The 54,918-nt window shown below is 66.6% G+C and carries 51 protein-coding genes and 2 tRNA genes (1 of these 53 only partly in view); 28 read left to right on the forward strand and 25 right to left on the reverse strand.

Annotated features, from left to right (window positions below):
- Positions 1-63 precede the first annotated feature (63 nt).
- Both INR38_RS24050 and INR38_RS24055 read left to right on the forward strand, forming a co-directional pair.
- Entirely contained in the window at positions 64-552 is a 489-nt protein-coding gene (locus INR38_RS24050; RefSeq protein ID WP_207444049.1) for a DUF3237 domain-containing protein, read from the forward strand.
- Positions 553-599: 47 nt separating this feature from the next.
- A complete protein-coding gene (locus INR38_RS24055; protein ID WP_013803189.1) occupies positions 600-1,607 on the forward strand; it encodes a tripartite tricarboxylate transporter substrate binding protein in 1,008 nt (335 codons plus the stop codon).
- 3 nt (positions 1,608-1,610) lie between these two features.
- Here INR38_RS24055 and nth read toward each other — a convergent pair whose 3' ends face one another.
- A complete protein-coding gene (nth, locus tag INR38_RS24060; RefSeq protein ID WP_207444047.1) occupies positions 1,611-2,264 on the reverse strand; it encodes an endonuclease III in 654 nt (217 codons plus the stop codon).
- Between the two features lie 232 nt (positions 2,265-2,496).
- Between nth and INR38_RS24065 the strand changes: the two genes are divergently transcribed.
- Positions 2,497-3,570, forward strand: coding sequence for a PDDEXK nuclease domain-containing protein (locus INR38_RS24065; RefSeq protein ID WP_207444045.1), 1,074 nt, complete (start codon positions 2,497-2,499; stop codon positions 3,568-3,570).
- A gap of 77 nt (positions 3,571-3,647) precedes the next feature.
- Here INR38_RS24065 and INR38_RS24070 read toward each other — a convergent pair whose 3' ends face one another.
- Entirely contained in the window at positions 3,648-4,556 is a 909-nt protein-coding gene (locus INR38_RS24070) for a LysR family transcriptional regulator (protein ID WP_207444043.1), read from the reverse strand.
- A gap of 115 nt (positions 4,557-4,671) precedes the next feature.
- Between INR38_RS24070 and INR38_RS24075 the strand changes: the two genes are divergently transcribed.
- The 4 genes from INR38_RS24075 to INR38_RS24090 all read left to right on the forward strand — a co-directional run bounded on the left by INR38_RS24075 (position 4,672) and on the right by INR38_RS24090 (position 8,793).
- Complete coding sequence (locus INR38_RS24075) at positions 4,672-6,159, forward strand: amidase (protein ID WP_197942992.1); 1,488 nt, start codon at positions 4,672-4,674, stop codon at positions 6,157-6,159.
- Positions 6,160-6,218: 59 nt separating this feature from the next.
- Positions 6,219-7,205, forward strand: a complete 987-nt coding sequence (locus INR38_RS24080; RefSeq protein WP_065346291.1) for a tripartite tricarboxylate transporter substrate binding protein — start codon at positions 6,219-6,221, stop codon at positions 7,203-7,205.
- A gap of 137 nt (positions 7,206-7,342) precedes the next feature.
- On the forward strand, positions 7,343-8,539 hold the full coding sequence (locus tag INR38_RS24085) for a PLP-dependent aminotransferase family protein (protein ID WP_043819376.1): 1,197 nt from the start codon (positions 7,343-7,345) through the stop codon (positions 8,537-8,539).
- Positions 8,536-8,793: a SlyX family protein gene (locus tag INR38_RS24090; RefSeq protein WP_088165271.1), complete on the forward strand. Its 258-nt coding sequence runs from the start codon at positions 8,536-8,538 to the stop codon at positions 8,791-8,793. Before INR38_RS24085 ends, INR38_RS24090 begins: the two co-directional genes overlap by 4 nt.
- A 55-nt stretch (positions 8,794-8,848) precedes the next feature.
- On the opposite strand, the gene INR38_RS24095 is transcribed toward INR38_RS24090, so the two are convergent.
- The 3 genes from INR38_RS24095 to INR38_RS24105 all read right to left on the reverse strand — a co-directional run bounded on the left by INR38_RS24095 (position 8,849) and on the right by INR38_RS24105 (position 11,634).
- A complete protein-coding gene (locus INR38_RS24095; protein ID WP_012204679.1) occupies positions 8,849-8,983 on the reverse strand; it encodes a DUF3149 domain-containing protein in 135 nt (44 codons plus the stop codon).
- Between the two features lie 198 nt (positions 8,984-9,181).
- A complete protein-coding gene (locus tag INR38_RS24100; protein WP_207444042.1) occupies positions 9,182-10,609 on the reverse strand; it encodes a M20 family metallopeptidase in 1,428 nt (475 codons plus the stop codon).
- Positions 10,606-11,634 (reverse strand): tripartite tricarboxylate transporter substrate binding protein BugE, encoded by a 1,029-nt coding sequence (locus INR38_RS24105; protein WP_207444040.1) that lies wholly within the window; start codon positions 11,632-11,634, stop codon positions 10,606-10,608. The genes INR38_RS24100 and INR38_RS24105 overlap by 4 nt, the downstream gene beginning before the upstream one ends.
- A 190-nt stretch (positions 11,635-11,824) precedes the next feature.
- Here INR38_RS24105 and INR38_RS24110 point away from each other — a divergent pair, with 190 nt between their 5' ends.
- Positions 11,825-12,814 (forward strand): LysR family transcriptional regulator, encoded by a 990-nt coding sequence (locus INR38_RS24110; protein WP_063326597.1) that lies wholly within the window; start codon positions 11,825-11,827, stop codon positions 12,812-12,814.
- Between the two features lie 116 nt (positions 12,815-12,930).
- Positions 12,931-13,470 carry a DUF2721 domain-containing protein gene (locus INR38_RS24115; RefSeq protein WP_096915845.1) on the forward strand — a complete coding sequence of 180 codons (540 nt, stop codon included), beginning with the start codon at positions 12,931-12,933 and terminating at the stop codon, positions 13,468-13,470.
- 9 nt (positions 13,471-13,479) lie between these two features.
- Here INR38_RS24115 and INR38_RS28915 read toward each other — a convergent pair whose 3' ends face one another.
- The 7 genes from INR38_RS28915 to INR38_RS24150 form a co-directional block, all read right to left on the reverse strand.
- The gene (locus tag INR38_RS28915) at positions 13,480-13,926 is read right to left on the reverse strand and encodes a type IV pilin protein (RefSeq protein WP_278251446.1); all 447 of its coding nucleotides are present in this window, start codon (positions 13,924-13,926) and stop codon (positions 13,480-13,482) included.
- Positions 13,927-13,928: 2 nt separating this feature from the next.
- Complete coding sequence (locus INR38_RS24125; RefSeq protein WP_207444038.1) at positions 13,929-17,249, reverse strand: PilC/PilY family type IV pilus protein; 3,321 nt, start codon at positions 17,247-17,249, stop codon at positions 13,929-13,931.
- A gap of 10 nt (positions 17,250-17,259) precedes the next feature.
- Positions 17,260-17,817: a PilX N-terminal domain-containing pilus assembly protein gene (locus tag INR38_RS24130; RefSeq protein WP_062794134.1), complete on the reverse strand. Its 558-nt coding sequence runs from the start codon at positions 17,815-17,817 to the stop codon at positions 17,260-17,262.
- Positions 17,818-17,819: 2 nt separating this feature from the next.
- The gene (locus tag INR38_RS24135) at positions 17,820-18,932 is read right to left on the reverse strand and encodes a prepilin-type N-terminal cleavage/methylation domain-containing protein (RefSeq protein WP_207444036.1); all 1,113 of its coding nucleotides are present in this window, start codon (positions 18,930-18,932) and stop codon (positions 17,820-17,822) included.
- A complete protein-coding gene (pilV, locus tag INR38_RS24140; protein ID WP_207444034.1) occupies positions 18,929-19,417 on the reverse strand; it encodes a type IV pilus modification protein PilV in 489 nt (162 codons plus the stop codon). Before pilV ends, INR38_RS24135 begins: the two co-directional genes overlap by 4 nt.
- A 19-nt stretch (positions 19,418-19,436) precedes the next feature.
- Positions 19,437-20,279 (reverse strand): GspH/FimT family pseudopilin, encoded by an 843-nt coding sequence (locus INR38_RS24145; protein ID WP_198819266.1) that lies wholly within the window; start codon positions 20,277-20,279, stop codon positions 19,437-19,439.
- Between the two features lie 450 nt (positions 20,280-20,729).
- The gene (locus INR38_RS24150) at positions 20,730-21,635 is read right to left on the reverse strand and encodes an HTH-type transcriptional regulator ArgP (RefSeq protein ID WP_012204684.1); all 906 of its coding nucleotides are present in this window, start codon (positions 21,633-21,635) and stop codon (positions 20,730-20,732) included.
- Positions 21,636-21,705: 70 nt separating this feature from the next.
- Between INR38_RS24150 and INR38_RS24155 the strand changes: the two genes are divergently transcribed.
- Complete coding sequence (locus tag INR38_RS24155) at positions 21,706-22,356, forward strand: LysE/ArgO family amino acid transporter (RefSeq protein ID WP_207444033.1); 651 nt, start codon at positions 21,706-21,708, stop codon at positions 22,354-22,356.
- A 9-nt stretch (positions 22,357-22,365) separates the two neighbouring features.
- Here the strand turns inward: INR38_RS24155 and INR38_RS24160 are convergent, their stop codons facing one another.
- The gene (locus tag INR38_RS24160; protein WP_047473683.1) at positions 22,366-22,677 is read right to left on the reverse strand and encodes a hypothetical protein; all 312 of its coding nucleotides are present in this window, start codon (positions 22,675-22,677) and stop codon (positions 22,366-22,368) included.
- 30 nt (positions 22,678-22,707) lie between these two features.
- Entirely contained in the window at positions 22,708-23,205 is a 498-nt protein-coding gene (locus INR38_RS24165; RefSeq protein ID WP_013803176.1) for an Lrp/AsnC family transcriptional regulator, read from the reverse strand.
- A gap of 108 nt (positions 23,206-23,313) precedes the next feature.
- Between INR38_RS24165 and INR38_RS24170 the strand changes: the two genes are divergently transcribed.
- The gene (locus tag INR38_RS24170) at positions 23,314-24,216 is read left to right on the forward strand and encodes an EamA family transporter (RefSeq protein ID WP_034391880.1); all 903 of its coding nucleotides are present in this window, start codon (positions 23,314-23,316) and stop codon (positions 24,214-24,216) included.
- A gap of 97 nt (positions 24,217-24,313) precedes the next feature.
- Here the strand turns inward: INR38_RS24170 and INR38_RS24175 are convergent, their stop codons facing one another.
- Entirely contained in the window at positions 24,314-25,099 is a 786-nt protein-coding gene (locus INR38_RS24175) for a MetQ/NlpA family ABC transporter substrate-binding protein (protein ID WP_034391882.1), read from the reverse strand.
- A gap of 196 nt (positions 25,100-25,295) precedes the next feature.
- On the opposite strand from INR38_RS24175, the gene INR38_RS24180 reads away from it, so the two are divergent.
- Complete coding sequence (locus INR38_RS24180) at positions 25,296-25,514, forward strand: DUF3820 family protein (RefSeq protein WP_034391884.1); 219 nt, start codon at positions 25,296-25,298, stop codon at positions 25,512-25,514.
- A gap of 38 nt (positions 25,515-25,552) precedes the next feature.
- On the opposite strand, the gene INR38_RS24185 is transcribed toward INR38_RS24180, so the two are convergent.
- Positions 25,553-26,893: a PLP-dependent aminotransferase family protein gene (locus INR38_RS24185; RefSeq protein ID WP_207444031.1), complete on the reverse strand. Its 1,341-nt coding sequence runs from the start codon at positions 26,891-26,893 to the stop codon at positions 25,553-25,555.
- A gap of 102 nt (positions 26,894-26,995) precedes the next feature.
- On the opposite strand from INR38_RS24185, the gene INR38_RS24190 reads away from it, so the two are divergent.
- Positions 26,996-27,481, forward strand: a complete 486-nt coding sequence (locus INR38_RS24190) for a PaaI family thioesterase (RefSeq protein WP_012204692.1) — start codon at positions 26,996-26,998, stop codon at positions 27,479-27,481.
- Between the two features lie 63 nt (positions 27,482-27,544).
- Here INR38_RS24190 and INR38_RS24195 read toward each other — a convergent pair whose 3' ends face one another.
- From INR38_RS24195 to mfd, 4 genes are all read right to left on the reverse strand, one after another.
- A complete protein-coding gene (locus INR38_RS24195) occupies positions 27,545-28,123 on the reverse strand; it encodes an ABC transporter substrate-binding protein (protein WP_207444029.1) in 579 nt (192 codons plus the stop codon).
- A gap of 307 nt (positions 28,124-28,430) precedes the next feature.
- Positions 28,431-29,144 (reverse strand): phosphoserine phosphatase SerB, encoded by a 714-nt coding sequence (gene serB / locus INR38_RS24200; RefSeq protein WP_207444027.1) that lies wholly within the window; start codon positions 29,142-29,144, stop codon positions 28,431-28,433.
- A gap of 79 nt (positions 29,145-29,223) precedes the next feature.
- The gene (locus tag INR38_RS24205; RefSeq protein WP_207444025.1) at positions 29,224-29,889 is read right to left on the reverse strand and encodes a hypothetical protein; all 666 of its coding nucleotides are present in this window, start codon (positions 29,887-29,889) and stop codon (positions 29,224-29,226) included.
- Between the two features lie 17 nt (positions 29,890-29,906).
- Positions 29,907-33,401: a transcription-repair coupling factor gene (gene mfd, locus INR38_RS24210; protein ID WP_207444023.1), complete on the reverse strand. Its 3,495-nt coding sequence runs from the start codon at positions 33,399-33,401 to the stop codon at positions 29,907-29,909.
- Between the two features lie 161 nt (positions 33,402-33,562).
- On the opposite strand from mfd, the gene ispD reads away from it, so the two are divergent.
- Positions 33,563-34,393 (forward strand): 2-C-methyl-D-erythritol 4-phosphate cytidylyltransferase, encoded by an 831-nt coding sequence (gene ispD / locus INR38_RS24215; protein ID WP_043819361.1) that lies wholly within the window; start codon positions 33,563-33,565, stop codon positions 34,391-34,393.
- 16 nt (positions 34,394-34,409) lie between these two features.
- The gene (gene ispF / locus INR38_RS24220; protein WP_013803157.1) at positions 34,410-34,889 is read left to right on the forward strand and encodes a 2-C-methyl-D-erythritol 2,4-cyclodiphosphate synthase; all 480 of its coding nucleotides are present in this window, start codon (positions 34,410-34,412) and stop codon (positions 34,887-34,889) included.
- A gap of 103 nt (positions 34,890-34,992) precedes the next feature.
- Here the strand turns inward: ispF and INR38_RS24225 are convergent, their stop codons facing one another.
- On the reverse strand, positions 34,993-36,495 hold the full coding sequence (locus INR38_RS24225) for an ATP-binding protein (protein ID WP_012204699.1): 1,503 nt from the start codon (positions 36,493-36,495) through the stop codon (positions 34,993-34,995).
- A 243-nt stretch (positions 36,496-36,738) separates the two neighbouring features.
- Positions 36,739-37,476, reverse strand: a complete 738-nt coding sequence (gene ompR / locus INR38_RS24230) for a two-component system response regulator OmpR (RefSeq protein WP_017404718.1) — start codon at positions 37,474-37,476, stop codon at positions 36,739-36,741.
- A gap of 305 nt (positions 37,477-37,781) precedes the next feature.
- Here ompR and INR38_RS24235 point away from each other — a divergent pair, with 305 nt between their 5' ends.
- Complete coding sequence (locus tag INR38_RS24235) at positions 37,782-38,528, forward strand: SIMPL domain-containing protein (protein WP_043819357.1); 747 nt, start codon at positions 37,782-37,784, stop codon at positions 38,526-38,528.
- 72 nt (positions 38,529-38,600) lie between these two features.
- Here INR38_RS24235 and INR38_RS24240 read toward each other — a convergent pair whose 3' ends face one another.
- Positions 38,601-39,395: a 3-hydroxybutyrate dehydrogenase gene (locus tag INR38_RS24240; protein WP_012204702.1), complete on the reverse strand. Its 795-nt coding sequence runs from the start codon at positions 39,393-39,395 to the stop codon at positions 38,601-38,603.
- A 69-nt stretch (positions 39,396-39,464) separates the two neighbouring features.
- Here INR38_RS24240 and INR38_RS24245 point away from each other — a divergent pair, with 69 nt between their 5' ends.
- From INR38_RS24245 to INR38_RS24260, 4 genes are all read left to right on the forward strand, one after another.
- On the forward strand, positions 39,465-40,472 hold the full coding sequence (locus INR38_RS24245) for an alpha/beta hydrolase (RefSeq protein ID WP_170962056.1): 1,008 nt from the start codon (positions 39,465-39,467) through the stop codon (positions 40,470-40,472).
- Entirely contained in the window at positions 40,469-42,718 is a 2,250-nt protein-coding gene (locus INR38_RS24250) for a bifunctional (p)ppGpp synthetase/guanosine-3',5'-bis(diphosphate) 3'-pyrophosphohydrolase (RefSeq protein WP_013803154.1), read from the forward strand. The genes INR38_RS24245 and INR38_RS24250 overlap by 4 nt, the downstream gene beginning before the upstream one ends.
- Before the next feature lie 67 nt (positions 42,719-42,785).
- Positions 42,786-42,862, forward strand: a tRNA-Val gene (locus tag INR38_RS24255).
- 130 nt (positions 42,863-42,992) lie between these two features.
- Positions 42,993-43,406 (forward strand): DUF1801 domain-containing protein, encoded by a 414-nt coding sequence (locus INR38_RS24260; RefSeq protein WP_207444021.1) that lies wholly within the window; start codon positions 42,993-42,995, stop codon positions 43,404-43,406.
- A 10-nt stretch (positions 43,407-43,416) separates the two neighbouring features.
- Here INR38_RS24260 and speG read toward each other — a convergent pair whose 3' ends face one another.
- Together speG and INR38_RS24270 are read right to left on the reverse strand one after the other, a co-directional pair.
- Positions 43,417-43,947, reverse strand: coding sequence for a spermidine N1-acetyltransferase (gene speG / locus INR38_RS24265; RefSeq protein ID WP_012204707.1), 531 nt, complete (start codon positions 43,945-43,947; stop codon positions 43,417-43,419).
- Between the two features lie 4 nt (positions 43,948-43,951).
- Positions 43,952-44,632: a TetR/AcrR family transcriptional regulator gene (locus INR38_RS24270; protein ID WP_013803152.1), complete on the reverse strand. Its 681-nt coding sequence runs from the start codon at positions 44,630-44,632 to the stop codon at positions 43,952-43,954.
- Between the two features lie 323 nt (positions 44,633-44,955).
- On the opposite strand from INR38_RS24270, the gene INR38_RS24275 reads away from it, so the two are divergent.
- From INR38_RS24275 to INR38_RS24315, 8 genes are all read left to right on the forward strand, one after another.
- Positions 44,956-46,323, forward strand: a complete 1,368-nt coding sequence (locus tag INR38_RS24275; RefSeq protein WP_207444019.1) for an NAD(P)-dependent oxidoreductase — start codon at positions 44,956-44,958, stop codon at positions 46,321-46,323.
- Positions 46,324-46,357: 34 nt separating this feature from the next.
- The gene (gene preA / locus INR38_RS24280; RefSeq protein WP_207444017.1) at positions 46,358-47,677 is read left to right on the forward strand and encodes an NAD-dependent dihydropyrimidine dehydrogenase subunit PreA; all 1,320 of its coding nucleotides are present in this window, start codon (positions 46,358-46,360) and stop codon (positions 47,675-47,677) included.
- Positions 47,678-47,808: 131 nt separating this feature from the next.
- Complete coding sequence (locus tag INR38_RS24285) at positions 47,809-49,302, forward strand: NCS1 family nucleobase:cation symporter-1 (protein ID WP_013803149.1); 1,494 nt, start codon at positions 47,809-47,811, stop codon at positions 49,300-49,302.
- Between the two features lie 30 nt (positions 49,303-49,332).
- On the forward strand, positions 49,333-50,793 hold the full coding sequence (hydA, locus tag INR38_RS24290) for a dihydropyrimidinase (RefSeq protein ID WP_207444015.1): 1,461 nt from the start codon (positions 49,333-49,335) through the stop codon (positions 50,791-50,793).
- 24 nt (positions 50,794-50,817) lie between these two features.
- Positions 50,818-52,083: a Zn-dependent hydrolase gene (locus INR38_RS24295; RefSeq protein WP_012204713.1), complete on the forward strand. Its 1,266-nt coding sequence runs from the start codon at positions 50,818-50,820 to the stop codon at positions 52,081-52,083.
- A 70-nt stretch (positions 52,084-52,153) separates the two neighbouring features.
- Positions 52,154-52,230: transfer RNA gene (locus tag INR38_RS24300), tRNA-Val, on the forward strand.
- 213 nt (positions 52,231-52,443) lie between these two features.
- The gene (phaR, locus tag INR38_RS24305) at positions 52,444-52,983 is read left to right on the forward strand and encodes a polyhydroxyalkanoate synthesis repressor PhaR (RefSeq protein WP_043819348.1); all 540 of its coding nucleotides are present in this window, start codon (positions 52,444-52,446) and stop codon (positions 52,981-52,983) included.
- Positions 52,984-53,769: 786 nt separating this feature from the next.
- Positions 53,770-54,918 carry the 5' portion of a DNA cytosine methyltransferase gene (locus INR38_RS24315; RefSeq protein WP_207444420.1) on the forward strand. Its footprint extends 60 nt past the window's final position, so only the first 1,149 of its 1,209 coding nucleotides appear in the window; the start codon lies at positions 53,770-53,772; the stop codon falls past the right edge of the window.

Genomic DNA, 54,918 nt, shown 5'->3' on the forward strand with positions numbered 1-54,918 from the left:
CGACCGGCCCGGGCAATGGTGCTTATGCTAGGTCCCGATTCCATCCACCGGAGCCCCAGAACCATGCCAGATGACGTGCCGCAGCTTGCGGCCTTGCCCGATCCGTGCTTTCGCTTCTTCGCCGACCTGAGCGTGCAGGTGGGCCCGCCGCAGGAGGTCGGTGCCACGGCGCACGGCGGGCGCCGACTGATCCCCATCCTGGGCGGCACGGCCCAGGGCGACGGCTGGAGCGCGCGCGTGCTGCCCGGAGGCGCGGACTTCCAGCGCATCGTGCACGGCGGGCTGGCCGAGCTCGATGCGCGCTATGTGCTGGAGACCGATGCCGGCGACCTGATCTATGTCTGCAACCAGGCGCTGCGCAGCGGCGACCCGGCGTTCATGGCAAAGCTGGCGCGCGGCGAGCCTGTGGACCCCGCGCACATCTATTTCCGCTGCGCGCCCCGCATGGAGACGGCCAGCCGTGCGCTGGCCTGGATCAACGAGCGCCTGTTCTTCGGCACCGGCGCGCGCCATCCCGATCGCGTGCAGATGCGCTTTCACGAACTGCTCTGAGCCGCGCCTTTCCCCTCTCGATACCCACAATGCAGGAGACAAGACACATGAAAAACCAGGCATCGAAGTCGCGCCGCACCGCCGTGGCCTGCGCACTTGCCGCCGTGCTGGCCACCGGGCTGGCTCCCTGGACCGTGGTCGGCGCCCAGCCGGCCTTTCCGAGCAAGCCCGTGCGCCTGCTCGTCGGCTTTCCTGCGGGAACGGGGCCGGACATCGTGGCGCGCCTGCTCGCGCAGAAACTCTCCGAGCAATGGGGCAACCTGGGCGTGGTCGTGGACAACAAGCCGGGCGCTGGCGGCCTCATCGCCGCCAGCGAGGCGGCACGCGCCGTGCCTGACGGCTACACGCTGATGCTGGGCGAGACCGGCCAGCTCAGCATTGCGCCCAACACCTACCAGCGCCTGCCCTACGACCCGCAAAAGGACTTTGTGCCCGTCAGCCAGGTCGTCACCTCCGACTTCGTGCTGCTGGTCAATCCGCAGAAAGTGCCGGCCCGCAATGTGCCCGATTTCGTGGCCTGGGCGCGCCAGCGCAAGGAGCTGTTCATCGCCACCTTCGGCGCCGGCACGCCCGGCCACTTCGGCGCCTTCATGTTCGGCAATGCCGTGCAGCTCAAGCCCGAGCCCGTGCACTACAAGAACACCAACGATGCCCTGGGCGGCCTGTTCAGCGGCGACGTGCAGGCCGTCTTCGCCACGGCGGCCCTGGCCGCGCCCCAGGTCAAGGCCGGCAAGCTCACGGCCCTGGGCAGCACGGGCGCCACGCGCACCCAGTCGATGCCCGAGCTGCCCACCATCCGGGAGCAGGGCTATCCGTCGCTGGAGTTCAATTCCTGGTTCGGCGTGGTCGCGCCCGCCAAGACACCGCCCGAGATCGTGGCCAGGCTGCAGGCCGACATCGTGCGCGCCCTGCAGCAGCCCGACAGCCGCAGCCGGCTGGAGGAGGCGGGTTTCCGCGTGACGGGCACCACGGGCGACGAACTCGCCCGCATCATGCGCGCCGACACGGTCACCTGGGGCAAGGCCGTGGCGGCCACGGGGTTCAAGGCCGATTGAGGCTCAGCGCTTGCCCGCAGCCGGGGCAGGCGTCTTGGGCGAGTAGTCGCAGTACGGCGTCACCACGCATTCCCAGCAGCGTGGCTTGCGGGCCTGGCAGACGTAGCGGCCCAGCAGGATGAGCCAGTGGTGCGAGTCCACGGCATAGGCCGGGGGCACGCGCTTCATGAGTTGCATCTCCACGGCCAGCGGCGTCTTGCCCGGTGCCAGGCCCGTGCGGTTGCCCACGCGGAAGATGTGCGTGTCCACGGCCATGGTGGGCTCGCCAAAGGCCACGTTGAGCACCACGTTGGCAGTCTTGCGTCCCACGCCGGGCAGGGCTTCCAGTTCCTCGCGCGTGCGCGGCACCTGGCCGCCGTGGCGCTCGACCAGGATCTGGCAGGTCTGCATCAGGTGTTTGGCCTTGCTGCGGTACAGGCCGATGGTCTTGATGTAGCCCTCCAGCCCTTCAAGTCCCAGGTCCAGGATGGCCTGGGGCGTATTGGCCACGGGAAACAGCTTGCGCGTGGCCTTGTTCACGCCCACGTCCGTGGCCTGGGCCGACAGCAGCACGGCAGACAGCAGCTCGAACACATTGGTGTATTCCAGCTCGGTCTGGGGCGAGGGATTGGCGGCCTTGAGCGTGGCGAAGAAGGGTTCGATGCTGGTGGTTTTCATTGTGGGGGGCGCGTATCCATCGATGTGGCGTGCATTGTCATGCAAGCGCGGGTATTTGAAAGTGCGTAACAGGCTCTAGGAATGTTCTGATTTTTCATGTCTGCCAGGGTCAGATCGTCTGGTTATGCAGATGCGGCGTTGACTGGCCAAGGCCGCATCGCAATAGTCGGCCGGATCGATTTCGCCGACACCAGACATCCAGACATCACGCCACCAGGAGGGGGGCGACCACATGGCCACTCGCAAGATATCCGTTTCTCCCGCGCTCGCATCGTCACAGGCCCTGCTGGGCAATGTGCGGGACCTGATCGAGGCCGCGCGGCTTCGCGTGGCAGCCAACGTCAACAGTGAACTCACCCTGCTGTACTGGCACATCGGCCAGCACATCCATGGCCATGAATCCGAGGTGCGGCAGGCAGGCTGCAGCGATGAGGTCCTGCCGGTGCTGGCCGGTCATCTGGTCCAGGACTATGGCAGCAGCTTCTCGGAGAAGAACCTGTGGCGCATGACGCAGTTCTCCACCGCGTTTCCCGACCAGCCCCTGGTCGTCTCGCCGACCCGGAAATTGAGCTGGGCGCATTTCATCGTGCTGATTGCGATCAAGGACCCAGTGCAGCGCGAGTACTACGCCAGCATGGCGAGCCTCGAGCGCTGGAGCGCACGCACGCTGCGCAGCCGCATCGACTCCCAGCTCTATGAACGCCTGGCGCTGCCCTGCGATGCCGAGGCGCTGATCGCGCAGGAGCCGGTCACGCCGCGCAGCACGGAGCGCATGTCACCGGCGCTGTTCATGCGCGATCCCTACATCTTCGACTTTCTGGGGCTGCACGATGCCTGGCAGGAGGGCGACCTGCAGGCCGCCATCATCCGCGAGATGGAGGCCTTCCTGCTGAGGTCGGGCACGGGCTTCACCCTGGTGGCGCGGCAAATGCACATGCATATGGATGAGCAGGACTTCCACCTCGATCTGCTGTTCTACAACCGCAAGCTGCGGCGGCTGGTGGCGGTGGAGCTGAAGGTGGGCGAATTCACGGCCGAGGACAAGGATCAGATGGAGCAATACCTGCGCTGGCTGGACCGGCATGAGCATGAGCAGGGCGAGAACACGCCGATGGGCATGGTGCTGTGCACTGGCAACAGCTCCGAGCAGATCGAGCTGCTGGAACTGGGGCTGCGCGGCGTGCAGATGGCTGAGTACCTGCCCGGCCTGCCTGAGCGCCAGACGCTGGCACAGCGGCTGCGGCAGGCCACGCGCCGGGCGCAGTGGCATTGGGCGCAGCGCCAGCTGGAAGGCGGGCCGGCCTGAGCGCCTGCCACTGCGCTTGAGACCCGTTCCCCTTCTTCTTCTTCTTCTTCTTCCTTCGTTCCCTTCTCCTCTTCCTCCTATCCAGCCGGCAGCAGTTCCCGCAGGTGCTCCACAAACGCCCGCACGCCCTTGGACAGGGTGCGTCCGGACAGCGTCTGCAGCTCGATGGCGCGCGCATTCATGCCGCGCTCGCGGATGGGCGCCGCATGCAGCTCGCCTCGTCGCACGCGCTCGCGCATGGTGACCTCACCGCCCAGCGACAGGCCGCCGCCGTGCAGCACGAAGTGCACCAGGGTCTCGAACTGGCCGCTGACCAGGGCGGGCTCGAACACCAGGCGGCGGTGGCTGCAGGCGATGTCGAACAGCTGGCGCGCGGTGTTGGCGTCCTCGGGCAGGGCAATGGCATGGGGATGCATCTGGGCCAGGGTGATGCTGGCATGCCGGGCCAGCGCATGGTCGGGCCGCATGATGGCGACCACGGGCGAGACCTGGCGGTGCCAGACCTCGATGTCACGTGCCGCCGCGCGGCTGTAGGTCAGGCCCACATCGGCCTCGCCGCCCAGCACGGCCTGGGTCACGGCGGCAGGCGCCTCCACGCGCAGGTGGAACTGCATGCCCGGGTGCTGTTCGCGGAACAGCGCCATGGCGCGTGGCAGGAACTCGATGGCAAAGCCGCCCGAGCTGCACACGCGCACCACGCCCCGGCGCAGGCCCTGCAGGGCCTCGATGTCGGAGACCACACGGTCGGCCTCCAGCGCACCGCGGCGTGCGTGGGCGGCCAGCAGCTCGCCTGCCGGGCTGGGCGCCATGCCGCGCGGGCGGCGCTCGAACAGCGGCACGCCCAGCATCTCTTCCAGTCCGGCGACCTGGCGGCTCACGGCCGAGGGCGAGACATTGAGCCGCGTGGCGGCTTCGCTGACCGAGCCGCTGCGCACCACTTCGAGAAAGTAGCGCAGGGCCGTGTCCTGTAGGCGGTTGGAAAGCATGGTGGCCTGCTCGTGGTTTGCGAAAAACGCAACGATAAGCCAAGAAAAAGGCGATTGTCGAAATAATTTCGCCTGCTTATGCTGACTTCGTTCTGTCACAAAAACGAGGAAATCCATGGAGTCAAACGCAAGCACCGCAACGCAGCAGCCGGATCTGGCCACCGGGGGTGGTGGCGTCGTGGAGATGTCGGCCGTCGCGCTGTCAAAGGCCATCCAGGGCCGCGATCTGTCCTGCGTGGAGGTGCTGGATGCCTATTGCGCGCAGATCGACCGGCTCAACCCCTTGGTCAACGCGCTGGTGTCTCCGCTGGACCGCGACTGGCTGCGCGGCCGCTCCCGTGAGCTGGACACGCTGCTGGCGCGCGGCCAGAGCCTGGGGCCGCTGCACGGCTTTCCCCAGGCACCCAAGGACATCATGCCGGCGGCCGGCATGGTGACGACCAAGGGATCGCCCATCTTCGCGGGCCAGGTCTCGCAGACCGATTGCGTGGTGTTCGAGCGCATGCGCGCAGGCGGTGCGCTGTTTGTGGCGCGCAGCAATTCGCCCGAGTTCGGCCTGGGCGGCCATACCTACAACCCGGTCTACGGGACCACGCGCAATGCCTTCGATCCTTCGCGCTCGGCAGGTGGCAGCAGCGGCGGAGCCGGCGTGGCCGTGGCGCTGCGCATGCTGCCCGTGGCCGATGGCTCGGACATGATGGGCTCGCTGCGCACGCCGGCCGCCTTCAACCATGTCTACGGACTGCGCACCTCGGTGGGCTGCGTGCCGCATGGCCCTTCGGAAGAGGTGTTCTTCCAGCAGTTCAGCGTGGCCGGCCCCATGGCGCGGGACATTCCCGACCTGGCCCTGCTGCTGTCCGTGCAGGCAGGCTTTGATGCACGCCTGCCGCTGACCCGCCGCAGCGAGCCGCCCAAGGACTGGACCGCGCAGCTGCAGCGCGATTGCAAGGGCCTGCGCATCGGCTGGCTGGGGGACCTGGGCGGGCACCTGCCCACCGAGCCCGGCCTGCTGGAGACCTGCCGCGCGGCGCTGCGGCATTTCAAGACCATCGGCTGCACGGTGGAAGAGGCCGTGCCGGCCTTCGACTTCGAGCGCCTGTGGCGCGCCTGGATCGACCTGCGCAGCTTCAGCGTGGCCGGTGCCAACGCCGCCCTGTACCGCGACCCGGCCACGCATGCCCTGCTCAAGCCCGAGGCCCTCTGGGAAATCGAGCGCGGCCTGGCGCTGCCGGCCATGGCCGTCTATGACGCGGCGCGTGTGCGCTCGGCCTGGTACGAAACCCTGCGCCGCCTGTTCGACAGCTACGACTTTCTGGTGCTGCCCTCCGCCCAGGTCTTCCCGTTCGATGCGGCGCTGGACTGGCCGCATGCCGTGGGCGGCCGCGAGATGGACACCTACCACCGCTGGATGCAGACCGTGGTGCCCGCCACCATGGCCGGCTTGCCGGCACTGGCCGCGCCCGCAGGTTTCGGGCCGCAGGGGCTGCCTGCCGGGCTGCAGATCATCGGCCCGGCACAGGCCGATCTGGCCGTGCTGCAGATCGGCCATGCCTATGACCAGGCCGGCGGCTTCTCGCGCGTGCGCAGCCCGCTGCTCGACTGAAACCGCTGCATCGAGTTTTCCCAGGTTCCCGTTCCCTCGTCCCCCAGGAGATCCGCGCCATGGCCTTGTCCCGTTCCCGTTTTCTGTCGTGTCTGATGGCCGGTGCCACGGCACTTGCGCTGCCCGCAGCCAAAGCCCAGCCCCAGTCCTACCCGGATCGCCCGATCAAGCTGGTCGTGCCGTTTGCGCCGGGCGGCGCCACCGACATCCTGGGCCGGCTGCTGGCCACCTCGCTGGGTGAACGGCTGGGCCAGCCCGTGGTCGTGGAAAACCGCCCCGGTGCAGGCACGGTGGTGGCGGGCGCGCTGGTGGCCAAGGCGCCGCCCGACGGCTACACGCTGCTGCTGGGCGCCAGCACCACGCTGACGCTCAACCCCGCCATCCGCAACCCGCTGCCCTATGACCCGCTGCGCAGCTTCACGCCGCTGGGGCTGGTGGCCGACATGGGCCTGGTGCTGGTGGCCCATAACGAAACGCCTGCACGCACGCTGCCCGAACTCGTGGCCCTGGCCAAGGCCGACCCCGACAAGCTGTCCTACGGCTCCTTCGGCACGGGATCCTCGGTGCACTTCGGCGGCGAAATGCTCAAGACCGCCACGGGCATGCGCATGGTGCATGTGCCCTTCAATGGCAGCTCGCCCAGCCTCACCGCGCTGATGGGCGGCCAGGTGCAGGTGGCCGTGGACACGGTGGTGGCCACCACGCCGCTGATCAAGGCCGGCAAGATCCGTCCCATCGCAGCGCTGGGCCCGCAGCGCCTGGCCCTGCTGCCCCAGGTGCCCACCGTGGCCGAAAGCGGCTACCCGGGCTTTGCCATGGACACCTGGTTTGCCTTCCTCGCCCCGGCCGGCCTGCCCGCACCCATCCAGAAGAAGCTGGAAAAGGCGCTGGCCGACGCCATGGCCGAGCCGGCCATGAAGAAGAAGCTGGTGGACATCGGCCTGTCGCCCGCATGGGGTCCGGCCAGTGCGCTGCAGGAGCGCATAGAGCGCGAACTGCCGCAAATGCGCGCCGTGGCCGCCAGAGCCGACATCAAGGTGGATTGAACGCAGCTGCCTTCCGGGATAGAGGGGGAAGGCGCGAATCGACTCAGGGGGCTTCTAATCGTGCAGGAAAGCTGCGGCAGGATTGGCGACAATGCAGGCTTCGCCTTTTCATTGCACCGACAAAGAGACTCCTGCCCATGCAATTCGCCGACCGTCTGAACAACGTAGAAACCTCCGCCATCCGCGAGCTGTTCAAGCTGCTGGGCAAGCCCGGCATCATCAGCTTTGCGGGCGGTTTCCCGGACAGCGCCATGTTCGACGTGGCCGGCATCAGCGCCGCCTCCCAGGCCGCGCTGCAGCAGGAACCCGGCGCCGCGCTGCAGTACGGTGCGACCGAGGGCTACCAGCCGCTGCGCGAGCAGATCGCCGCCTTCATGGCCGGCAAGGGCGTGCGCGAGCTGGCCCCCGAGCAACTGGTGGTGACCACGGGCAGCCAGCAGGCGCTGGACCTGTTGGGCAAGACCATGATCAACCCCGGCGACAAGGTCATCGTCGAAGGCCCGACCTTCCTGGCCACCATCCAGTGCTTCCGCCTGTATGGCGCCGAAGTCATCAGCGCGCCCATCGATGCCGAAGGCGCCCAGGTCGATGCGCTGGAGCAACTCATTGCCGAGCACCGCCCCAAGCTGGTCTACCTGATCCCCACGTTCGGCAACCCCAGCGGCGCCATGCTGAGCCTGGAGCGCCGCAAGAAGGTGCTGGAGCTGGCCGTCAAGTACCAGACCCTGGTGGTGGAAGACGATCCCTACGGCGACCTGTATTTTGGCGAAGCGCCTCCGCCCAGCCTGCTGGCGCTGTCCAGCCAGGTGCCCGGCAGCCGCGACTGGCTGGCGCACTGCGGCTCGCTGAGCAAGGTGCTCAGCCCCGGCCTGCGCATTGGCTGGCTGGTGGCCCCGGCCGAGCTGCTGGGCCGCGCCGTGATGTGCAAGCAGTTCAGCGATGCCCACACCAGCACCTTTGCCCAGGCCACGGCCGCGCAGTACCTGAAGTCCGGCGCCATGCCCGCCACGCTGGCCCATGTGCGCGAGGTCTACGCGCGCCGCGCCAAGGCCATGGGCGATGCGCTGCGCGAGCACCTCGGCGATGCCGTGGAATTCCTGCAGCCCCAGGGCGGCCTGTTCCTGTGGGTGCGCCTGACCGGCAAGGGCGGCGCGCTGGCCGATGCCGGTGAGCTGGCCAAGCGGGCCATTGCCCAGGGCGTGGCGTTTGTGCCGGGTGCGCCGTTCTTTGCGCAAAACCCCGATGCCACCAGCTTCCGCCTCTCGTTCGCCACGGCTGACGAGGACAAGATCCGCGAAGGCATCGCCCGCCTGGCCCAGGCGCTCAAGGCATGAGCGTGGCTGACGACGCAGAACACGGCGGCGGGCACGCAGACGCCGGTGCCCTGCAGGCGCGCGTGATGGAGCTGGAGATCAAGGCCAGCTACACCGAAGACCTGCTGGAGCAGCTGAACCTGACCATCTACCGCCAGCAGCAGCAGATCGACCGGCTGCTTGACGAGCTGCGCGACCTGCGCCGCCGGGTGCCCGAAGGCGGACCCGCCGGCGGCGCGACCAATCTGCGCGACGAGCTGCCCCCGCACTATTGAGTGCGCAGGGCTGCTGCGTGCGAATGCCCAGGCCAGCCCCTGCCTGGGCATTTCTTCATTCAAGCGGCTTGTTGGCCACGTGCTTCATCTTGCCCAGGAACAGGCGCAGGAAAAAGCCCGCCATGATCAGCATGAAGACGATGGCGCCCAGGCTCATCAGGCCGTAGTCGGTGGAAAAAAGATCAATCATCAGCTTCACAAGTCCTCCTGTGGTTTGTTGGTATCGGTGGGGTCCCGCTCCAACTATCGCCGTGGCCTGGCGCGGAGGGCTTGTGATGGGTCAACTCGGCGGCGGGGTGGGTTTGCGGCAGCGCAAAGGGGCAAGCCCGGCCAAGCCCGGGAACTGGGCATGGGGTACGAGTCGATCATCCAGGGCGAGCCAAGCCCATCACCCCCGCGTGAACGGCAAGGGCACCTCCGCAGGAATCGGGCACGCATAGGGTCGGCCGCCGCGGCGCTCAAGCAGCTCCGCCTTGGCCTGGGCAATGCGTTCGGGCTGCTCCAGCAAGGCGATGGCCGTGGCCGCCAGCACCTGGGCGGCGCGCACCATGCCTGCGTGGGCCAGGCCGGACTGGCCTTGCGAGACCATCTGCCAGGAATGCAGCGGCGTGCCGAAGGCGTAGCAGGCCACCCAGGCCTGGACGGTGGGCGTGATCCAGCTCACATCGGCCACGTCGGTGGAGCCGAACAGGGTGTCCTCCACGGCAGGATCGTAGGGCGCCAGGCCTTCGAACACGGCCGGCACCTTGCCGCGCAGCACGCTGGCCAGCGGGCGGCTGACCTGGTCCACGTCGTTGCTGTCCAGCGTGGCCTGGAAGTCTCCGGCCAGGCGGTGCAGGCCGGGGTCCACGTGCAGCGGGCCCAGGGCCTGCATCTGCGCATACATCACCTGGTTCAGCGTGCGGTTCTGCAGCAGGTTGGAGCAGGCCTTGTCAAAGACGATCTCCAGCCGGCAGTCCGTCATCAGCGCGGCGCCGCGCGCCACGTTCTGCACGCGCTCATACAGCGCTGCCGCCTCGTGGTTGCGTGCGGCCCGCACCAGGTACAACACCTCGGCGCGCGCCTGCACCACGTTGGGCGACAGGCCGCCCGAGTCGGTGATGGCGTAGTGCACGCGCGCATCAGTGGGCATGTGCTCGCGCAGGTAGTTCACGCCCACGTTCATCAGTTCCACGGCGTCGAGCGCGCTGCGGCCCAGGTGCGGGGAATGCGCGGCATGCGCGGCCTTGCCGTGGAAGATGAATTTCGCCTGGATGTTGGCCAGCGTGCTCTGGCTGAACACGCCGGTGAAGCTGGCCGGGTGCCAGGTCAGCGCCGCGTCCACATCGTCGAAGACCCCGGCGCGGGCCATGAAGGTCTTGCCCGATCCGCCTTCCTCGGCCGGGCAGCCGTAGTAGCGCACGCGTGCCTTGGCGCCGCTGCGGCGCAGGTGCTCCTGCAGCGCAACGGCCGCGAAATGCGCCGAGGTGCCCAGCAGATGGTGGCCGCAGCCGTGGCCTGCCAGGCCCGGGCTGTCGGTGGAAGGCGTGCAGACCAGGGCGCCGCTTTGCTGGTTCAGGCCCGACAGCGCGTCGTACTCGCCCAGGAAGGCCAGCACCGGGCCCTCGTCGCCCCATTCGGCCAGGAAGGCCGTGGGAATGCCGGCCACGCCACGCGTGATGCGAAAGCTCGCCTGCTCCAGCGCATCGATGTGCAGCCGGGCAGAAGCGGTTTCTGCATAGCGCAGCTCGGCCAGGGACCAGATGCTGTCGGCCAGGGCCGCCATGCGCGGGGACTGCTGCTGGAAGAAGTCCTGGAGATGCTCGACTGCGCTCATTCCGGCTTCACCCCTGCCTTGTCCAGCAGCGCCTTGTTGCGCTGCAGTTCGCTGGCGATCTGGGCCGGGAAGCGGCTCTGGTCCATCTCGGTGGCCGAGGCGCCCAGCAGCTTCAGGTGCTTTTGCACCTCGGGCAGGCGCACGGCCTTCACCGACGCATCCTGCAACTGCCGGACGATGGCCGGTGGCGTGCCGGCCGGCACGACCAGCCCGAACCAGCTGATGCCCAGTTCGTTGAGCTGCGCGTAGCCCAGCTCCTTGAAGGTGGGCACATCGGGCAGGTCGGGCGAGCGGCTGTCGCCCGACAGCGCCACGGGGATGAGCTTGCCGCCCTTGATCTGGGGCATGGCCGAAGGCAGCTGGTCGGTCATCACCTGCACCATGCCGGCCAGCGCATCGTTGAGCGCCGGCCCGTTGCCGCGGTAGGGGACGATCTGCACCTGGGTCTTCATGGTCTCGTTGAAGGACGCCACCATCAGATGGCCCAGCGTGCCCAGGCCCGGCACGCCCGCGCTGTAGGCGCCGGGCTGGGCGCGCAGCTTGGCCAGAAAGCCCGGGAAATCCTTGACGCCCATCTTGGGGTGGACCATGTAGACCGACGGCATGGTCACCAGATTGGCCACGGGCAAAAGCCTGCCTTCCAGCTTGGCGGCGCGCGTGTACAGCGAGGGATTGATGGTGGCCGTGCTCACCGTGGCCATGCCGATGGTGTAGCCGTCAGGCGCGGCCTGGGCAATGCTTTCGGTACCGATCAGGCCGCCAGCGCCGGCCTTGTTGTCCACCACCACGGGCTGGCCCAGTGTGCTGCGCAGGCCCTCTGCGATCACGCGCGCAACGATGTCGGTGGAGCCGCCTGCCGCAAACGGCACGATGAGCTTGACCGGCTTGTTCGGATAGGCGTCGGCCGCATGGGCCGTGGAGGCCATGTGGGCCAGGGTGAGGCCGCACAACACGGCGGCTAGACCGGACGTGCCCAGCGAGAGCAGGGTGCGCCGCGGCAGCTGAAAGAGGGGTTTGGCTTGCATGGCATGGGTTCCATCAACGGTGAAGGAGCCGCAGGCCTGGGCCGCGCCGGCTCCCGATGCAGGCGACTATAGAAATCCTGCCGCCCGCGTGGGCCACGGTATTTGTGCCAAGCTATAAGCCGTTCCGATAGCTTGCCCTGCGCCGCCTGTGGCGCGCCAGGGCCTGCCTGGGGAAAACACTGAGACTCCCATGAGCAATGACTTCGATGACCGCGACGGCCTGGACGATGCGGCCACGCCCCAGGGGCGGCTGCTGTATTCGCGCCTGACCAAGCATGTGCGCCTGCGCCAGCTGCAGCTGCTGGTGGCGCTGCAGCAATGCGGCTCGGTGGTGCAGGCCGCCGCCACGCTGCACATGAGCCAGTCGGCCGCCACCCAGGCGCTGGCCGAGATGGAGCGCGTGCTCGACATCCGCCTTTTCGAGCGCCATGCGCGCGGCATACGCCCCACGCTGGCCGGTCAGACCCTCGTGGACACGGTGCGCGGCGTGCTGGCCGCACTGGAGGAGGTGGCGGAATCGCTGGCCGCCATTCGCCGGGGCGCGGCGGCCGCGCTGCGCCTGGGCGCCATTCCGGCGGCAGCCCTGGCCATTCTTTCGCCCCTGCTGGCGCGGTTCTATGCCGAACACCCCGAGGTGCATGTCGATGTGCACGAAGACGCCAGCACCCGGCTGCTGTCCCAGCTGCTGGGCGGCGGGCTGGACGCGGTGTTCTGCCGCGAGCCGGCGCTGCTGCCCGGCCCCTTCGTCTTCGAGCCGCTGCTGGCCGACACGGCCGTGGTGGTGGCCGCACGCTCGCATGCACTGGCCGGGCGCCGTGACGTGCCGCTGCAGGCCTTGACCGGCGCGCGCTGGGTGCTGCCCACGGCCAACATCGCCGTACGCGGGATTTTCGAGGCCGAGGTGCTCCAGGCGCTGCCCGATGCGCCCTGGTTTCCCGTCTCCACCGTTTCCCTGCCGATACTGGAGGGCCTGTTGAGCCAGCCCGGCGCCGTGGCCCTGGTGCCGCTGAGCATTGCGCCGGGCCTGCAGACCCATGCGCGCGTGTGCCGGCTCGATGTGCGGCTGACGGGCAGGTTGGCGCCCCTGGGCGTGGTCTGCCGGCGCGACCAGGCGCCCGCCCTGCTGACCGAGATGCTGTCGCTGTGCCGGCAGATGCTGCCAGCGCCACCGGCCCGCTGAATGCCAAAAGCTGGCGACATGGCCTCTTGCCGGCCCCGCTTGCGGCCACAATACTGTCCGCGCGAAAACACGGCAGCATGGCCGCACCAGACAACAGAAAGCACGCAGAGGACCGCATGATCAATTGGTCGCTAGACGCCGATACCGTCACCCACAGCATCCAGCTGGCGCTGGCGCCGGTGTTCTTCCTGACGGCCGTAGCCGGCATGATCGGCGCCGTGGCCGGGCGGCTGGCCCGCATCATCGACCGCGCGCGCAAGCTGGAAGAACTGCTGCGCAACCCGCAGGAAGAGGACTTCATCGCGCGCAGCCTCACGGAACTGCACTTTCTGCGCAAGCGCGGCCGGCTGGCCAATGTCTGCATAGGGCTGCTGACCGTCTGCGGCTTTTGCATCGGCCTGACCATTGCCCTGCTGTTCCTGGGCGAGGCCTACGGCATCAACGGCCATGGCTATGCGGTGCTGGGCTTTCTGTTCGGCGTGCTGATGTTTCTCTCGGCCCTGGCCTGCTTTCTCTGGGAAACCATCATGGCCACCAGCCTGCTGGACTTCCACACCCTGACCCGCGTGCGCGCGGCTGTGCGCACCATACAGCGGCCGGAACCTGCCGGGTCCGGGGCGCCGGCCCCAAGCCCTGGGCCGGGCAGCGAACCCTGAGCGCGGCTGCTACCAGCAATCGCGCGCAGGCAGGGTGCCATTGCGGACCCCGCCCACGCCCAGGTGGTCGTAGGTGAAGGTATGGCATTTGTCGCTGAGCTGGCTTCGCAGCGGCGAGGCAATGAGGGTGTAGCTCGATGCGGTGGGGTCAGGGCTCAGCGACAGTTCGTAGAAACCGTCGGGAGATCGGCTGGCATAGACGCCGGTGCCTCCCAGCGTCGCACCCTCGTAGGTCAGGTTGGCGGAAAAGTACTTCTCCATGGCGCCTGCGGCCTCCAGCAAGGCGCGCCTGCCATCGGTGCGGCGGGACTTGCGCAGGTATTCGGCATAGCTGGGATAGGCGATGGCCGACAGGATGCCGATCACGGCCACCACCACCATCAGCTCGATCAGGGTGAAGCCGCCTGCCGCCCGGCGGCGGCCGGGCGTCGGCAACGGGTTGTTCTGCATGCCCATGGTCAGTCCAGGCCCAGCGGATGGATGTCGGCCGGGGTGTCCTCGCGCCAGGAAATGCGCCTGTTGCTCAGCGGCCCCTTGCTTTCGGCCAGCGACTGCAGGCCTGCGGTGCTGTTCATGACCTTGGTTTCCTGCTTGCCGTTGTTCAGGATGGCGGGCTGCGAGCTGATGCCCTCCAGCCGCGCGCCCCCGGTGGCGCGGTCGTTGTCGCCGTAGCGGTCGCTGCCGTCCACCGTACCGTCGCCGTTGATGTCGAACAGGCCGTCGGCATACTTCTCCGCGCCCTGGCCGTCCAGCGAGAGTTCCATCAGCCAGCTATGGCCGCCTGCCGTACACATCTGCGTGCTGGGCACGGCCGTGGTGAAGATGATGCGGTCGCGGCGCAGCATGGGATGGGTGATCAAGCGCTCGCCCGCGTCGGCCAGGGGCATGATCCAGTTCCTGTTGCCGGGGCGGCCGTCGGAGATCAGCCGCAGGGACATCTGCGTGGTGCGGCCATCGCCGTTGGCGGCGCCGGCGTCGACACTGGTGACCTTCAGCACGCTGTGGCTTGCGGAGGAGCCCCCGGTGCCTTCGTCCAGCAGGCTGAAGAAGTACTGGGATGCGGAGGCCGGGGCCGCAGCGTCATGGTCGCCGACCTCGAAGCTCTTGCCCGTGCCGTACAGCAGCTGCACGTGCGATTGCAGCGTGCCGTGGCTGATCTTGGCCTCGGGCCGCGTGGTGATGGGCTGCCCGTGGAAGCTGCCGCCCCAGGGGGTGGTCATCGGTGCAGGAGTGCCGTTGACCGACGGAACGATCCCGTCCCCGTCCCCGCTCGCCGCCATGAGGTCGAAGCGCCACATGTTGCCCTGCAGGTCCCCCGCATAGACGCGGTCCACCAGCCCGTCGTCATCCAGGTCCACGGCAGCCGGCGTGCTCAGGCCATTGGGCCACCTGCGAGTGCTGTCTTGCACGCCTCGGCGAGTGTCCCATTTCCTGTGCAGCGCGCCGGTCTCCAGGTTGACGGCGTACAGCACGGCATTGCCGCTGGTGCTGGCCGCGCCGTCCGCCTCCACATTGTTGTAGCCGTTGCCGAACAGGGCCATCCAGCCTGCCCGGGTCCTGACGATGGAAGGCTGCGCGAAGCTGAAGCCCATGTCCATATCGAAACCGGCCGGTCGGTTGCTGCCCGGTGCGCGCCGGTCGCGGTCGCCGAACTCCCACAGCACGACGTCCTTGGCGGCGGCTTCGGTGATCGCATCGGGATCGGTGATGTCCAGCGCGTACACGCCCTGGCCGCCTGCGCCCAGACCCCCCACGAGGATGGTCCGCCACCGGCCGCCGATGAAGGCATCGGACACCATGGGCGAGCCGTCCACGTAGAAGCGGTGGCGGTAGTTCGGATCGGACAGCTGGCGCAGGTGGGGAATCACGGTCGAGGGGACATAGGCAAAGAGCTCCTGCCCCGTATCCGCGTCGAAAGCATGCAGCATGCCGTCGTTGGCTCCCACGTAGACCATCTTGCGGCGATCGGCCCGTGCCTTGCGGAATTCGCGGTAGGAGGCCTCGGTGTAGGGCATCTCGGGCGCGCCCACATACACCGGGGCCGAGTTCACGATGTCGCCCAGCAGGCTGGTGCGCCTGCGCAGGGGTCCACGGGGCGCTTCCTGCGCCTGGCTGCCCCGCAGGTAGGCCAGCACGTCGGGCGCTCCGATCTGCCTTTGCTGCTCGGGGTTCAATTCATCCCAGGCAAAGGCCACGCCTTGGCGCGTGTCGGGCCGGTAGCTGAGGATGCGGCGTGTCGCAGGAATGCGTGCCTCCCACTGCGCCTGTTCGGCCACCGCAGTGCCTGTGATGCTGTGCGCTGACAGCGTGCCGCTCCAGTCGCGGGGATCGAAGCGTGCCTGGTAGATCCTGGTGCTGCTGGACACGTTGGTGGAGTTGGCCGCCACGGCGGCCACGCTGGAGGAGCGGGCGGCGATGTCGGCGAAGATCGCCTGCAGGGCGGTATCGAGGGTCGCGGGGTCGTTGGCCGCGAAGGCACGCTCCGTGCCCCCGGCGGCGGCCACCTCGTTCAATTGCTCGGGATTGGTGCCGAAGGGCAGGGCGAATCCGATGACGAAGGTCTCCACGTTGGCCTCTTGCCTGAGGCGCCGCGCGGCCTCTGCCGTCTGGCGCAGGCCGGCCGCCATGTCCTGGATGATTCTGCCGTCGGGCCGGGTCGAGGGCAGGCCGTCGGTGAGCAGCACCACAAAGTTGCGGCCGCAGGACTGGGGCAGCGGATAGCAGGCGGGCACATAGCCTTCTCCGGCATTGCGCCAAAGTTCCTCGCCCTGGAAGTAGTCCAGCGCCGTCAGCAGCGTCCCCTCAAGCGGTGTGTTGCCCGCGTTCTGCAGGGGCCGGGCGGGATCACGGGGCGCGTTAAGCAGAAACTGCGAGGTGGCGAGCTTGCGTTCCAGAGCGGCCCTGTGGGCGACGTCCAGCGGCCGGATGGGCTGGTGCAGGAAGCCGCGGCCCGGAAAGCTTTCGCTGAACCAGGCCTGTCCTATGGGAGTGTCGAACATCTGTCTGCCGAAGTCGTAGATGCCCTGGGCATAGTCGGAGTCGGTGGGGTTGAACATTGCCCGGCCCCGGAAGTTGTTGTATCCCGCATTGCCGGTGGTGTTGGTGGCGTTGGTAGTGCCTGTCTTGCCGCTGAAGCATGAATAGACGTCCCAGGGGCCATCGACGGTCTCGTTGGTGCGGAAGCCGTCGGGATTGGCGGGCGTGGGCCCGGCGTTGGCCGTGGCGGAAAAGCAGTGGCTGGAGGTGTTGCCGCCACCATAGAACGGCAAGGCCACGTTGTAGTAGATGAAACGCCCTTTGTCGCTGGGGTTGGGAAACCTGAAGCGCTTGCGGGTGGGGCTGGCGCGCGTGCCCCTCCATTGCGGGTCGAAGTGGTTGGGGTCGTAGCTGACGTCGTATAGCGAGTTGCTCAGGCTGCGCGGGACGACGTCTTCCTGCTGGTAGGCCATCAGGCCCAAGTTCATGCGCCCCTGGTAGCGTTCGATGATGGTGCGGGCAGCGGCGCGGGCGATCTCGGACTTGCTGTCAGTGCTGTCGCTGCCGACGGCGGAGCCGTTCGGGGCCTCGTCCATGCTGTTGGAGTTGTCCATGATGAGCAGCACGTTGGGCGTGGCGTTCTGCGTGGCCATCAGGGGCGCCTGTGAGATGTTCAGGGGCACGGGGCGCACCGGTGCCGTAGGCTGCTGCGCGCGGGGGGCGGCCATGCAGGCAAGCAGCAGCATCGCCACTGCCGCCGGAAAGAGGGGAGGGCAGGGCTTTTGCAGAGGGAGTTTGCGCATGGTCTTTCCTTCAATTGATGTACATGCTTTGCAGCACCACCCGCGAGGCCGGACTGCCATCGGCGCGCCGGGCCGCTCCCATGCCGATGGCCGTCACGCGAAAGACGGGAGGGCGGCCCTGGTCGGCGCCATAGCCCTGCACCACCACGCTTTGAGCAGGGGTCTCCAGCCGCTCGATGAGGTAGCGCGGTGTCGGGGCTCCCTGGGGGCCGGGGGCGGTCTGCCCGGTGTGCGTGCCCAGCGCCACGCCCAGCGTGTCCTGGGCAATGAGCGCCTCGGACCACGAGCTGCCATCTTCCCTGGGCAGGCACAGGCCCGCTGTGCAGGCATCGTCAAAGGCCTCCAGGGCCGGGTTGCGGGTGGTGATGTCCTGCTCCCCGTCGCGCAGCGCGGCCTCGGCGGCCTGGAAGGCGATGTGCCAGTCGTTGCGGTTGCCCGTGGACCGGCCCTGCAGCAGGCCCATGTTCATGGCGGCCAGCGACAGCATCACCAGGGCCATCATGATGATCATGGTGGTGATGAGCGCCAGGCCGCCCTGTGTCCGTGTTTGTGTCCGTGTCCTTGCCATGCTCATTCCACCCGGTTTCGCAGCGTGAAGACCGCGCTGAATTCACGGTACAGCCGCCGATCGGCGGCGGTAGTGCGCCGGGGGGCGCCGTTGCCGTCGCGATAGAAGGTGTAGCTCTGGGGTGCGTGCAGCAGCGCACCCATGCCAGGCGCGGAGGCCATGAGAAGGCGCACTTCCACGGCGCGCACGGCAGGAGGCGGTGGCGGCGGAGGCGGGCCCGGCGTCGTCGCTCTGCCGGCCAGGCCGGAGCCGGTGTTGTTCCATACGCTGTTGCCGGGAGCCTTTTGCTGCACGGCGGCCGAGGGCTGGCCGTGTATGGCCTCGATCTTGAGATCCACGGCCCCTTCGGCCAGCATGCGGCAGCTCAGGTTATTGGCTTTGCCTTGCTCGGGCTTGGGATCGATCAGGCTGCTGGAGCAGTGGATGAGGCCGGTGGCGCCCTGCTGCCCGGTGCCCTCGCTGAGCCGCCCGATGAAGAACAGGTCATTGACTGCGGGCAGCACGCGTGCATCGCGCTTGAGCGGCGTCAGGCCGCAGGCGCCACGGTCCGGAGAGAAGCCGGAAATTCCCGATCCGGGCGGGGGCTGGATGCAGGTATCCAGGAGCACCCGGCGGGAAATGTAGGTCTGCGAGCAATCGGTCGCGACGACCACATCGTTGTCGCTCAGTTGCTGGCTGCTCTTGTGCGTGCCCGTGCCCGCGGTCCTGAGCACGTCCGACCGGGCGCTGGCCTGGGCAGGGACATCTTCCGCGAAACTGGTCCAGGCATCCTGTGCCTGTCCGCGCCGGATGCCTATGGGATCCAGCAGGTTCCAGTGGGGCCCGAGCCTTTCGGGCTCGGCGATGAAGGGGGGAACCTTGGTCAGGGCCGTGCTGCAGCCCGTGAAGCCCGCATTGCGCACCGCCTGGCCCATCACGCCAAAGCTCAGGCGTGCATCGCTTTGCATGCGCGCCAGTGCATTTTCATGGCGCAGCAGGCCTCTTGCGTTCACATACAGTCCCGCCAAGGCGGCCAGGAGAAACAGGGCGATGACCACCGCCACCATGAGTTCCACCAGGGTCAGGCCCTGTTGCGGGCCTTGCTGCGGGCCACGGGATGCCAGCCGATCTCTCATGGGATGACCTCGATGCTGTGTTCTTCGGGGTTTCCATCCCCGCTGCGGGGATGGCTCCAGGTCACGGTGATGAGGGTCTTGCCTTCGGCAGTCTTGACGCTGCCCTGGCCCTGGGCCAGGGCGTTGCCCAGGTCCCTTTGCCACAGGCACAGCCGGTACTGGGCATGGGCCTTGTCGTCTCCGCCTTCGCCAGGGTCGCTGCAGGATCTGGGCGCGGTGCCGCCACCGCCGTCGAAGTCGCCTGCCAGTGCGCCCCGGCGGTTGGCGCGCAGGCGTTCCACCATCTCGGCGGCCTTTTGCACGGCCGCCGTGCGCTGGTAGGAGGCATTGAGGTCGCCCAGGTTCTGATAGAGCCCCTTGAGGGTGCCCAGCAGGCCGGCGGAAATGACCACCAGGGTGACCATGACCTCCACCAGCGTGAAGCCTGCCTGCGATGCCGCAGCTGCGGTGGGGGTGGGGGCGGGGTGTGGATCCTTCCTGTCCATGCGAAGTCCTCGCTTGTGTTCAGAGGCCGGAAGCGGCGCCGGCGCAGTCCACGGCTTGCGGCTTGCGGCTGTCAGAGGCGCGGGGCAGCGGGTCGCGCGGTGCCAGGTCCTGCAGGCCACCGGCATACATGGCGATATGGCGGGCGGGCAGGTGCCGGGCGCGACTCGGGCAGGCCGTGAAGGTCACGTCGGGGTTGCAGGGGTAGGCCACGCGGTGGACCTGCTCGGCGCCCGGTGCGCCCTGGCGGGCCGTGGGCCAGCAGATCTGCCCGTCCGGAAGCGCGTGTACGGCGTGGCCCGCCGATTTCATGCCCTGGCCGCCCGTCGGATACCAGGCGAAGAGATCCACGCTGCGCACGCTGGGAAACACCCTGAGGACTTGGTCGTCCTCGTCGATCACGCGGGGGGTGCTGCCGTCGCTGAAGGCGATCAGCTCGCCGGACCAATCCTGGAGCCCCTGATAGGGACCACTGCCGATGGCGGTGTCGCTGCAGGCCTTGCGGCCCGCGCTGGCAGGGCAGATGGTGATGCGCTGGTTGCGTCGTCCCGCCTCGTGCTGGGCCATGCGCAGGGCCGCGGACAGGCGCATCAGTGCGGACTCCTGCTGGCTGGCCTGCACCATGTCGTTCATGTTGGGGGCGGCAATGGCCAGCAGGATGACCATCACGGCCAGGGTCACCATGATCTCCACCAGGGTGAAGCCCTGGTGGCGCCCTGCGGGCGGCGCAGGCATGCCGCCGGCTTCGCGGCGCCGCTGGCATGCCGCATGCGCAATGAATGGAATGCGCAAATGAAAAGCGAAGGAGTACTCCTGCATTGCCTGTCCCGTGTATTCGTCCCTGTGTATTCCTGTGGTGGTCATAGGCGAATCCTGAATATCCGGCAATGGAGGCATTGCCGGAGATGTCGATTTCCTGGATATGGCAAGTATTTCGAGGCGCGTATATTGCCTGGGTGATTTTCAAAAAGAGTGGCAGCTTTATGAAATTGCCTTGAGGCCCGCGAATTCTCTAGGCTCCCGGCAAATGATGTCAAGGCTTTTCAGAAAATCTGAGTCCTTCTTTTTGCCCCCGGGACGCTTGTATCCGCCTTATGGGAATGCTCCTATTTTATTTCTAGGACTGTTCCTGTTTGAATTTTCCGGGCGTGCGCGGGATTATCTGCTGACGCCGGTATTTCAGCGGCTTCAATGAATGGAAGACCTGTTTGTTTCCGGTATTGCGATGATCCCGGATTGGCAAAAACGCATTGGCCGGGGAGGTGGATTCGACGGAGTGGGCGAGGGGGAAAGAGAGGGTCGTCGATGGCCCCCTCACTCCATCGGGTCAAGACAGGCGGCTGCCGCCTGGATCACGCAGTCGGTCAGCCGCTGCAGGCTGGCCTGCGCATTGCGCGCATGGGCCCAGTACATGGGAATGTCCAGGTCGTTGCCGGGCAGCAGCTCCACCAGGCTGCCTTCGGCCAGTTGCGCGCCGATCATCAGCGGCGGGTGCATGCCCCAGCCCATGCCCAGCTCGCAGGCCCGCGTATAGCCCTGGTTGGAGGGAAGAAAGTGGCGCGGGGTGTTGCGCCGCCCCTCCGCGCCCAGGCGCTGCAGCCACTGGTCCTGCAGGCTGTCCTTGCGGCCGTAGCTCATCATGGGCGTGCGCGCCATGGCCTCGGGCGTGATGCCGTCCTTCAGGTAGCGGCGGATGAAGTCGGGGCTGGCCGCCGCCACGTAGCGCATGCGGCCCAGCGGCCAGGTGTTGCAGCCGGGAATGGCCGAGGAAGTGGCCGTGACGGCGGCCAGCACCTCGCCCTCGCGGATGCGCTTGGCCGTGTGGTCCTGGTCGTCGATGCTGATGTCCAGCAGCTCGTTGCCGTCGCGCGTGAAGGCGGACATGGCGTCCATGAACCAGGTGGACAGCGAGTCGGCATTGACGGCCAGCTTGAGCGTGGGCAGTGCGGTCTGGCCCTCGGGGACCAGCTCCGGGTTCTTGCGGCGCAGATCGTTTTCGAGCAGGGCCACCTGCTCCAGGTGCAGGCACAGCCTGCGGCCCGCATCGGTGCCCGAGCAGGGCTGGCCGCGCAGTACCAGCACCTGGCCCACACGCTCCTCCAGCAGCTTGATGCGCTGGGAAACGGCCGAGGGCGTGACATGCAGCTTGCGCGCCGCGCGCTCGAAGCTGCCTTCGCGCACCACGGCCGCCAGGGCTTCGAGTCCGGCGTAGTCGAGCATTTAGATATTCTTCATTTGGTTGAGTAAATGTAATTTTACTTAACCATTTGCCGGCCAGACAATCCCGGCCATGTGGACTGCAAATGTTTCTTCTTCCTGGCTGGCGGGCTTCACGGTCTGCCTGTCTCTCATCGTCTCCATCGGCGCCCAGAACCTCTATGTGCTGCGCCAGGCCGTGCAAGGCCAGCATGTGCGCGCCTGCGTGGCCTGGTGCGTGGTGAGCGACGTGGTGCTCATCGGCCTGGGCGTGGCGGGCATGGCCCGGCTGCTGGGCGAAAACCCCGACCTGGCCCGCTACCTGACGCTGGGCGGCGCCCTGTTCCTGCTGGCCTATGGGCTGATCGCGCTGTGGCGCATGGCCATGGCGCCCGATGCGCAACTGGCGGCATCGGGCGGGCAACTGGCCCCGCGTGGCCTGCTGGGCGTGGTCTCCACGCTGGCCGTGATCACCCTGTTCAACCCCCATGTCTATCTGGACACGGTGCTGCTCATGGGCTCCATCGGCGCGCGCCAGGAAGGCGTGCTCAAGTGGGTCTATGTGGTGGGCGCCGCATCGGCCAGCCTGTCGTGGTTCGTGGCGCTGGCCTTTGCGGGCCGCCGCATGAAGCGCCTGTTCGAGAAGCCGCAGGCCTGGCGCGTTCTCGATGGCCTCACGGGCGTGATGATGCTGGCGCTGGCCTGGTGGGTGGCTGGCAGCGCGTTGGCACCGGCAGGCGGCTGACGGCGCAGATCAGTCTGCGGCCGGGGCTTGCTCGCCGGGCGCCCAGGTGCCCACGGCCTCGATGAGGTTCCAGCTGTTGCATTCGATGCAGTAGTGGCCCGTGGCGCCGGTCTTCTGGCTGGTCGCCTCGATGACGACCTTGTGGCCATGGCGCTGGGCCTCGGACAAGGGCTGGATCTTGTCGTAGTTGTATTGCTCGGCCAGGTCGCCCCGGAAGGAAATGGTGATGCGCTCGCGCTTGGGATAGTAGTCCCGCTCGTACTTGTCGAGGGTGCGTGTGGCGACGAGGCGGGCCATGCTGTCCGGTGAAGGTGCGCTCAAAGCAGTCTCCTGGTGTATGTCTAGGTTGTGTCAACTTGTTTCATTGTCGGGCTTGTGTTCTGCCATCGGCAACTGCAGCCCGGTCTTGATGCGTTCCAGAGCGATCGAGGTGGTGTAGCGCCGGATGTTGTCGTCTCCGGAGAACAGCCGCGCCGCCAGCGCCTGGTACTCCTGCATATCGGCAGCCGTGACGATCAATGAATAGTCGGCTTCCCCGGTCACGTAGTAGCACTGCTGCACGGCGGGCTCGCGCGCCACGCGCGCGCGAAAGGCCAGGGACAGGTCCGGGCGCTCGTTGGCCAGCTGCACGTTGATGAGCACGGTGAGCGGGCGCCCCGTGCGCACGGGATCGACCACCGCCACGTTGGCCGTGATCACGCCCAGCTCCTGCAGGCGCCGTATGCGCCGCTGCACGGCCGGTGCCGAAAGGTGGACCTGCTCGGCAATGAGGCGCTGCGGCGTGAGGTTGTCGCGCTGGAGCACGTCGAGGATGGCGCGGTCAAAAGTATCGAGTGCGATGGCGGGCATGGGGAAGGGGCGGAAAACGGATACGGGGCGGTCGGAAAGAGCGAATATTGCGCGAAGAGGCCCCAAAACGAGCCTTTTGCATCGCTGGCCTGCAATATCGTACGGGCCATGACAACAAACACCACATGGAACCGCGCCTGGCCCCTGCTGGCCGTGCTGGGCTCGGTCACGGCATTGGGCGTGGGCACTTCACTGGCCAAGCAGCTTTTTCCGGTGCTGGGCGCCCAGGGCACTTCGGCATTGCGCGTGGGCTTTGCCGCGCTGATCCTGGTGGCCATCTGGCGGCCCTGGCGCTGGACGCTGGCCCGCCCCCAGGCCTGGGCGCTGCTGCGTTTCGGCGTGGCGCTGGGCGCCATGAACCTGCTGTTCTACATGGCGCTGCGCACCATTCCCTTTGGCCTGGCCGTGGCCATCGAATTCTCCGGTCCGCTGGCCGTGGCCATCTACCACTCGCGCCGGCCGGTGGACTTTGTCTGGCTGGCGCTGGCCGTGGCGGGGCTGGCCCTGATTTTGCCGATAGGGGGTGCCGGCGCGGGCGGATTGGTGCTGGAGCCCGTGGGCATTGCCTGCGCCGTGGGCGCTGCCATCTGCTGGGCGCTGTACATCCTGCTGGGGCAGCGCCTGGGCAGCATTCCCAGCGGCCAGGCCGTGTCGCTGGGCCTGGTGTTCGCTGCCATGGTGGTGGTGCCCTTCGGCGTGGCCGAGGCGGGGGCCAAGCTGCTGCAGCCGTCCATCCTGGCCTTCGGCCTGGTGGTGGCGGCCATCTCCAGCGCCTTGCCCTATACGCTGGAGATGATGGCCCTGCGCCGCCTGCCACCGGCCACCTTCGGCATCGCCCTGGCCACGGAGCCTGCGATTGCCGCCCTCATGGGCATGCTGCTGCTGCATGAGCACCTGGTGGGGACCCAGTGGCTGGCCATCGCCTGCATCATGGGCGCGGCCATGGGCAGCGCCATCACGCGGCCCGCTGCGGCGGCCAAGGCGCCGGCCGAGGTGACGCCTGCGGGTTGAGTGGCGATACCAGGGAACGGGAATGAAAAAAGCGCTGCCGAGGCAGCGCTTTTTTTGCGGGGACAGGACGCAGCCGACCGGCTGCATTCCCTGCGCCTCAGAACGCAGGAACGACAGCGCCCTTGTACTTCTCGAGGATGAACTTCTTCACGTCGGGCGTGTGCAGCGCGTTCATCAGCTTGGCGATGTTGGGATCGTTGGCACGGTCCTGGCGCGAGACCACGATGTTGGTGTAGGGCGAATCGGAGCCTTCGATGAACAGCGCATCCTTGGTGGGATTGAGCTTGGCCTCGATGGCGTAGTTGGTGTTGATCAGGGCCAGGTCCACGTCAGCCAGCGCGCGCGGCAGCAGCGGGGCTTCGAGTTCCTTGAACTTGAGCTTCTTGGGGTTCTTGGCCACGTCCAGCGGCGTGGGCGTCAGGCTCTTGGGGTCCTTGAGCTCGATCAGGCCCTGCTTGGCCAGCAGGATCAGGGCGCGGCCGCCGTTGGAGGGGTCGTTGGGGATGGCGATGGTGGCGCCGTCCTTAAGATCCTTCACGTTCTTGATCTTCTGCGAGTAACCGCCGAAGGGCTCCACGTGGACCTTGCCATTGGGCACGGCCACCAGCGAGGTCTTGCGGTCCTTGTTGTAGCTGTCCAGGTAGGGCTGGTGCTGGAAGAAGTTCACGTCCAGCTGCTTGTCCTCGACGGCCGCATTGGGCTGCACGTAGTCGCTGAATTCCTTGATCTGCAGGTCGATGCCCTGGGCCTTGAGGGCCGGCTTCACATGGTTGAGGATTTCTGCATGGGGCACGGCGGTGGCGCCGACCTTGAGCACGTCGGCGGCCTGGGCCGTCAGGGCCAGCGTGGCAATCGCGATTGCGGAGAGGGCTTTCTTCAACATGACCGGAGGACTTTCTTCAACGGGTTGCAAAAACGCCGCAGGCCCGGTGGAGTGGTTCTGTATCGGGCGGTACGGCAGGCAGGCGCATAGTCTAGTGCGGCGCCAGCGGCCGCAATGAACAATTTTGCTATTTGGTTATAAGGCTGTGGCTTTTTATGCAGATTCTTGCGATGCCGCAGCGCGTACCATCGCCGTCATGGACTCCGAAATGCTGCAAAAGCTGGTGCTGGTGCACATGCCCTATGGCAAGTACAAGGGCCGGCTGATCGCCGACCTGCCCGGCAACTATCTGAACTGGTTCGCACGCGAAGGCTTCCCCAAGGGAGAACTGGGCCAGTTGCTGGCGCTGATGCAGGAACTGGACCACAACGGCCTGTCGCACCTACTGCAGCCGCTGCGCGCCGGGCCGCGCTGAAGCGCAAGGCCGCTGAACCGGGCCCTGGCCCGGCAGGCTCAGGGGGGAAAGCCTTCCACGGTATCCCGCAACTGAACGAGTACGGCCTCCAGTTGCGGCAGAGGTACCGAACCCAGTCCCAGGCGCAGCGCATGCGGGGCATGGGGTGTCGTTGCGTAGGCGTGGGCCTGCGATACGGCGATGCCGCACTGGGCCAGCGCCGTGGCCACCCGGTCCATTCGCAGCTCCCCAGGCAGGCGCAGCCAAAGGAAGAGCGAGCAGGGGTGGGCCAGCATCTGCATTCCTGCCAGCGCCTTGCGCGCAATCGCCTGCCGGCGCCGTGCCTCCTGCCGCATGCGTTGTTCCTGCTGCCGCACGGAGCCGCTGGCCATCCAGCGCGTGGCCATGGCCGTGACCAGGCCCGGCATGCTCCAGTGGCTGGCGCGCACCACGGCCTTGACGCGGCCAACCCATGCCTGGGGCACCACCATGAAGCCGAAGCGCAACCCGCTGGCCACGCTTTTCGAGAGGCTGGAGACGTGAATGCAGCGCTCTGGCGCCAGCGTTGCGAGGGCTGCGGGCGCCTTGCCTGCAAGAAAGGCATAGGCAGCATCCTCGATCAGCAGGCAATCGTGGCGCCTTGCGATCTCCACCAGGCGCTGGCGCTGCGCTAGCGGCATCACCCATCCCAGGGGGTTGTGCAGCGTGGGCATGGCATGGATGGCGCGTATGTGCCGGCGCGCGCACAGCCGCTCCAATGCATCGAGGTCGGGACCCTCGTCAAGGGCAGGGACCGGCTGGAGGTCTAGGTCCTGGAGCTCGGCCAGCATCCTGAAGCCCGGGTAGGTCAGCGCATCCACGGCCACCGCATCGCCGGGCCGCAGCAGCGCACGCACGGCAATGTCCAGTCCTTGCTGCGCGCCGTTGACCAGGAAGATGCGTTCCGGCTCGGCAGCCAGGCCGCGTTCGCGGGCAAGGAAGTCGGCCACGATGCGCCGCTCGTGCAGCCGGCCGCCGGGCGGCTGCTGGTGCATGAGCGCAGCCAGGTCGCCCGAAGCAGCCAGTTCGCGCAGCATGGAGCGCAACAGCCCGGCCTGCCCGGGCCAGGTGGGATGGTTGAAGGACAGGTCGGCCGTGTCCGAACTCAGGCGGGATTCGTCTCCGCCATCCCATTCGCGCTGCTGCGGCCGATCCCGCACAAAGGTGCCGCGCCCGGTTTCACCGATGACCAGGCCGAGGGAGGCCAGCCGCGCATACACCTTGCTGGCTGACGCCACGGCCATGCCATGGCGGGCCGCGAGGTCGCGGTGCGTGGGCATCAGCGTGCCGGGCGCGAGCCGGCCGGCGCGGATGTCGTCGGCCAGCCGTTCAGTCAGCAGAGCAACGCGAGAGGCAGCCATGGAGTGTAGCTAGGACAATTTTTTGATTGTTCCAGTCTAGGTCATCACACTGGCGAGACGGGCATTCCCGGGCCTTGCCCTCCCTCTCCAGACAGGAAATCCATGCATCTTCCCAGCACTTATCTCCCCGTGCTCGACTATCTGCAGCGGCAGATCGAAGGGCGGCTTGCCGCAGACGAGGCCACGCACATGCGCTATCCCACCGCGATCTCGCAGATGCTGGGGTTTCGCATAGTGGCCGTCGGCGAAGCCATGGCCGTCGTGGAGTTCGACGCCGATGCGCAGCGCCATGGCAACCAGCAGGGCACGGTCCATGGCGGAATGCTGTGCGAACTGGCCGATGCTGCCATAGGCACGGCGCATTCCACTTTGATGGAGCCAGGCCAGAGTTTCACCAGCATCGACCTGAAGGCGGCCTTCCTGCGCCCGGTCTGGCGCTCCAGGCTGTGCGCGCGGGCGTGGGCCGAGCACCGTGGACGCACGATCAGCCACTACCGCTGTGAAATCGAGCGTGATGATGGCAAGACCGTTGCGAGCATTGCCAGCGCCGTGATGACGCTGCGTGGAGAGCATGCGCAAGGCCGTTGAAGCAGCCGCTGGACAAAACAGAAAGGCCGCGACAGGCGCGGCCTTTTGCAAGGAGCAGGCGGTTTACTTGGCGGCAGCGCGGGCGGCTTCTGCCTTGGCCTTGGCTTCGTCGGCCTTGCGCTGCAGCTCGGCTGCCTCGGTTTCAGCGGCCTTGGCCTTGGCTTCGGCTTCCTTGGCGGCCGCATCCTTTTCAGGGGTCATGGCGCCAGCCAGCGCATTGCCGGCCATGGAGCCTGCCACGGCGCCCACGGCAGCGGCGCCCAGCGTGCCCATCATGCCGGAGCCACGTGCTGCGGGAGCGGCAGCCGCGCCAGGTGCAGCAGCAGCGGGGGCTGCCGCAGCGGGGGCGGCCCCAGCCGCAGGTGCCGCAGCGGGGGCTGCCCCAGCGGTCGGGGCTGCAGGCGCGGCCGGTGCGGCGGGGGTGGACGGAGTCGCCGCCTTGCTGGCGGTGGGCGCCGCAGGCGCTGCGGGCTGAGCGGGGGGCTTGCCGATCGACGCCGGGCGCACGGACTTGCCGCCGCTGCCCATGCGCTTGGCCTGGGCCAGCGTGGGCACGGACAGCGATGCAATGGCCAGGGCGATCACGGAGGCAGTGGCGCGGAACGAAGTCTTCACGGAGTTTTTTCCAATCATGGTGGTCATGTACACGGTCGGCGCAGGCGGGCCCGCGCCGGTCGGCGCGCCACAGGCTGCCCGTATGCGGGCAGGCCTGCGGCCTTGTGTGTCACATGGGGATGGGGGAGGAGATTCCAAGCACCGGCGCGCGGATGCGCCGGCGTGCAGCCTGCTGTTGTAGGTGGGCCACCCGGCGCTGGGGCGGTGGCCTATGGGGCTGCGTGAAGCATTGTAGAAAAGACTGGGGCTTGCCGGAAAAGCAAGCCCACAGAACATTCTCAGCTATTGATTGCGGAGCGGCGCAGCGGCCTGCGCCCGCCGCTGCCACCCGTTTTCAGCGCAGGACTTCCAGCAGGCGGTCCAGGCCGCCTTCGGTGATGGAGACCTTGGCTTCGTTGCGCACGCGCGGCTTGGCGTGGTAGGCCACGGACAGGCCTGCGACCTGCATCATGGGAATGTCGTTGCTGCCGTCGCCCACGGCGATGCACTGGTCGGGGCGAATGCCCAGCAGCGAGGCGACTTCCAGCAGGGTGCGGCGCTTTTCGGCGCCGTCGCAGATGTCGCCCCAGGGCTGCTCGATCAGGCCGCCGGTCAGCGCGCCGTCACGCATCTCCAGCACGTTGGCACGCACGAAGTCGATGCCCAGCATGCCGCGCACATGTTCGGCAAAGTAGGTGAAGCCGCCCGAGACCAGCAGCACCTTCAGGCCCGCAGACTGGACTGCGCGCACCAGGGTTTCGGCGCCCGGGGAGAGCTTCAGGCGCTCGGCCAGCACGCGGGCCATGTCGGCCTCGGTCACGCCGACGAGCTTGCCCACGCGCTGGCGCAGGCTGTCCTTGAAGTCGGTGATCTCGCCGCGCATGGTGGCTTCGGTGATGGCCGAGACCTCGGCCTTCTTGCCGGTGGCGTCGGCGATCTCGTCGATGCACTCGATGGTGATCAGCGTCGAGTCCATGTCGAACGCGATGAGCTTGTAGTCGGCCAGCTTCAGTGGCGGCTGGATGCCGCGGATCAGCAGTCCGGGCGCGAATTCGGTGACATCGGTCATGGGTGGGGCAGCAAAAAGGGGACGGGCCGCCGGGCTGGCGGGAAACAGGCGCAGATCATATCCAGTGGCGGGCCTGCCGTCAGGCTGCGGGCGGCTGGCGCAGGTAGATGGCGTCCGACCAGGTGGCCAGCCATTGGGGGCGAAACACCACGAAGATGGCGGTGACCATGCCGGTGACCACGGCATCGCCCCAGGCCATGAGCCAGCGCGCGATGCGTGACAGATCCTCGTTGACGCCGGGCAGGGCGTGGCCCGCCGCCTGGGCCAGCAGCGCGGCGATGAAGACGCACAGCACCGTGCCCGCAAAGCCGCGCGCGAGGATGTAGACAAAGATCTGGTGCGGCAGCCAGCGCCGCAGCGCCGCACCCCAGAGCATGGCCAGAGTGGCGGGCACGATGCCCTGCCAGACCGAGATGCCCAGCGCATCGCCCCAGCCCAGGGCCGGCGACAGCAGGGCGGCCAGCCCGCCCACGATGAGCAGCAGCGGCACGGCCAGAGGCCAGCCCAGCATGAGCACCACCAGCGGCGCAGATGACCACTGCAGCTGCAGCGGCATGCGGTGCAGCGTGGGCAGGGCCCAGATCCAGGGCAGCAGCACGAGCACCCCCAGCAGCGGCGTGACCAGGGGCGAGGCCATGCGGTCCTGCGGGCCGCCCGGACCCGGGCGGCCGGCCAGCATGCGCCAGGGGCGCAGCCACAGCGCGGTGGCCAGGGCCAGCAGGGCGATGCTCGCTTCGAGGAACATGGCTGGAACGACGCGTTCTATGCGGGCTGGGCCGCCTTCGCTTCCACCAGCGGCTGGCCCAGGCTGCGCAGCACGTCGCGCACCATCTGGGCGCGGTCCTTGGGGTTGTCCAGGGCACGCTCGATGCGCAGCTTCTCGTTGCCGGCCAGCTTGATGTGCTTGTTCTTCTGGATGAGGTGGATGATGGCCATCGGGTCCACGGGCGGCTGGGGCTTGAAGGTGATGTTGATGACGCCGGGCGCCGCATCCACCTTGACCACGCCGTAGGGCTGGGACAGCACGCGCAGGCGATGCACGTCGATCAGCGTCTGCGCCTGGGGCGGCAGCTTGCCGAAGCGGTCCACGATTTCTTCGAGCAGGGTGTCGATCTGGTCGCTGGTGCGGGCCGTGGCCAGTTTCTTGTAGAAGGACAGGCGCAAATGCACGTCGCCGCAGTAGTCGTTGGGCAGCAGGGCCGGCGCGTGCAGGTTGATGTCGGTGGAGGCCGACAGCGGGCTGAGCAGGTCGGGCTCCTTGCCGGCCTTGAGGCTGCGCACGGCCTCGGACAGCATCTCGTTGTAGAGCTGGAAGCCCACCTCCATCATGTTGCCGCTCTGGTTCTCGCCCAGCACCTCGCCGGCGCCGCGGATCTCCAGGTCGTGCATGGCCAGGTAGAAGCCCGAGCCCAGTTCCTCCATCTGCTGGATGGCCTCCAGCCGCTGCTGGGCCTGCTTGGTCAGGCTGTCCAGGTCGGGCACCATCAGGTAGGCATAGGCCTGGTGGTGGCTGCGGCCCACGCGGCCGCGCAGCTGGTGCAGCTGGGCCAGGCCGAACTTGTCGGCGCGGCTGATGAGGATGGTGTTGGAGCTGGGCACGTCGATGCCGGTCTCGATGATGGTCGAGCACAGCAATATGTTGTAGCGCTGGGCCACGAAGTCGCGCATCACGCGTTCGAGCTCGCGCTCGGGCATCTGGCCGTGGGCCACGGCAATGCGTGCCTCGGGCAGGATTTCCTCGAGCTTTTGCTTGCGGTTCTCGATGGTCTCGACCTCGTTGTGCAGGAAGTAGCACTGGCCGCCGCGCTTGAGCTCGCGCAGCACGGCCTCGCGGATCACGCCCGTGCCCTCGTTGCGCACAAAGGTCTTGATGGCCAGGCGCCGCTGGGGCGCGGTGGCGATGACGGACAGGTCGCGCAGGCCTTCCAGCGCCATGCCCATGGTGCGCGGGATGGGCGTGGCCGTCAGCGTGAGCACGTCCACCTCGGCGCGCATGGCCTTCATGGCTTCCTTGTGGCGCACGCCGAAGCGGTGCTCCTCGTCGATGATCAGCAGGCCCAGGTTCTTGAACTGCGTGGACTCCGACAGCAGCTTGTGCGTGCCCACGACGATGTCCACCGAGCCGTCGGCAATGCCCTTGACGGCCGCCGTGATCTCCTTGCCCGAGCGAAAGCGCGAGACTTCGGCCACCTTGATCGGCCACTTGGAGAAGCGGTCCACCAGGGTCTGGTAATGCTGCTCGGCCAGCAGCGTGGTGGGCGCGAGGAAGGCCACCTGCTTGCCGCCCGTGATGGCCACGAAGGCCGCGCGCAGCGCCACCTCGGTCTTGCCGAAGCCCACGTCGCCGCAGACCAGGCGGTCCATGGGCTGGGGGCTGATCATGTCCTGGATCACGGCGTGGATGGCAGCGCGCTGGTCCGCCGTTTCCTCGAAGCCGAAGTCGTTGGCGAATTGCTCGTAGTCCTGGGGCGAGTAGCGGAAGGCATGGCCCTGGCGTGCGGCGCGGCGCGCATAGATGTTCAGCAGCTCGGCTGCCGAGTCGCGCACCTGCTCGGCCGCCTTGCGCTTGGCCTTTTCCCACTGCGTGCCGCCGAGCTTGTGCAGCGGCGCGTCCTCCGGCGAGACGCCCGTGTAGCGGCTGATCAGCTGCAACTGGCTGACAGGCACGTAGAGCACGGCGTTGCCCGCGTACTCCAGGTGCAGGAACTCCTGCACGGCCGGCGTGCCGTCAGGGTTCTTCTGGCCCATGTCCATGTTGACCAGGCCCTGGTAGCGGCCGATGCCGTGGTCCGAATGCACCACGGGGTCGCCCACCTTGAGTTCGGACAGGTCCTTGATCAGCGCCTCCACATCGCTGACCTGCTCCTGGCGGCGGCGCCTGCGGCCCGTGGGGCTGGTGGCGAACAGCTCCGTCTCGGTGACGAAGTCCAGGCCTTCCTCCACCCAGGCAAAGCCGTTCATCAGGCCGGCCGTGGCAATGCCCACCTTCTCGCCCGCATCGCCCTGGAATTCGGCCAGCGAGTCGAAGACCGGCGGGTTCACGCCCGAGGCGCGGAAGAAGTCCAGCAGGCTTTCGCGCCGGCCATCGGACTCGGCCAGCAGCAGGATGCGGTGGGCGCTGCTGGCAATGTGCCTTTGCAGGCGCGCCAGCGGGTCTTCCGCGCCGCGCACCACGGACAGGTCCTCCAGCTTCTGGAAGATGGCGCTGTCGGCCACGTCCTCGGTGCCTGGGCGCAGCGCGAGCTGGGCGTGCTCCTTGGCGCGCGTGTAGAACTGGTCGGCGGACAGGAACAGCACCTCGGGCGCCAGGGCCGGGCGCTCGGGGTCGCCCTGCACCAGGCGGAAGCGCTCCTTGGTGTCCTGCCAAAAGCGCTGGAAGGCCGGCTCCAGGTCGCCATGCATCACCACGGTGGCATCGGCGCCCAGGTAGTCGAACACGGTGGCCGTTTCGTCGAAGAACAGCGGCAGGTAGTACTCGATGCCGGCCGTGGCAATGCCTTGGCCCATGTCCTTGTAGATGCGGCTGCGCGTGGGGTCGCCCTCCAGCAGCTCGCGCCAGCGGTGGCGGAACTTGGCGCGCGCGTCCTCGTCCATGGGGAACTCGCGGCCGGGCAGCAGGCGCACCTCGGGCACGGGGTAGAGGCTGCGCTGGGTGTCGGGGTCGAAGGTGCGGATGGAGTCGATCTCGTCGTCGAACAGATCCACGCGGTAGGGCTGCAGCGAGCCCATGGGAAACAGGTCGATCAGGCCGCCGCGCACCGCGTACTCGCCGTGGCTGACCACCTGGGAGACATGCTGGTAGCCGGCCAGCGTCAGCTGGGCCTTGAGTTTGGCCTCGTCCAGCTTCTGGCCGCTCTTGAACTCGAAGGTGTAGCCGGCCAGGAAGGAGGGCGGCGCCAGCCGGTACAGCGCCGTGGTGGCGGGCACCAGCACCACGTCGGCACCATGCTCCTTGTCGCGCTGGTTGATGCGCCACAGCGTGGCCAGGCGCTCGCTGATCAGGTCCTGGTGGGGAGAGAAGCTGTCGTAGGGCAGGGTCTCCCAGTCGGGGAACAGCGCGCAGCGCAGGCCCGGGGCGAAGAAGGCCATCTCGTCGATCAGCCGCTGGGCATCCGAGGCGTCGGCCGTGACGATGGCCGTCACCCGGCCTGCAGCCTTCTCGCGCTCGCCCAGGCGGGCCAGCAGCAGGGCGTCGGCGCTGCCCACAGGGCGGGGCAGGGTGAAGCGTTTTCCGGGAGTGAGCTTGGGCAGTTCCATGGTGCTTGGACGTGGGCGCCGCAGCGCCTGGGCGAAGTAACGACAAAACCCCTCGGCACGCGCAGAGGGGTATCGAACCATTTTAGCCAGCACGCATGGCGGCCATGCAGGCATGCCCGCATGTCCATGGTGGCGCATGGCCGTCACTACAATGCGCCACCATGACAGATCTGCTTGCGGCGGCTGCGCCCGCGTCCCTGGAGCCGGCCCGCCTGTGGGCCTTGATCCCCTGTGCGGGCACGGGCTCGCGCGCCATCGCACCCGATGCGCCTGCGCCTGAACTGCCCAAGCAATACCACCTGGTGGCCGGTGCGCCCATGGTGGCGCACACGCTGGCCGCCTTTGCGGGCACAGCGCGCGTGCACCACACCCTGGTAGTGATCGCGCCTGGCGATGATTTCTGGCGCCAGGGCCTGCCGGGCCCGTCGCCCACGCGCTACTCCACGGCGGCTTGCGGCGGCGCCACGCGGGCCGAATCCGTGACCAACGGCCTGAAGGAGCTGCTGGCGCGCGGAGCGAGTGCGCACGATTGGGTGCTGGTGCACGACGCCGCGCGCTGCCTGGTGACGCCCGAACTGATCGATGCCCTGATCGACGCCTGCGAGCACGATGCCGTGGGCGGCCTGCTGGCGCACAAGCTGCCCGACACGCTCAAGACGGCCGTGACCGGGCCTGGCGGCGTGCGCGTGGCGGGCACGGTGGACCGCAGCGACAAATGGCTGGCGCAGACGCCGCAGATGTTTCGCATCGCGCCGCTGCTCGACGCCCTGGAGCACGCGGGATCGGCCGTGACCGACGAGGCCAGCGCCATGGAGGCCGTGGGCCAGCGCCCGCGCCTGGTGCCCGGCGGCGCGCAGAACTTCAAGGTCACCTATCCCGACGACTTTGCGCTGGCTGCCGCCGTGCTGTCGCAGCGCGCGCATGGCGCGACGCTGGAACGCTACCGGGGCAAGCGCGACCAGCCGCAGGCGTCGGGCAATCCGTTTTTCTGAACCTGGAATGTTTCACATGAATTTTCGTATTGGCGAGGGCTGGGACGTGCATGCCCTGGTGCCCGGGCGCAAGCTGATCCTGGGCGGCATCGAGGTGCCGCATGAACTGGGCCTGCTGGGCCACTCCGATGCCGACGTGCTGCTGCACGCCATCACCGACGCGCTGCTGGGCGGCGCGGCGCTGGGCGACATCGGCCGGCATTTCCCCGACACCGACCCCGAATTCCGTGGCGCCGATTCGCTGGTGCTGCTGGTGGAAGCTGCGCGCCGCGTGCGCGCCACGGGCCTGGAGATTGGCAACATCGACAGCACCATCATTGCCCAGGCCCCCAAGCTGGCGCCGCACATTCCTGCCATGCGCGAGCGCATCGCCACGGCGCTGGGCCTGGCGCTGGACCAGGTCAACGTCAAGGCCAAGACGGCCGAGAAGCTCGGGCCCGTGGGCCAGCAACAGGCCATGGAGGCGCGCGCCGCCGCCTTGCTGTTCCGCGCCTGACCAGCGGGGTACCGTCCCCATGGCAAAAGGCCCCGGCGATCGGTCAACGATCGCCGGGGCCTTTGTATCTGCCGAACGTATCTGACGAACGCGCGCTGCGTACTCAGTCTTCTCCGTCCAGGGCGCCGTCCTGCGCACGCGGAGGCAACTGGCGCTTGATCTGCGGGCGCTGCAGACGCTGCTCGGGCTCGGCACCCTTGGCCACGCCCGAGGCACGCTGCAACTGCACATGGGCAACCAGCCCGCCCGTGGAGGAGTTGGACAGCGCAAACACGCCGCCCATGCGCTGCACCGTCTTGTCCACGATGGACAGGCCCAGGCCCGCGCCCGCTGCGGCCGTTCGCGCGGAGTCGCCGCGGAAGAAGGGCTGGGTCAGGCTGGCCAGCTGCTCGGGCGGCACGCCACGGCCATGGTCGCGGATGCGAATCACGACCCAGCTTTCGCGCTCCGATGCCGTCACGTCCACGTGGGTGGTTTCGGTCTCGGGCGTCTTGCCGTAGCGGCGTGCGTTCTCGAACAGGTTGGAGATCACGCGCGCCAGTTCCACCTCGTCGGCCAGCACATAGACGCCTTCGGGCACGGCCATGCTGATCTGCAGCTCGCGGTGGTCCTGCACCGCATAGACGCAGGAAGACACCACGGCATGCAGGTTGACCGGGTTGAGGGTCACATGGTCGGGGCGGGCGTAGTCCAGGAATTTGTCGATGGTGGCGTCAAGCTGCACGATGTCGGCCACCATGTGCTCGCGCGCCACGTCGTCCACCACGCTCATCTCGGTCTCCAGCCGCAGGCGGGCGAGCGGTGTGCGCAGGTCGTGGGAGATGCCGGCCAGCATCACCGCGCGGTCCTGCTCCAGCTGGGCCAGTTTCTGCGCCATGCGGTTGAAGCCGATATTGACCTCGCGTATCTCGCTGGTGACGGCTTCCTCGTCGAGCTGGCTGGCGTCGAAGTCGCCATCTCGCACGCGGTTGGCCGCATAGCTCAACTGTTTGAGTGGCCGGTTGATCAGGCGCGCGATGGCTGCCGCCCCCGCCAGGGACAGCAGGCCGGCCGTGATCAGCCAGATCAGCCAGGTGCGCCCGCTGGCCGGCGTGAAGCGCGAGCGGTCCATCAGCAGCCAGGTGCGGTCGCCATTGATGGTGAAGCCCACCCATAGCCCCGGTTCGCCATTGACGCTGCGCGCCACGATGGTGCCGTAGCCCAGGCGGCGTGTGAGCTCCTCGGTCAGGCGCTTGCCCAGCGTGCTCTGGTCCAGCAGCTCGAAGCTGTCGCCAGGCTCGCGCGGCAGAATGCGCACGCCTTCCTGGTCGGCCATGGTCTTGATCAGCGAGACACGGTTGATGGCATCCGAATGCACCAGGGCCGCGCGGCTGAGGTTGACCAGCGAGGCGATCTGCTGGGCGGTATGCAGCGTGCGCGGCTCAAACTCGAAGGCACGCAGCGTCTGCAGCCACGCCAGGATGCTGCCCACCAGCAGCAGGGCCAGCAGGCAGAAGGTACGCCAGAAAAGATTGAGTCCCAGCGGAGAGCGCGCAGTCATGCGCCGCTCGTAGTCGAGCGGCGCAGGGCTGGTGGCGTCGTGGGGCGGGACGGTGAAGGAACTCATGGAATGCGGTTCGTCATTCTAGGGGCCGGCTGCGAGATTACGCCTGTGCCGGCCAGCCTGCGTTACCGGTTGTCTCGGTCGACAGGGTGAGGTTTTGGCGCTGCGCATTGTCAACGGCACATAAAACGTTACGGCCCCAACCCAGGGACGCCGAGCAAGAGCCGCCTCGCGGCGAGGGCGTCGTCCCCCTCCCGCGGAGCGAGAGAGGGGGAAGGCGCGCAGCGCCTCAGGGGGTGATGCATTTCAGTTCGCGCCATCGGGTACGAACACGTAGCCCACACCCCAGACCGTCTGGATGTAGCGCGGAGCGGCGGCATCTTCCTCGATCAGCTTGCGCAGGCGCGAGACCTGCACGTCCAGGCTGCGGTCGAAGGGCTCGAACTCGCGGCCGCGCGCCAGCAGGGCCAGCTTCTCGCGCGACAGCGGCTGGCGCGGGTGGCGCACCAGGGCCTTGAGCATGGCGAATTCGCCCGTGGTCAGCGGCAGTTCCTCGCCGTTCTTTTGCAGCACGCGCGTGCCCAGGTCGAAGGTGAAGGGGCCGAAGCTCACGACCTCGTTGTCGCCGGAGGGCGCGCCCGGCGCTTCCTGCGGCGGGCGGCGGCGCAGCACGGCATGGATGCGGGCCAGCAGTTCGCGGGGGTTGAAGGGCTTGCCCAGGTAGTCGTCGGCGCCCACTTCCAGGCCCACGATGCGGTCCACATCCTCGCCCTTGGCGGTCAGCATGATGATGGGCGTGCGGTCATTGGCCGAGCGCAGGCGGCGGCAGATGGACAGGCCATCCTCGCCGGGCATCATCAGGTCAAGCACGATCAGGTCCACTGTTTCGCGCAGCAGGATGCGGTTCAGCGCCTTGCCATCTTCGGCAATCATGATCTCGAAGCCTTCCTGCGTCAGGTAGCGGCGCAGCAGGTCGCGGATGCGCGCATCGTCATCCACCACCAGGATCTTGTCGGTGCGGTTGGTCGTAGTGGCCATGTTCATCCTCGGTCGGTCATTTGTAACAGCCGCCATTGTTACCAGCTTGGGCTGAAAAGTCTGGTCAAAACCCCGAACTTTTGCCGTGTGTTACAGATGTTGCGTTTAAATTTAGAACGGAAAATGTGTCTTTAGAATATTTAACTATGGGTTCACCGCGTTGATGCATTTATCGTTGCAATAATGTTGTGAATGACGGGGCGAATAGGCCTGAACGGCTCCACACCTGTCACCATCTGGCGGCATGCCGTAGCGAAAGGGCGGCATGCAGTTGTATCCCTGAACTACCTTTCATTTCAAAGGGTGAACGCATGAGCAAGCTTTCCAAACAGCTGTCCCGCCCCTGGGTCAAGTCCGTGGTCGCGGCCACTGCGCTGGCCTGTGCCAGCGGTGCCTGGGCGCAGAACGCCGCCTCGGCGCAGGCACAGCCGGCCAATGTGGTGCAGTTGTCTGCAGAAGGCTCGGTGGATGTGGTGCAGGACCTGCTGACCGCCACCTTGTCGGCCACGCGCGAAGGGCGCGATGCGGCCACGGTCCAGTCCCAACTGCAAAAAGTGGTCGAGGCCGCCATGGCAGTGACCAAGCGCAGCGCCCAGTCGGGCCAGATGGATGTGAGCACCGGCAGCTTCGGCATCTATCCGCGCTATGGCAAGGACAACAAGGTGGAAGGCTGGCAGGGCCGCGCCGAGATTCTTCTGCAGGGCCGCGACTTCGCACGCATCACGCAGACGGCGGCCCAGGTGCAGGACATGACGCTGTCGCAAGTGGGCTTCGGCCTGTCGCGCGAGGCCCGTGAAAAGGTCGAGGGCGAGGCCCAGGCCAAGGCCATCGAACAGTTCAAGCAGCGTGCCACCACGCTGTCCAAGAGCTTCGGCTTTGCCAACTACAGCCTGCGCGAGGTCAACGTGAGCAGCAGCGATACCTCGGTGCCCATGCCGCGTCCGCGCATGATGGCCATGTCCGCCAAGGCCGCCGGCGCGGAAATGGATGCCGTGTCCGTGGAAGCGGGCAAGGCGCAGGTGATGGTCCACGTGTCGGGCTCGGTGCAGATGTACTGACCGGGTGACCCATCCATGAAAAAAGGAGCGCCGCGGCGCTCCTTTTTTGGCAGTGGTTCTATCTGGCCGCGATTACTGCGCAGCCCAGCCGCCATCCATGTTCCAGGCCACGCCGCGCACGTTGGCGGCAGCGGGCGAGCAGAAGAACACGGCCAGTTCGCCAAGCTCCTCGGGCGTGGTGAACTGCATCGAGGGTTCCTTTTCGCCCAGCAGCAGCTTCTTGGCTTCTTCGTTGCTGATGCCGTGCTGCTCGGCCTTGGCGTCCACCTGCTTTTGCACCAGCGGCGTCAGCACCCAACCGGGGCAGATGGCGTTGCAGGTGATGCCGGAGGTGGCGTTCTCCAGGGCCGTGACCTTGGTCAGCCCGACAATGCCGTGCTTGGCCGCCACATAGGCGGACTTCTGCGCCGAGCCCACGAGGCCGTGCACCGAAGCCACGTTGATGATGCGGCCCCAGCCCTTGCCGCCATCGGCCGCCTGCATCATGGGCAGGACCAGGCGCGAGGTGTGGAAGGCGCTGGACAGGTTGATGGCGATGATGGAATCCCAGCGCTCGGGCGGGAAGTCTTCCACGCGTGCCACGTGCTGGATGCCGGCATTGTTCACGAGGATGTCGATCTGGCCGAAGTTGCGCACGCTGTACTGGACCATGTCCTCGATGTCTGCCACGCGGCTCATGTCGGCACCGTGGTAGGCGACCTGGGCGCCGGCGGCCTGGCCTGCGGCCAGCACTTCGGCACGGGGGCCGTCCACATCGCCGAAACCATTGAGCACGATATTGGCGCCCTGGCGGGCCAGCGCCTTCGCGATCCCGAGGCCGATTCCGCTGGTCGAACCGGTCACGAGGGCGGTCTTGCCTTTCAACATAGAGAGTCTCCGAATGAATGTACGATGCAACACAGCCATTATCGGCGCCGGCTCCGCGAATGCGTTTCCATGAATCATCCTACGCTGAACTACGTATCCTGCCCGGCAGTTGCCGGGCGTGCCTCACCCTGGAGCCGTACTGCCAGCCCGGCTGCTCAAGAGAATGCGTCGCACCGCATGGCCTATTGGGAATGGAATCGCACCGGCGATCCGAACCATCCCCATGTCGTGGTCTGCGTGCACGGCCTGTCGCGCCAGGGGCGTGACTTCGACGTGCTGGCCGAGCGGCTCAGCGAACGCGCCCGCGTGATCTGCCCCGACGTGGTCGGGCGTGGCGAAAGCGACTGGCTGCAGGATCCGGCCGCCTACCAGGTGCCTCTTTACGCAGCCGACATGCTGGCCTTGCTGGCCCAGGTGCATGCGCAGGCGCCCGTCGAACAATTGGATTGGGTGGGCACCAGCATGGGCGGGCTGATCGGCATGGCGCTTGCAGGCCAGCCGGGGCTGCCGCTGCCGGCGCCCATCCGCAGGCTGGTGCTCAACGATGTGGGGCCTGTCATCGAGTGGTCTGCCCTGGAGCGCATAGGTCAGTACCTGGGCAAGGGCGTGCATTTTGAAAATCTTGAACAGGCAGCCCATGCGCTGCTCTTGATTTCCGAAGGCTTCGGCCCACATAGCGAAGGGCAATGGTTGCGATTGACGCGACCTATGATGCGGCCGGCCGCCGATGGCGGCCTTGTCTTGCACTATGACCCTCAGATTGCAGTGTCCCTGCAGCAGATGACGCCTGAGATGGCCCAGGCCGGCGAAGCGCTGCTGTGGCAGCTGTATGACCAGATCAAGGCACGCGTCTTGCTAGTTCGTGGTGCGCAGTCCGATCTGCTGACTGCGGCCACGGCGCAGGCCATGGCGCAGCGCGGCCCGAAGGCGCATTGCGTGGAATTTGAAGGGGTGGGGCATGCGCCCACCTTCGTCGCAGCAGGGCAGGTGGCCTTGCTGTGCCGGTTCTTATGGGGAGAAGAGCGCTTGCCAAGCACCATGAATCTTGCCGAGCAGGCCAGGGAGAGTGACGAATGAAGACCGCCAGCAGCGAGGCCGCCGTGCAGGCGCCTTCGCCCGCCGCAGCCGCGCCGGGCCAGGTGCCGGCGGTGCTGCCGCACCTGATCACGGCCACGTCGCAGACCCTGCCCGAACAGGTCAACGCGCTGGCCCGCGCGCGCAGCTTTGCCGAGCCGCTGATCGCCACCGAGACCATGGAGTCCGGCGAGAACACGATGGCCCATGCCGATGCGGTGGCCGCCATCCTCAAGACCATCGGTGGCTCCGAAACGATGCAGGCGGCGATCTATCTGGTGCATGCCAGCGTGCACCTGAATCGCCCGCAGGAAGTGATCGCCAAGGCCTTTGGCGAGAACTTCGCCACCCTGGCCGTGGAAACCAACAAGCTCATGCGCGTGCAGCAGCAGGCGCGCGGCGCCGAGCTGGGCGGCCAGTATCTGGACGATGAGGCCACGCAGACCGAGAACGTGCGCAAGATGCTGCTGGGCTTCTCGCGCGATCTGCGCGTCGTGCTGCTGCGGCTGGCCTCGCGCCTGCAGACGCTGCGCTACTACGCGGCCAGCAAGCGCCCGGTCTCTCCCGGCATTGCGCGCGAGGCGCTGACGGTGTTCGCGCCGCTGGCCAACCGGCTGGGCATCTGGCAGATCAAGTGGGAACTGGAAGATCTGTCCCTGCGCTTCCTGGAGCCCGAGACTTACCGTGAAGTGGCCCGCCTGCTCGACGAAAAGCGCGTGGAGCGCGAAGCCTACATGGAGCAGATGCGGGCACGGCTGGAGGCCGACCTGCGCGCGCACAGCATCAGCGCCACCGTGCAGGGCCGGCCCAAGCACATCTACAGCATCGTCAAGAAGATGCGCGGCAAGTCGCTGAACTTCGATCAGGTCTTCGACATCCGCGCCATGCGTGTCGTCGTGCCCACGATCAAGGACTGCTACGCCACCCTGTCCTGGGTGCATGAGCAGTTCACGCCCATCGAGGCGGAATTCGACGACTACATCGCCAAGCCCAAGCCCAACGGCTACCAGTCGCTGCACACCGTGGTGCGCGACGAGACGGGCCGTGCCATCGAGATCCAGATCCGCACCCAGGCCATGCACGACCATGCCGAGCACGGCGTGGCCGCCCACTGGGCCTACAAGGAGGCGGGCACCAAGGGATACGCGGGCGTCACGGCCAGCAGCGAGTACGACGCCAAGATCGCCGTGCTGCGCCAGCTGCTGGCCTGGGGCAGCGACCTGGCGGGTGCGCACCATCGCGGCCTGTTCGAGGACCGCATCTACGTGCTCACGCCCGACGCGGCCGTCATCGAGCTGCCGCAGGGTGCAACGCCGGTGGACTTCGCCTACTCGGTGCACACGAGCCTGGGTCACCGCTGCCGTGGCGCGCGCGTGGACGGCGCCATGGTGCCCCTGAACACGCCGCTGCAAAACGGCCAGACCGTGGAAATCACCACAGTCAAGGAAGGCCGCCCCTCGCGCGACTGGCTCAATGCCGACCTGGGCTATCTGACCAGCAACCGCGCCAAGGCCAAGGTGCGTGCTTGGTTCAATGCCCAGGCCACGCACGAGACCGTCGCGCGCGGCCGCGAGGCCGTCGAAAAGCTGCTGCAGCGCGAGGGCAAGACGGCCGTCAAGCTGGAGGAGCTGGCCGTTCAGCTCGGCTTCAAATCGGCCGATGCCTTGTTCGAAGTCGTCGGCAAGGATGAATACTCGCTGCGCAACATCGAGACCGTGCTGCGGCCCGCCGAGGTGGAGGAAGAACCCGAGGAATTCACCCTCGTGCGCAAGGCGCGCGGCACGGACTCGCCCAAGGGCGGCGTGCTGGTCGTTGGCGTGGACTCGCTGATGACCCAGCTGGCCAAGTGCTGCAAGCCTGCGCCGCCGGACGACATCCGGGGCTTCGTCACGCGCGGCAAGGGCGTGAGCGTGCACCGCTCCGACTGCTCCAACTTCCGCGAGATGGCTGCTCGCAATTCCGAGCGCGTGATCGACGTGGCCTGGGGTCAGCCCAAGGCGGCCACCGTGGCTTCGGCCGTCTACCCGGTCGATGTGTCCGTGGAGGCGGCGGACCGGCAGGGCCTGCTGCGCGATATCTCGGAAGTCTTTGCGCGCGAAAAGACCAATGTCATTGGCGTGCAGACCCAGTCCGTCAAGGGAACGGCCTGGATGACCTTCACCGTGGAGGTGGCCGATTCGGGTCGCCTGAGCAAGGTGCTGGGCATCGTGGCCGCCGTGGCGGGCGTGCGCTCGGCGCGGCGGCGTTGAGCATGTTCAGGCATTTTTGCCTGGACGCTGAAAAAGCCGTGCTAGAATCGCTTTCTCGAACAAACACAGGCGCGTAGCTCAGCTGGTTAGAGCACCACCTTGACATGGTGGGGGTCGTTGGTTCGAGTCCAATCGCGCCTACCAATTTTCCATTGCCAGATGGAATGCAAAAAGCCTTCTGATCACTCAGAAGGCTTTTTTGTTTGTGCGTTCTCTCTGTGGTCTTGCCTTGGCCTGTCTTGTGATCGAACATGCATCACTTTGGGAGACATGGATGATCAAGACAGTTTCGCCCGAGGCGGCCGCGTCGGCCGGCGTATTGATCAACCAGCGCATTGCCGAGCTGGGCGGCTGGCGCGGCGAGGTGCTGGCGCATGTGCGCCGGCTCATCTTGCAAGCGCTTCCGGACGTGGCGGAAGAGTGGAAATGGTCGGTGCCGGTCTGGTCGTGCAGCGGCATTCTGTGCACGGGCGAGGCCTACCAATCGGCCGTGAAGCTCACCTTTCCCAAAGGCGCATCGCTGGCCGACCCGCAGCACCTGTTCAATGCCAGCCTTGAAGGCAAGGTGCGCCGTGCCATCGATATCCGCGAGGGCGAGGAGATCGATGCGCAAGCGTTCAAGGACTTGGTGCGCGAGGCAGCCGCCCTCAACGAGACGGCAGCCAGGAAGAGGTCGCCGAAAGGATGAAGGTCCGCGCTCAGGTGCCGATGCCGGCCTGTGCCTGCAGGTAGTCGTTTTGCAGCAGGTACATGCGGATGGCGTTGCGGTACTGGCCGTTGGCGAAGAACTCGTCGATCAGCACGCCTTCCTGTACGAAGCCTATGCGCGCGTAGATGTGGATGGCCTTCTCGTTCTCCTGGTCCACATGGAGAAAGATCTTGTGCAGGTTGAGCGTCTTGAAGCCATAGTCCAGCGCCAGCCGCGTTGCCTGGGCCGCGATGCCCTGGCCTTGCTGCTCGGGGGCGATGATGATCTGGAATTCGGCGCGTCGGTGGATCAGGTCGATCTCCACCAGCTCGACGAGACCGGCGCGATCGCCCTGGTGCTCGACGATGAAGCGGCGCTCGGTCTGGTCGTGCACGTGGGCGTCATAGAGCGCGGAAAGCTCGTCGAAGGTCTCGTAAGGCTCCTCGAACCAGTAGCGCATGATGGCGGCATTGTTGTTGAGCAGATGCACGGAGCGCAGATCTTCGCGCTCCAGGGGTCTCAGGCGGATGCTGTGATTCATGCGCTCATTGTGCGAGAGCCGCGGTATCCGGCTGCAGGCCACGGATTACCAGCCGGTAGATCAGATCGGCCGCCGTGTCGTAGTCGTCGGCGGTCAGTTCCGGCCGGCCCAGCAGCAGCGCGAACTGGGCCTGCTGATCGGCATAGGCCTGGGTCACGGACCAGAGGATGAACATCAGGTGGGTGAAATCCACGCGGGCAATCTTGCCCTGCGCCACCCAGCGCTCGAAGGCCTGCACGTCGGCTGCCAGCGCCGGGCCCACCTGGCTCGCTATGGCCTGTCCGAAGCGGGGCGCGCCGGCCATCACCTCGCGCGTGAAGACACGGGAGCCATGGGGCCGTTCGCGCGAGGACTGCAGCTTGGCCCGGATGTAGATGCGCAGGGCCTCCGCAGGGTCGTCGCCGCGCAGCAGGTCGGACATGCCGGCCAGCCACTGCGTCAGCACGTCGCCCAGCACGCGCAGGTACAGCTCCTCCTTGCTGGCGAAGTAGTACAGCAGGTTGTGGCGGCTCAGGCCGGCGTCGTGCGCGATCAGTTCCAGCGATGCGCCTTCGAAGCCGTATTGCGCAAAGTGAAGCTCGGCCGTCTGCAGGATGTTCAGTTCCTTGCGCAGGCGTGCAGCCGTGGGTTTGCGCGTGGCCGATCGCGCCAGGGAAGGGGGCGCATTGTCAGAAAGGGTTGCCATTGCGCAGATGGTAAGTCGGGATAAGTGGCGCCATTTTGGTGCGATTGTCTGGCATCTTTCTTGCTGACGACTTTCTGGGTGATTTTACTGATTGGTAAATTTTTTCACCCGCGTAAATTCCGTTCCACCCCCAGTGCGCCCGAAAGAGGCGTCACTTACACATGCGAGGACCACGATGAAACCTCCGAAGACTGTGTTGTTGGATCCGGGGCCGTTCAGGAGTCCTTCCTGCGGCCCGCCTTGCGTTGTCCGAGATGGCCTGGCGTGCACCTGCATGCCGCGGCCCCTTTCACGCCCTCAATCCTGACTCTGGAGGATGCACCATGGATAGCCCCGCGCAACGCGCCTGCGGCATTGCCGCCGGCCGCCTGAACCTGGCCGACTACGCGGCCAATTTCTCCGACGCCCATCCCGCGCTGAACCGTTCCCAGGCCTTGATCGAGGCCGAGCGCTGCTACTACTGCTATGACGCGCCGTGCACCACGGCCTGCCCCACCAGCATCGATGTGCCGGCCTTCATCGCCCGCATTGCCCAGGACAACGTCCGTGGCGCGGCGCGAGAAATCCTGACGGCCAACCCGCTGGGCGGCATGTGTTCCCGCGTCTGTCCCACGGAGCAGCTGTGCGAGCAGGCCTGCGTGCGCAACACCCAGGAAGACAAGCCGGTCGAAATTGGTGCACTGCAACGCTATGCGACCGATGCCTTCATGGCCTCCGATGGTGCACCGCTGTTCCAGCGTGCCGCCGCCACGGGTCGCAAGGTGGCCGTGGTCGGGGCAGGGCCTGCCGGCCTGACCTGCGCCCATCAGCTGGCGCTGCAGGGCCACGAGGTGGTGCTGTTCGACGCCCGGCCCAAACTGGGCGGGCTCAATGAATACGGCCTGGCCAGCTACAAGACTCCGGGCGATTTTGCGCAGAAGGAAATCGACTGGCTGCTGTCCGTGGGCGGTATCACGCCGCGCAACAACCAGCGGCTGGGGCGAGATTTCACGCTGGATTCGCTGCTGGCAGAGCATGACGCCGTATTCCTCGGCCTGGGCCTGGCGGGCGTCAATGCGCTGGGCGCGGCCGAGCCGCAGGCCGAAGGCTTGCGCAATGCGGTGGACTTCATTGCCGACATCCGCCAGGCGGCCGATAAATCCACGATGCCGGTGGGCCGGCGCGTGGTGGTGATCGGCGGCGGCATGACGGCGGTGGATGCGTCCGTGCAGGCCAGGCTGCTGGGCGCCGACGAGGTCACCATGTTCTATCGCCGGGGCAAGGATGCGCTGTCCGCCTCCTGGGTGGAGCAGGAATGGGCGCAGACCCATGGCGTCAACCTGCGGCTGTGGGCCGCGCCCCAGGAGATCCTGGTGCAGGACGGCAAGGTCTGCGGCGTGCGCATGGCCAGCACCCGCATGGAGGGCGACAGGCTGCAGGTGACGCAGGAGGTGTTCGACGTGCCGGCCGACATGGTGCTCAAGGCCATTGGCCAGACCTATGTCGCCACGTCGGCGGGCGCGGCCATTGCCTTGCGTGACGGCCGTATCGACACCGACGACGAAGGCCGCACCAGCGTGCCGCGCGTGTGGGCCGGCGGCGACTGCCGCGCCGGTGGCCAGGACCTGACCGTGCAGGCGGTGGAGCACGGCAAGGTCGCCGCGCGAGCCATGCACCAGGCGCTGACCAGCGCCGTGGCGGCCGGGGTTTGAGCGGCTGTGCCCGCGCTTTTCAAGGAGCATTGACATGGCAGACATCAGCAGCCGCTTTCTGGGCATTTCCAGCCCCAATCCGTTCTGGCTGGCCTCGGCACCGCCCACGGACAAGGAGATCAACGTCACCCGCGCATTCGAGGCCGGCTGGGGCGGCGTGGTGTGGAAGACGCTGGGCGAGGACCCGCATGTGGTCAACGTGAACGGGCCACGCTACTCCACCCTCATGGCGCAGGACCGGCGCGTGATCGGCCTGAACAACATCGAGCTGATCACCGACCGGCCGCTGCGCACCAACCTGGAGGAGATGACCCGCGTGAAGAAGGCCTGGCCTGACCGCGCGCTGATCGCCTCGCTGATGGTGCCCTGCGTGGAGGAAAGCTGGAAGCGCATCCTGCCCATGGTGGAGGACACCGGCGCCGACGGGCTGGAGCTGAACTTCGGCTGCCCGCACGGCATGAGCGAGCGCGGCATGGGCGCGGCCGTGGGCCAGGTGCCCGAGTACATCCAGATGGTCACGCAGTGGTGCAAGCAGTACAGCCGGCTGCCGGTGATCGTGAAGCTCACGCCCAACATCACCGACGTGCGCTTTCCGGCGCGGGCGGCCAAGGCCGGCGGCGCGGATGCGGTGTCCCTGATCAACACCATCAACTCGCTGATGGGCGTGAACCTGGACACCCTGGTCATGCACCCCAGCACCGACGGCCAGGGCTCGCACGGCGGCTACTGCGGCCCGGCCGTGAAACCCATCGCCCAGAACATGGTGGCCGAGATCGCGCGCGACCCGCAGACGGCGGGCCTGCCCATCTCGGGGATTGGCGGCATCACCACCTGGAAGGACGCGGCCGAATACATCGCGCTGGGATGCGGCAATGTCCAGGTATGCACGGCGGCCATGGTCTACGGCTTTCGCATCGTGCAGGACATGTGCGACGGGCTGTCCAACTACATGGACGCGCACGGCTTTGCGCGCATCGAGGACTTCCAGGGCCGGGCCGTGCCCACGGTCAGGGACTGGAAGGACCTCAACCTCAACCACATCGACAAGGCCGTCATCAACCAGGACAGCTGCATCCAGTGCGGGCGCTGCCACGTGGCCTGCGAGGACACCTCCCACCAGGCCATCACCTTCAGCAAGGAGGGCGGTGTGCGCCGGTTCGAGGTGGATGACACCGAATGCGTGGGCTGCAACCTGTGCGTGTCCATTTGCCCCGTGCCCGAATGCATCACCATGCGCAGCCTGCAGCCGGGCGAGGTGGACCCCCGCACCGGCCAGACGGTCACCGGGGAGTATGCGAACTGGACCACGCATCCGAACAACCCCATGCGCCAGGCCGTGACGGCGCAGGGCTAAGGGGGCATTGCGGCAGGTTGGCGCACGGCCCGCATCCGGGCCGACCTGGCACGAAATGCGCTTGATGGAAAAGGTCAGACCCTGGATCAGCAATGGATTGGTGATTTCTCTCTTCGAGAAGGAGCTTCGCAATGTCGCATGCCCCGCATTCCGGTGAGTCCACAGGCAGCCTGTGGAACCACGACCTCGCACCCACGCTGCCTAGCCAGCGCACCTGGACCTGGTACCACTTCGCCGCCCTGTGGATAGGCATGGTGATGTGCATCCCGGCATACACGCTGGCCGCCAGCATGATCACGAACGGAATGTCGTGGTCGCAGGCGGTGATGACGGTGTTCCTTGGCAATCTCATCGTGCTGATTCCCATGCTGCTCATCGGCCATGCCGGGGCCAGGTACGGCATTCCCTTTGCCGTGCTGGCCCGTGCCTCGTTCGGCACCCATGGCGCCAAGCTGCCGGCCTTGCTGCGGGCCCTGGTGGCCTGTGGCTGGTACGGCATCCAGACCTGGTTCGGCGGCATGATGATCTACACCCTGCTGGGCGTGCTGCTGGGCCATCCGCTGGAAGGCGAGAAGATCGCGGGCCTGGGCATCAATGTGGGGCAGCTGGTGTGCTTTCTGGTGTTCTGGGCGATCCAGTTCTACTTCGTGGTGCATGGCATAGAGTCCATCCGCAAGCTGGAGACCTGGACTGCGCCGCTCAAGATCCTGATCTGCTTCGTGCTGCTGGGCTGGGTCTACCAGAAGGCCGGCGGCTTCGGCCCCATCATGGAGCAGCCTTCGCAGTACGCGCCGGGCGGCCCCAAGGCGGGCCAGTTCATGTCGGTGTTCTGGCCGTCGCTGACGGCCATGGTGGGCTTCTGGGCCACGCTGGCCTTGAACATTCCGGACTTCACGCGCTTTGCCAAGTCGCAGAAGGACCAGGTCGTGGGACAGGCCATCGGCCTGCCGGTGCCCATGGGGCTGCTGGCCATGCTGGCGGTGGTGGTGACATCGGGCACCGTGGTGATCTACGGCAAGGCCCTGTGGGACCCCGTCGATGTCGCCAGCCGCATGACGGGGGCGGCCGTGCTGATCGCGCTGATCGTGCTGCTGATCGACACCGTGAGCGTGAACCTGGCGGCCAACCTGGTCGGGCCGGCCTATGACTTCTCCGCCCTGGCGCCCAAGAAGATCAGCTACCGCGTGGGTGGCTACATGACGGTGGCCATTGCCATCGTGATGATGCCCTGGAAGATTCTGGAATCGACCGAGGGCTACATCTTCACCTGGCTGATCGGCTACTCGGCCCTGCTGGGGCCGATCGCGGGCATTCTGATGGTGGACTACTTCCTGGTGCGCAAAAAGCAGCTGGTGGTGGAAGACCTGTACAGGGAAGAGGGCGTCTACCGCTACTCCAACGGCTGGAACTGGGTGGCCGTGGCGGCCTTCGCCCTGGGCGTGGCGCCCAACCTGCCCGGCTTCCTGCACGCGGCGTTCCCCGCTGCATTCCCGAACGTGGGTGATTTCTTCAAGCATGCCTATGACTACGCATGGTTCATCGGCCTGTTCATTGCCGGCGTGGTCTACCGCATCGGCATGGCAGGCCAGGTGACCAAGGGCGCACCCGCGCTGAGCAAGGCATAGGCCGGACCAACCAACAGGAGGCATGACGTTATGGGTCAATCACAGGGTTCGGTATGGGTGCGTGGCGGCACGGTGGTGAATGCAGACCGGCAGGAGAAGGCCGACGTGCTGTGTGTGGATGGGGTGATCGCTGCCGTGGGGCCGGATGTGGCGGCCCTGGTGCCGGCCGGGGCACAGGTGATCGATGCCTCGGGGCAGTTCGTCATGCCCGGCGGCATCGATCCGCACACCCACATGCAACTGCCCTTCATGGGCACGGTCACGGCCGATGACTTCTACACCGGCACGGCGGCGGCGCTGGCCGGTGGCACCACCAGCATCATCGATTTCGTCATTCCCGATCCGCAGGAGCCGCTGCTGGACGCCTACCGCAAATGGCGTGGCTGGGCCGAGAAGGCTGCGGCCGACTACTCCTTCCACGTGGCCGTCACCTGGTGGAGCGACAGCGTTCATGCTGATATGGGCACGCTGGTGCGCGAGGAGGGCATCAACAGCTTCAAGCACTTCATGGCCTACAAGAACGCCATCATGTGCGACGACGAAACCCTGGTGAACAGCTTCAAGCGCGCGCTGGAGCTGGGCGCCATGCCCACGGTGCATGCCGAAAACGGCGAGCTGGTCTACCTGCTGCAGCAGGAAGTGGCCAAGATGGGCATCACCGGGCCCGAGGGCCATCCGCTGGCCCGCCCGCCCATGGTGGAGGCCGAGGCGGCCAACCGCGCCATCGCCATCGCCGGCGTGCTGGGCGTGCCCATCTACGTGGTGCACGTCAGCTGCACCGAGGCGGCGCAGGCCATTGCCGCTGCCCGTGCGCGCGGCCAGCGTGTGTATGGCGAGGTGCTGGCCGGCCATCTGGTGATCGACGAAAGCGTGTACCGCGACCCCGACTTTGCCAAGGCCGCCGCCCATGTGATGAGCCCGCCTTTCCGTGCCAAGGGCCACCAGGAGGCCTTGTGGCAGGGCCTGCAGTCGGGCCAGCTGCACACCACGGCCACCGACCATTGCACCTTCTGCGCCGCGCAGAAAGCCATGGGCCGGGACAACTTCGCCAAGATCCCCAACGGCACCGGCGGCGTGGAAGAGCGCCTGGCCGTGATCTGGGATGCGGGTGTGAACACCGGCCGGCTGACGCCCAGCGAATTCGTGGCCATCACCTCGGCCAACACCGCCAGGCTGTTCAACATCTATCCGCGCAAGGGCCTGGTCGGCGTGGGGGCCGATGCCGATCTGGTCGTCTGGGACCCTGCCGCTACCCACACCCTGTCGGTCAAGACCCAGCATTCCAAGGGCGACTACAACATCTTCGAGGGCCGTACCGTGCAGGGCATGCCCAGCCACACCATCAGCCAGGGCGTGGTGGCCTATGCGCAGGGCGATCTGCGCGCCGAGATGGGCAAGGGGCGCTATATCAAGCGCCCGGCCTTCGGCCCCAACTTCGACGCGGTGCAGCGCCGTGCCGCCACGCTGCAGCCCACGGCCGTGGTGCGCTGAAGCCCGAATGACAAGGAGACCGCAATGGATACAGATACCCAAGTGAAGCAGGACATCGCGCAGCTGCGCGTCAACGGAAGCCGGCTGTGGGATTCACTCATGGAGCTGGCGCAGATCGGCGCCACGCCCAAGGGCGGCGTCTGCCGCCTGACGCTGACCGACCTGGACCGCCAGGGCCGTGATCTGGTGACCCGCTGGGCGCGCGAGGCGGGCATGACGGTGACCATCGACAAGATCGGCAACGGCTTCATGCGCCGGCCCGGGCGCGACAACAGCCTGCCGCCCATCATGACGGGCAGCCACATCGACACCCAGCCCACGGGCGGCAAGTTCGACGGTAACTACGGCGTGCTGGCGGGGCTGGAGGTGGTGCGCACGCTCAACGACCACGGCATCGAGACCGAAGCGCCCATCGAGGTGGCCTTCTGGACGAACGAGGAAGGCTCGCGCTTCGTGCCGGTGATGATGGGCTCGGGCGTGTTCGCCAAGGCCTTCACGCTGGAGCATGCCTATGCGGCTACCGACTCCGAAGGCAAGACCGTCAAGGGCGAGCTCGAGCGCATCGGCTATGTGGGCAGCCAGGAACCGGGCGACCACCCGATCGGCGCCTACTTCGAATCCCACATCGAACAGGGCCCGGTGCTGGAGGACAACGCCAGGACCATTGGCGTGGTCACCGGCGTGCTGGGCATCCGCTGGTATGACTGCGTGGTCACGGGCATGGAAGCCCATGCCGGCCCCACGCCCATGGCCCTGCGCAAGGATGCGCTGCAGGCGGCCGCGCAGCTCATGCAGGAAGTGGTGGCCTGCGCCCACCGCCATCCGCCCCACGGGCGCGGCACGGTGGGCATGGTGCAGGTCCATCCCAACAGCCGCAACGTGATCCCGGGGCAGGTCAAATTCAGCATCGACCTGCGCAACGCCACCGATGCCGATTGCGAAGCCATGGACGCCGACATCCGCGCCGTGGCCGACCGCATCAGCCGGGAGACGGGCCTGCCCATAGCGATCAACCTGGTGTCCAGCTACCCCGCCCAACCCTTCCATGCCGACTGCGTGGATGCGGTGGCGCGCGCCGCCAAGGCCCTGGGCTACTCGCACATGCCCGTCGTCTCGGGCGCTGGGCATGATGCGGTCTACATGGCGCGGCTGGCGCCGGCCGGCATGGTATTCATCCCCTGCAAGGACGGCATCAGCCACAACGAGATCGAGGATGCCACGCCGGCCGACATCACCGCAGGCTGCAATGTGCTGATGCACGCCATGCTGGAACGCGCCAGGGTGCTGTGATCGGAAAAACTGCGCAACTTGCCCGGAAGCCCTGTTTTGCACTGCTATACTTGCGGCTTCAACAAACGACAGGCGCGTAGCTCAGCTGGTTAGAGCACCACCTTGACATGGTGGGGGTCGTTGGTTCGAGTCCAATCGCGCCTACCAAACAAAGCAGTCTCACCAGGGGCTGCAGAAAATCCCGCTTCAAGCGGGATTTTTTTTGCCCGGACGGCGGCAAGGCGACCATTCGCTCTGTCGCATGCGTTGATCACCATCAGGGTTACTGCTGCGCCAGGTGCTGTGTGCGCTGCCTAGAATCTGTTGCAGTGCAATAGATCAATTGCCCGTACAAGCACGTACAAGAGGAGAAGCATTGCAATGCAAGAGACGACAACAGCCGCCGCCCCCAGCGCCCAGCGCGTGATCAAGAAATACCCCAACCGCCGTCTCTACGACACCAACACGTCCTCCTACATCACGCTGACGGAAGTCAAGCAGCTGGTAATGAGCAATGAGCCCGTGGTGGTCAAGGACGCCAAGAGCGGCGAAGACCTCACGCGCAGCATCCTGCTGCAGATCATTCTGGAAGAAGAGGCCGGCGGCGCGCCCATGTTCTCCGAGACCGTGCTGGCCAACATCATCCGTTTCTACGGCCATGCCATGCAGGGCTACATGGGCTCCTACCTGGAAAAGAACGTGCAGATGTTCACCGACTTCCAGAACAAGCTGGCCGAGCAGGCCCAGGGCACCTCGCCCGAGGCCTGGAGCCAGTTCATGCGCATGCAGCCGCCCGCCATGCAGAACATGATGAGCAGCTACATGGAGCAGTCGCAGAACATGTTCACCCAGATGCAGGACCAGATGCAAAAGCAGACCGAGCAGATGCTGGGTGCGCTCGGGATCAAGCGCAATAGCTGAGCTTGCAGGGATAAGTTCAGGGGCGGTTTACCAAGTTCTCGCAGAACTGGGACAATATCGCCCCTATGACCCCCACGAGCGACGCAACAACCATGACAACCCCTGCAGGCGCGGCCGCTCCGCGCGTGGGCTTCGTGTCTCTTGGGTGCCCATAGGATACTCAATATATCCGTCGTATTGGTTGTTTTGGCTGTGGAATCCGTTTCATGGCAGGCCATCGTCAGGGCCTAGGAACAACCGGATGAGTTGCTGCCGCCTCTGCAGCATGGCGACTGCTAGGCGACACAAACGGTGCTGTCCGTGAGACGAACAAGTTGCCGTGCGGATCACGTTGAACCGCCATACAGCGGCCTCTAACTGTTTAAAATCACAGCATGGATACTTTGACACGCCGGCAGCGGTCCGAGCGCTTGGCAAGGGTCCGGGGCTGCGATACCGTGATGCTCAGCCTGAGTTGGCGGTGCGCTGGGGTATCGATTCGCTTGCATGGTCGAAAATTGCCCTGGAGACCTAACCTGGTCTTCGTGGGGAGTTGTAGAGCACTTTTCGTGCGCGGCTGCTTTTGGCTCATGTGTGGCGGTTGTGCACTAGCTCGCATGCCGATGCTGCCGCTGGAGTTTGGGTAGCCCTAGTTGGAGGGCTGCCGTGCGCTAGAAGCGGTGCAACTGGTGCTATTGCGGGGGCTGGGTTGGGACGTGTTGGTGGTTGGGAGTGCGAGTTGCGCGACCTTGATGCCTTGATGCCGCGCATCGATGCATCTCTGAACGAGAACAAAGGAACGAAATGATGCGAGCAGTCGAGCTATTCGCGGGTGCGGGGGGGCTGGCCATGGGCGTAAGCTTGGCCGGCTTCAAATCGCTGGCCGTGGTGGAGTGGGACAAATGGGCCTGCGACACCGTGCGGGAGAACCAGCGACGTGGCTATCCTCTGGTGAATGGCTGGCCGTTGCATGAAGGCGATGTGCGCGACATGGACTGGTCCGCGATCCCCCAAAATATTGAGCTGTTGGCCGGTGGACCACCTTGTCAACCCTTTTCAATGGGAGGCAAGCACCAGGCGCACGATGACAAGCGCGACATGTTCCCGGCTACTGTCAACGTGGTGCGTAAGCTTCGCCCAAAAACCTTCATTGTGGAAAACGTGAAAGGACTCACGCGTTCAAGCTTCGCGAACTACTACGAATACATCAAGTTGCAGCTGGAGTTCCCAGAAGCTCCGCGACGAAATCATGAAAGCTGGTTTGACCACCTGATGCGTCTGCAAACGGAAAAGACCTCGGGCCGCATGCACGATCTGACCTACAACGTGACGGCCACGCTTGTGAACGCTGCAGACTACGGTATCCCACAAAAGCGCGAACGTGTGTTCATCGTGGGAACCCGATCCGACCTAGCGATTGACTGGCACTTTCCGGATGCCACTCATAGCGAGGCGGCCCTGCTGCATGCCCAGTGGGTGACTGGTGAGTATTGGGACCGTCACAAGGTAGCCAAGCGCGACCGCCCTCAGCCCCCCGCGAAGATGGCCAAGCGCATTCAAGCATTGGCCGCCAAGCCACCAACCACTTTGCCTTGGCGTACTGTGCGCGATGCCATCGCCGATCTGCCTGATCCGCGCACGCGTGCTGCGGCTGGCATACGCGACCATAAGTTTCAAGATGGCGCCAAGGTCTATCCTGGTCACACTGGCAGTCCACTGGATCAACCAGCCAAGACCATCAAGGCAGGCGACCATGGCGTGCCAGGTGGCGAGAACATGATGGTGCTGCCCGATGGCAGCGTACGCTACTTCTCCGCGCGCGAGACGGCTCGCATACAGACCTTTCCGGATGGCTATGTATTCCACGGTTCATGGACGGAAACCATGCGCCAACTGGGCAATGCAGTACCGGTGGCATTGGGGCGCCTCGTGGCCTCATCCGTCGGTGAGGCACTG

This window comes from Delftia sp. SD018 (assembly GCF_017355445.1).
Taxonomy (GTDB): Bacteria; Pseudomonadota; Gammaproteobacteria; order Burkholderiales; family Burkholderiaceae_C; genus Comamonas; species Comamonas acidovorans.

Excerpts from the sequence above, each read along its gene's own strand:
- INR38_RS24110 (WP_063326597.1), top strand. The coding sequence starts at position 11,825 with ATGAGCAATGACTTCGATGACCGCGACGGCCTGGACGATGCGGCCACG.
- INR38_RS24100 (WP_207444042.1), bottom strand. The coding sequence starts at position 10,609 with ATGAGCGCAGTCGAGCATCTCCAGGACTTCTTCCAGCAGCAGTCCCCG.
- INR38_RS24190 (WP_012204692.1), top strand. The coding sequence starts at position 26,996 with ATGCATCTTCCCAGCACTTATCTCCCCGTGCTCGACTATCTGCAGCGG.
- preA (WP_207444017.1), top strand. The coding sequence starts at position 46,358 with ATGGCAGACATCAGCAGCCGCTTTCTGGGCATTTCCAGCCCCAATCCG.
- INR38_RS24135 (WP_207444036.1), bottom strand. The coding sequence starts at position 18,932 with ATGAGAGATCGGCTGGCATCCCGTGGCCCGCAGCAAGGCCCGCAACAG.
- INR38_RS24155 (WP_207444033.1), top strand. The coding sequence starts at position 21,706 with ATGTGGACTGCAAATGTTTCTTCTTCCTGGCTGGCGGGCTTCACGGTC.
- ispF (WP_013803157.1), top strand. The coding sequence starts at position 34,410 with ATGAATTTTCGTATTGGCGAGGGCTGGGACGTGCATGCCCTGGTGCCC.
- INR38_RS24260 (WP_207444021.1), top strand. The coding sequence starts at position 42,993 with ATGATCAAGACAGTTTCGCCCGAGGCGGCCGCGTCGGCCGGCGTATTG.
- serB (WP_207444027.1), bottom strand. The coding sequence starts at position 29,144 with ATGACCGATGTCACCGAATTCGCGCCCGGACTGCTGATCCGCGGCATC.
- INR38_RS24180 (WP_034391884.1), top strand. The coding sequence starts at position 25,296 with ATGGACTCCGAAATGCTGCAAAAGCTGGTGCTGGTGCACATGCCCTAT.
- INR38_RS24095 (WP_012204679.1), bottom strand. The coding sequence starts at position 8,983 with ATGATTGATCTTTTTTCCACCGACTACGGCCTGATGAGCCTGGGCGCC.
- INR38_RS24245 (WP_170962056.1), top strand. The coding sequence starts at position 39,465 with ATGAATCATCCTACGCTGAACTACGTATCCTGCCCGGCAGTTGCCGGG.
- INR38_RS24240 (WP_012204702.1), bottom strand. The coding sequence starts at position 39,395 with ATGTTGAAAGGCAAGACCGCCCTCGTGACCGGTTCGACCAGCGGAATC.
- INR38_RS24205 (WP_207444025.1), bottom strand. The coding sequence starts at position 29,889 with ATGTTCCTCGAAGCGAGCATCGCCCTGCTGGCCCTGGCCACCGCGCTG.
- INR38_RS24145 (WP_198819266.1), bottom strand. The coding sequence starts at position 20,279 with ATGACCACCACAGGAATACACAGGGACGAATACACGGGACAGGCAATG.
- INR38_RS24275 (WP_207444019.1), top strand. The coding sequence starts at position 44,956 with ATGGATAGCCCCGCGCAACGCGCCTGCGGCATTGCCGCCGGCCGCCTG.
- INR38_RS24270 (WP_013803152.1), bottom strand. The coding sequence starts at position 44,632 with ATGGCAACCCTTTCTGACAATGCGCCCCCTTCCCTGGCGCGATCGGCC.
- speG (WP_012204707.1), bottom strand. The coding sequence starts at position 43,947 with ATGAATCACAGCATCCGCCTGAGACCCCTGGAGCGCGAAGATCTGCGC.
- INR38_RS24185 (WP_207444031.1), bottom strand. The coding sequence starts at position 26,893 with ATGGCTGCCTCTCGCGTTGCTCTGCTGACTGAACGGCTGGCCGACGAC.
- INR38_RS24285 (WP_013803149.1), top strand. The coding sequence starts at position 47,809 with ATGTCGCATGCCCCGCATTCCGGTGAGTCCACAGGCAGCCTGTGGAAC.
- INR38_RS24130 (WP_062794134.1), bottom strand. The coding sequence starts at position 17,817 with ATGGCAAGGACACGGACACAAACACGGACACAGGGCGGCCTGGCGCTC.
- hydA (WP_207444015.1), top strand. The coding sequence starts at position 49,333 with ATGGGTCAATCACAGGGTTCGGTATGGGTGCGTGGCGGCACGGTGGTG.
- phaR (WP_043819348.1), top strand. The coding sequence starts at position 52,444 with ATGCAAGAGACGACAACAGCCGCCGCCCCCAGCGCCCAGCGCGTGATC.
- INR38_RS24225 (WP_012204699.1), bottom strand. The coding sequence starts at position 36,495 with ATGAGTTCCTTCACCGTCCCGCCCCACGACGCCACCAGCCCTGCGCCG.
- INR38_RS24235 (WP_043819357.1), top strand. The coding sequence starts at position 37,782 with ATGAGCAAGCTTTCCAAACAGCTGTCCCGCCCCTGGGTCAAGTCCGTG.
- INR38_RS24090 (WP_088165271.1), top strand. The coding sequence starts at position 8,536 with ATGAGCGTGGCTGACGACGCAGAACACGGCGGCGGGCACGCAGACGCC.
- mfd (WP_207444023.1), bottom strand. The coding sequence starts at position 33,401 with ATGGAACTGCCCAAGCTCACTCCCGGAAAACGCTTCACCCTGCCCCGC.
- INR38_RS24075 (WP_197942992.1), top strand. The coding sequence starts at position 4,672 with ATGGAGTCAAACGCAAGCACCGCAACGCAGCAGCCGGATCTGGCCACC.
- ispD (WP_043819361.1), top strand. The coding sequence starts at position 33,563 with ATGACAGATCTGCTTGCGGCGGCTGCGCCCGCGTCCCTGGAGCCGGCC.
- INR38_RS24175 (WP_034391882.1), bottom strand. The coding sequence starts at position 25,099 with ATGTTGAAGAAAGCCCTCTCCGCAATCGCGATTGCCACGCTGGCCCTG.
- INR38_RS24195 (WP_207444029.1), bottom strand. The coding sequence starts at position 28,123 with ATGACCACCATGATTGGAAAAAACTCCGTGAAGACTTCGTTCCGCGCC.
- INR38_RS24170 (WP_034391880.1), top strand. The coding sequence starts at position 23,314 with ATGACAACAAACACCACATGGAACCGCGCCTGGCCCCTGCTGGCCGTG.
- INR38_RS24080 (WP_065346291.1), top strand. The coding sequence starts at position 6,219 with ATGGCCTTGTCCCGTTCCCGTTTTCTGTCGTGTCTGATGGCCGGTGCC.
- INR38_RS24115 (WP_096915845.1), top strand. The coding sequence starts at position 12,931 with ATGATCAATTGGTCGCTAGACGCCGATACCGTCACCCACAGCATCCAG.
- INR38_RS24250 (WP_013803154.1), top strand. The coding sequence starts at position 40,469 with ATGAAGACCGCCAGCAGCGAGGCCGCCGTGCAGGCGCCTTCGCCCGCC.
- INR38_RS24295 (WP_012204713.1), top strand. The coding sequence starts at position 50,818 with ATGGATACAGATACCCAAGTGAAGCAGGACATCGCGCAGCTGCGCGTC.
- INR38_RS24055 (WP_013803189.1), top strand. The coding sequence starts at position 600 with ATGAAAAACCAGGCATCGAAGTCGCGCCGCACCGCCGTGGCCTGCGCA.
- INR38_RS24125 (WP_207444038.1), bottom strand. The coding sequence starts at position 17,249 with ATGCGCAAACTCCCTCTGCAAAAGCCCTGCCCTCCCCTCTTTCCGGCG.
- nth (WP_207444047.1), bottom strand. The coding sequence starts at position 2,264 with ATGAAAACCACCAGCATCGAACCCTTCTTCGCCACGCTCAAGGCCGCC.
- pilV (WP_207444034.1), bottom strand. The coding sequence starts at position 19,417 with ATGGACAGGAAGGATCCACACCCCGCCCCCACCCCCACCGCAGCTGCG.
- INR38_RS24105 (WP_207444040.1), bottom strand. The coding sequence starts at position 11,634 with ATGCAAGCCAAACCCCTCTTTCAGCTGCCGCGGCGCACCCTGCTCTCG.
- INR38_RS24050 (WP_207444049.1), top strand. The coding sequence starts at position 64 with ATGCCAGATGACGTGCCGCAGCTTGCGGCCTTGCCCGATCCGTGCTTT.
- INR38_RS24150 (WP_012204684.1), bottom strand. The coding sequence starts at position 21,635 with ATGCTCGACTACGCCGGACTCGAAGCCCTGGCGGCCGTGGTGCGCGAA.
- INR38_RS24085 (WP_043819376.1), top strand. The coding sequence starts at position 7,343 with ATGCAATTCGCCGACCGTCTGAACAACGTAGAAACCTCCGCCATCCGC.
- INR38_RS28915 (WP_278251446.1), bottom strand. The coding sequence starts at position 13,926 with ATGGGCATGCAGAACAACCCGTTGCCGACGCCCGGCCGCCGCCGGGCG.
- INR38_RS24165 (WP_013803176.1), bottom strand. The coding sequence starts at position 23,205 with ATGCCCGCCATCGCACTCGATACTTTTGACCGCGCCATCCTCGACGTG.
- ompR (WP_017404718.1), bottom strand. The coding sequence starts at position 37,476 with ATGAACATGGCCACTACGACCAACCGCACCGACAAGATCCTGGTGGTG.
- INR38_RS24070 (WP_207444043.1), bottom strand. The coding sequence starts at position 4,556 with ATGCTTTCCAACCGCCTACAGGACACGGCCCTGCGCTACTTTCTCGAA.
- INR38_RS24065 (WP_207444045.1), top strand. The coding sequence starts at position 2,497 with ATGGCCACTCGCAAGATATCCGTTTCTCCCGCGCTCGCATCGTCACAG.